Annotated in this window: 47 protein-coding genes and 3 pseudogenes (1 of these 50 running past the window's edge); 26 read left to right on the top strand and 24 right to left on the bottom strand. The window is 60.9% G+C overall.

Annotated features, from left to right (window positions below; genetic code table 11):
* The 6 genes from IH615_RS05035 to IH615_RS22220 all read left to right on the top strand — a co-directional run.
* Positions 1–578 carry the 3' portion of an SDR family NAD(P)-dependent oxidoreductase gene (locus IH615_RS05035; RefSeq protein WP_291360317.1) on the top strand. The gene continues 169 nt to the left of window position 1, outside the view, so only the last 578 of its 747 coding nucleotides appear in the window; the start codon falls outside the window, past its left edge; its stop codon occupies positions 576–578.
* Positions 579–728: 150 nt separating this feature from the next.
* Positions 729–1,595 (top strand): PfkB family carbohydrate kinase, encoded by an 867-nt coding sequence (locus IH615_RS05030; protein WP_291360315.1) that lies wholly within the window; start codon positions 729–731, stop codon positions 1,593–1,595.
* A gap of 160 nt (positions 1,596–1,755) precedes the next feature.
* Positions 1,756–2,616, top strand: a complete 861-nt coding sequence (locus tag IH615_RS05025; protein ID WP_291360314.1) for a D-amino-acid transaminase — start codon at positions 1,756–1,758, stop codon at positions 2,614–2,616.
* Positions 2,617–2,706: 90 nt separating this feature from the next.
* Entirely contained in the window at positions 2,707–3,444 is a 738-nt protein-coding gene (locus IH615_RS22225; RefSeq protein ID WP_366484785.1) for a LuxR family transcriptional regulator, read from the top strand.
* Positions 3,445–3,521: 77 nt separating this feature from the next.
* Entirely contained in the window at positions 3,522–4,178 is a 657-nt protein-coding gene (locus IH615_RS05020) for an acyl-homoserine-lactone synthase (protein ID WP_291360312.1), read from the top strand.
* Positions 4,175–5,212, top strand: a complete 1,038-nt coding sequence (locus tag IH615_RS22220; RefSeq protein WP_366484783.1) for a LysR family transcriptional regulator — start codon at positions 4,175–4,177, stop codon at positions 5,210–5,212. Before IH615_RS05020 ends, IH615_RS22220 begins: the two co-directional genes overlap by 4 nt.
* Positions 5,213–5,427: 215 nt before the next feature.
* Here the strand turns inward: IH615_RS22220 and IH615_RS05010 are convergent, their stop codons facing one another.
* From IH615_RS05010 to trbB, 11 genes are read right to left on the bottom strand one after another with little or no spacing between them, the layout of a single operon-like run.
* Positions 5,428–5,661: a DUF2274 domain-containing protein gene (locus tag IH615_RS05010; RefSeq protein WP_291360309.1), complete on the bottom strand. Its 234-nt coding sequence runs from the start codon at positions 5,659–5,661 to the stop codon at positions 5,428–5,430.
* Positions 5,658–6,827 (bottom strand): TrbI/VirB10 family protein, encoded by a 1,170-nt coding sequence (locus IH615_RS05005; RefSeq protein WP_291360307.1) that lies wholly within the window; start codon positions 6,825–6,827, stop codon positions 5,658–5,660. Before IH615_RS05005 ends, IH615_RS05010 begins: the two co-directional genes overlap by 4 nt.
* Positions 6,824–7,813: a P-type conjugative transfer protein TrbG gene (gene trbG, locus IH615_RS05000; protein WP_291360305.1), complete on the bottom strand. Its 990-nt coding sequence runs from the start codon at positions 7,811–7,813 to the stop codon at positions 6,824–6,826. Before trbG ends, IH615_RS05005 begins: the two co-directional genes overlap by 4 nt.
* The gene (gene trbF, locus IH615_RS04995; RefSeq protein ID WP_291360304.1) at positions 7,810–8,499 is read right to left on the bottom strand and encodes a conjugal transfer protein TrbF; all 690 of its coding nucleotides are present in this window, start codon (positions 8,497–8,499) and stop codon (positions 7,810–7,812) included. The genes trbG and trbF overlap by 4 nt, the downstream gene beginning before the upstream one ends.
* Positions 8,496–9,851: a P-type conjugative transfer protein TrbL gene (gene trbL, locus IH615_RS04990; protein WP_291360303.1), complete on the bottom strand. Its 1,356-nt coding sequence runs from the start codon at positions 9,849–9,851 to the stop codon at positions 8,496–8,498. Before trbL ends, trbF begins: the two co-directional genes overlap by 4 nt.
* A 3-nt stretch (positions 9,852–9,854) precedes the next feature.
* Entirely contained in the window at positions 9,855–10,124 is a 270-nt protein-coding gene (gene trbK-alt, locus IH615_RS04985; protein WP_291360302.1) for a putative entry exclusion protein TrbK-alt, read from the bottom strand.
* Positions 10,125–10,143: 19 nt separating this feature from the next.
* Positions 10,144–10,923 (bottom strand): P-type conjugative transfer protein TrbJ, encoded by a 780-nt coding sequence (gene trbJ / locus IH615_RS04980; RefSeq protein WP_291360301.1) that lies wholly within the window; start codon positions 10,921–10,923, stop codon positions 10,144–10,146.
* Complete coding sequence (trbE, locus tag IH615_RS04975; RefSeq protein ID WP_291360299.1) at positions 10,920–13,391, bottom strand: conjugal transfer protein TrbE; 2,472 nt, start codon at positions 13,389–13,391, stop codon at positions 10,920–10,922. The genes trbJ and trbE overlap by 4 nt, the downstream gene beginning before the upstream one ends.
* A 9-nt stretch (positions 13,392–13,400) precedes the next feature.
* Positions 13,401–13,664 carry a VirB3 family type IV secretion system protein gene (locus tag IH615_RS04970; protein ID WP_056260222.1) on the bottom strand — a complete coding sequence of 88 codons (264 nt, stop codon included), beginning with the start codon at positions 13,662–13,664 and terminating at the stop codon, positions 13,401–13,403.
* Positions 13,664–13,996: a TrbC/VirB2 family protein gene (locus IH615_RS04965; RefSeq protein WP_291360295.1), complete on the bottom strand. Its 333-nt coding sequence runs from the start codon at positions 13,994–13,996 to the stop codon at positions 13,664–13,666. The genes IH615_RS04970 and IH615_RS04965 overlap by 1 nt, the downstream gene beginning before the upstream one ends.
* Complete coding sequence (gene trbB / locus IH615_RS04960) at positions 13,993–14,934, bottom strand: P-type conjugative transfer ATPase TrbB (protein WP_291360399.1); 942 nt, start codon at positions 14,932–14,934, stop codon at positions 13,993–13,995. The genes IH615_RS04965 and trbB overlap by 4 nt, the downstream gene beginning before the upstream one ends.
* Before the next feature lie 781 nt (positions 14,935–15,715).
* On the opposite strand from trbB, the gene IH615_RS04955 reads away from it, so the two are divergent.
* Positions 15,716–16,933, top strand: coding sequence for a hypothetical protein (locus IH615_RS04955; RefSeq protein ID WP_291360294.1), 1,218 nt, complete (start codon positions 15,716–15,718; stop codon positions 16,931–16,933).
* 138 nt (positions 16,934–17,071) lie between these two features.
* Here the strand turns inward: IH615_RS04955 and IH615_RS04950 are convergent, their stop codons facing one another.
* Positions 17,072–18,721 carry a hypothetical protein gene (locus IH615_RS04950; RefSeq protein WP_291360293.1) on the bottom strand — a complete coding sequence of 550 codons (1,650 nt, stop codon included), beginning with the start codon at positions 18,719–18,721 and terminating at the stop codon, positions 17,072–17,074.
* A 335-nt stretch (positions 18,722–19,056) separates the two neighbouring features.
* Here IH615_RS04950 and IH615_RS04945 point away from each other — a divergent pair, with 335 nt between their 5' ends.
* The 5 genes from IH615_RS04945 (at position 19,057) to IH615_RS04925 (ending at position 24,548) form a co-directional block, all read left to right on the top strand.
* Positions 19,057–19,311, top strand: coding sequence for a hypothetical protein (locus IH615_RS04945; protein WP_291360292.1), 255 nt, complete (start codon positions 19,057–19,059; stop codon positions 19,309–19,311).
* A gap of 98 nt (positions 19,312–19,409) precedes the next feature.
* Positions 19,410–20,786, top strand: coding sequence for a TIR domain-containing protein (locus IH615_RS04940; RefSeq protein WP_291360290.1), 1,377 nt, complete (start codon positions 19,410–19,412; stop codon positions 20,784–20,786).
* Positions 20,786–22,180 carry a hypothetical protein gene (locus IH615_RS04935; protein WP_291360288.1) on the top strand — a complete coding sequence of 465 codons (1,395 nt, stop codon included), beginning with the start codon at positions 20,786–20,788 and terminating at the stop codon, positions 22,178–22,180. Before IH615_RS04940 ends, IH615_RS04935 begins: the two co-directional genes overlap by 1 nt.
* 42 nt (positions 22,181–22,222) lie before the next feature.
* Positions 22,223–23,415 (top strand): IS3 family transposase gene (locus IH615_RS04930; protein WP_291360287.1). Its coding sequence is split into 2 segments (ribosomal slippage): positions 22,223–22,481 and positions 22,481–23,415, totalling 1,194 coding nucleotides; the frame shifts between segments, so codons are not numbered across the junction.
* Positions 23,412–24,548: a D-amino acid dehydrogenase gene (locus IH615_RS04925; RefSeq protein WP_291360397.1), complete on the top strand. Its 1,137-nt coding sequence runs from the start codon at positions 23,412–23,414 to the stop codon at positions 24,546–24,548. Before IH615_RS04930 ends, IH615_RS04925 begins: the two co-directional genes overlap by 4 nt.
* A gap of 849 nt (positions 24,549–25,397) precedes the next feature.
* On the opposite strand, the gene IH615_RS04920 is transcribed toward IH615_RS04925, so the two are convergent.
* From IH615_RS04920 to bhcR, 4 genes are all read right to left on the bottom strand, one after another.
* Complete coding sequence (locus IH615_RS04920; RefSeq protein WP_291360286.1) at positions 25,398–26,255, bottom strand: GNAT family N-acetyltransferase; 858 nt, start codon at positions 26,253–26,255, stop codon at positions 25,398–25,400.
* Positions 26,252–26,659, bottom strand: a complete 408-nt coding sequence (locus tag IH615_RS04915; protein WP_291360285.1) for a RidA family protein — start codon at positions 26,657–26,659, stop codon at positions 26,252–26,254. The genes IH615_RS04920 and IH615_RS04915 overlap by 4 nt, the downstream gene beginning before the upstream one ends.
* 534 nt (positions 26,660–27,193) lie before the next feature.
* Positions 27,194–28,066 (bottom strand): GNAT family N-acetyltransferase, encoded by an 873-nt coding sequence (locus tag IH615_RS04910; protein WP_291360284.1) that lies wholly within the window; start codon positions 28,064–28,066, stop codon positions 27,194–27,196.
* A gap of 375 nt (positions 28,067–28,441) precedes the next feature.
* On the bottom strand, positions 28,442–29,254 hold the full coding sequence (bhcR, locus tag IH615_RS04905; RefSeq protein WP_291360283.1) for an HTH-type transcriptional regulator BhcR: 813 nt from the start codon (positions 29,252–29,254) through the stop codon (positions 28,442–28,444).
* 293 nt (positions 29,255–29,547) lie between these two features.
* On the opposite strand from bhcR, the gene bhcB reads away from it, so the two are divergent.
* From bhcB to IH615_RS04885, 4 genes are all read left to right on the top strand, one after another.
* A complete protein-coding gene (gene bhcB, locus IH615_RS04900; protein WP_291360395.1) occupies positions 29,548–30,495 on the top strand; it encodes a beta-hydroxyaspartate dehydratase BhcB in 948 nt (315 codons plus the stop codon).
* Positions 30,496–30,506: 11 nt separating this feature from the next.
* The gene (bhcC, locus tag IH615_RS04895; protein ID WP_291360281.1) at positions 30,507–31,670 is read left to right on the top strand and encodes a 3-hydroxy-D-aspartate aldolase BhcC; all 1,164 of its coding nucleotides are present in this window, start codon (positions 30,507–30,509) and stop codon (positions 31,668–31,670) included.
* Positions 31,671–32,115: 445 nt separating this feature from the next.
* Entirely contained in the window at positions 32,116–33,132 is a 1,017-nt protein-coding gene (locus tag IH615_RS04890) for an aldo/keto reductase (RefSeq protein ID WP_291360279.1), read from the top strand.
* 359 nt (positions 33,133–33,491) lie between these two features.
* Entirely contained in the window at positions 33,492–33,968 is a 477-nt protein-coding gene (locus IH615_RS04885) for an Lrp/AsnC family transcriptional regulator (protein WP_291360277.1), read from the top strand.
* Positions 33,969–34,003: 35 nt separating this feature from the next.
* Here IH615_RS04885 and IH615_RS04880 read toward each other — a convergent pair whose 3' ends face one another.
* The 3 genes from IH615_RS04880 to IH615_RS04870 all read right to left on the bottom strand — a co-directional run bounded on the left by IH615_RS04880 (position 34,004) and on the right by IH615_RS04870 (position 36,621).
* Positions 34,004–34,981: a glyoxylate/hydroxypyruvate reductase A gene (locus IH615_RS04880; RefSeq protein ID WP_291360275.1), complete on the bottom strand. Its 978-nt coding sequence runs from the start codon at positions 34,979–34,981 to the stop codon at positions 34,004–34,006.
* A 17-nt stretch (positions 34,982–34,998) separates the two neighbouring features.
* On the bottom strand, positions 34,999–35,826 hold the full coding sequence (locus IH615_RS04875; RefSeq protein WP_291360273.1) for a GNAT family N-acetyltransferase: 828 nt from the start codon (positions 35,824–35,826) through the stop codon (positions 34,999–35,001).
* A 441-nt stretch (positions 35,827–36,267) separates the two neighbouring features.
* On the bottom strand, positions 36,268–36,621 hold the full coding sequence (locus IH615_RS04870) for a cupin domain-containing protein (protein ID WP_291360272.1): 354 nt from the start codon (positions 36,619–36,621) through the stop codon (positions 36,268–36,270).
* A 735-nt stretch (positions 36,622–37,356) separates the two neighbouring features.
* Between IH615_RS04870 and IH615_RS04865 the strand changes: the two genes are divergently transcribed.
* The 7 genes and pseudogenes from IH615_RS04865 (at position 37,357) to IH615_RS04835 (ending at position 47,692) form a co-directional block, all read left to right on the top strand.
* Positions 37,357–39,021 carry an ABC transporter ATP-binding protein gene (locus IH615_RS04865; RefSeq protein ID WP_291360271.1) on the top strand — a complete coding sequence of 555 codons (1,665 nt, stop codon included), beginning with the start codon at positions 37,357–37,359 and terminating at the stop codon, positions 39,019–39,021.
* A gap of 39 nt (positions 39,022–39,060) precedes the next feature.
* A pseudogene (locus IH615_RS04860) lies at positions 39,061–40,723 on the top strand (peptide ABC transporter substrate-binding protein).
* A gap of 73 nt (positions 40,724–40,796) precedes the next feature.
* Positions 40,797–41,747, top strand: coding sequence for an ABC transporter permease (locus tag IH615_RS04855; RefSeq protein ID WP_291360270.1), 951 nt, complete (start codon positions 40,797–40,799; stop codon positions 41,745–41,747).
* A 22-nt stretch (positions 41,748–41,769) separates the two neighbouring features.
* Positions 41,770–42,649, top strand: a pseudogene (locus tag IH615_RS04850) (ABC transporter permease).
* A 169-nt stretch (positions 42,650–42,818) separates the two neighbouring features.
* Positions 42,819–44,423 carry an FAD-dependent oxidoreductase gene (locus IH615_RS04845; protein ID WP_291360268.1) on the top strand — a complete coding sequence of 535 codons (1,605 nt, stop codon included), beginning with the start codon at positions 42,819–42,821 and terminating at the stop codon, positions 44,421–44,423.
* A 588-nt stretch (positions 44,424–45,011) separates the two neighbouring features.
* Positions 45,012–46,190 (top strand): alanine racemase, encoded by a 1,179-nt coding sequence (locus tag IH615_RS04840; RefSeq protein ID WP_291360393.1) that lies wholly within the window; start codon positions 45,012–45,014, stop codon positions 46,188–46,190.
* Between the two features lie 47 nt (positions 46,191–46,237).
* On the top strand, positions 46,238–47,692 hold the full coding sequence (locus tag IH615_RS04835; RefSeq protein WP_291360266.1) for an aldehyde dehydrogenase family protein: 1,455 nt from the start codon (positions 46,238–46,240) through the stop codon (positions 47,690–47,692).
* A gap of 180 nt (positions 47,693–47,872) precedes the next feature.
* Here IH615_RS04835 and IH615_RS04830 read toward each other — a convergent pair whose 3' ends face one another.
* On the bottom strand, positions 47,873–48,910 hold the full coding sequence (locus IH615_RS04830; protein ID WP_291360265.1) for a tartrate dehydrogenase: 1,038 nt from the start codon (positions 48,908–48,910) through the stop codon (positions 47,873–47,875).
* Between the two features lie 505 nt (positions 48,911–49,415).
* On the opposite strand from IH615_RS04830, the gene IH615_RS04825 reads away from it, so the two are divergent.
* On the top strand, positions 49,416–50,891 hold the full coding sequence (locus IH615_RS04825) for an NAD-dependent succinate-semialdehyde dehydrogenase (protein WP_291360391.1): 1,476 nt from the start codon (positions 49,416–49,418) through the stop codon (positions 50,889–50,891).
* Positions 50,892–51,559: 668 nt separating this feature from the next.
* Here IH615_RS04825 and IH615_RS04820 read toward each other — a convergent pair.
* The 3 genes from IH615_RS04820 to IH615_RS04810 form a co-directional block, all read right to left on the bottom strand.
* A complete protein-coding gene (locus IH615_RS04820; RefSeq protein ID WP_291360263.1) occupies positions 51,560–52,225 on the bottom strand; it encodes a GntR family transcriptional regulator in 666 nt (221 codons plus the stop codon).
* A gap of 65 nt (positions 52,226–52,290) precedes the next feature.
* A complete protein-coding gene (locus IH615_RS04815) occupies positions 52,291–53,661 on the bottom strand; it encodes an aspartate aminotransferase family protein (protein WP_291360262.1) in 1,371 nt (456 codons plus the stop codon).
* Positions 53,661–54,734 (bottom strand): phosphotransferase, encoded by a 1,074-nt coding sequence (locus tag IH615_RS04810; RefSeq protein WP_291360261.1) that lies wholly within the window; start codon positions 54,732–54,734, stop codon positions 53,661–53,663. The genes IH615_RS04815 and IH615_RS04810 overlap by 1 nt, the downstream gene beginning before the upstream one ends.
* A gap of 449 nt (positions 54,735–55,183) precedes the next feature.
* Here IH615_RS04810 and IH615_RS04805 point away from each other — a divergent pair, with 449 nt between their 5' ends.
* On the top strand, positions 55,184–55,873 hold the full coding sequence (locus IH615_RS04805; protein WP_291360260.1) for a haloacid dehalogenase type II: 690 nt from the start codon (positions 55,184–55,186) through the stop codon (positions 55,871–55,873).
* 899 nt (positions 55,874–56,772) lie between these two features.
* Here IH615_RS04805 and IH615_RS04800 read toward each other — a convergent pair.
* Positions 56,773–56,953 (bottom strand): annotated as a pseudogene (locus IH615_RS04800) (IS5/IS1182 family transposase); the annotation flags it as partial.
* A 365-nt stretch (positions 56,954–57,318) separates the two neighbouring features.
* On the opposite strand from IH615_RS04800, the gene IH615_RS04795 reads away from it, so the two are divergent.
* Positions 57,319–57,671 (top strand): GntR family transcriptional regulator (locus IH615_RS04795; RefSeq protein ID WP_291360258.1); only part of this gene is annotated, 353 nt, incomplete at its 3' end.

Raw genomic sequence — 57,671 nt, 5'->3', positions numbered from 1 at the left:
TGCCAGTCGAGACCGACATCCAGTACAAGGCGCAAGTGGAACGCATGGCAACGGCTGCCTTGGAGCGGTTCGGGGCCGTAGACATCCTGGTGAACAATGGCGGGGTCGCCATCCACAACGCCATTCCCAATATCAAGGAAGAGGATTGGGATTGGATGATGGCAATCAATCTCAAAGGCACCTTTCTTTGCACCCAGGCATTCTTCCAACACATGTGCGATCGGCGCCAAGGCCATATCGTCAACATCGTGTCGAGGTCCGGGAAGGCTGCCAGAGCTAAGTTCGGTGCTTACTCCGCTTCCAAATTCGGGGCATTGGGTTTCACCGAGACGACGGACAACGAAGGGGTTGCCTTCAACGTCAAGGCGACGGCAGTCCTCCCGGGTGCCGTCGCGACGAAGCAGCGTTCCGAGAACCACGACGACGACCAGGCGAAACTGCTGCAGCCCCAGGATGTCGCGGAGTATGTCGCGTTCATAGTGACGCGCCCCGACCATGTGTACATCCTCGACGCCAACCTAACGTCCCAACATATGAAGCCACTACCCGGGACGGGCAATCTGAAGTCCGGAATATAAGAACCAGCTTCGATCGGCGCACCCGCGCCGATCGGATGCCGTAGCGATTTTGGGCTCGATGCGGACCTGCAAGGCTCAGGGCTCTCAGATGCGACCGGCGATCTTGTCGCTTAGTGCTGAAACGCTCCAGAGGGAGCCAAGGGGATTTTGATGCGGAACGCTGTGCCTCGGCTTTTGGGCATCGGTGATAACACCGTCGATGTGTATGTGGACAAGGGCCTCATGTTTCCGGGAGGAAACACGGTCAACGTCGCAGCGATGTGGGCAAGGTTGGGTAAGCCTTCGTCCTACTTGGGATGTGTATCCTACGATGCATATGGCGAGTTGATCTATCGCGCGCTGATGGAGGAGAAGGTCGACCTGTCGCACTGTCGCCGTTCCCACGGGCAGAACGCATGTTCGCTCGTCGGCCACGACGGTGGGGACCGACATTTCCTGGGCTCTCGAAAAGGAGTGACCCGAGACATCACCCTGACGGAGGACGACTACATCTTCATGTCGTCGTTTGAAGTCGTGCACACAAGCATTTTCAGCGGATTGGACCGGTACGTCCCGCTGATGGCGAACAGATGCAGGTTGCTATCCTACGATCTGTCGAACCGTTGGAATGATGACCATTTGCAGCATTTGGCGGGCCACCTGGATGTCGCGTTCCTATCCCTAAGCGAGTTCGACGCCCACGAGGCCGTTCAGATCCTGCAGAAATGGACCGCGGCGGGCTCAGGAATAGCCGTCGGAACACGAGGCGGGGCGGGTTCCTTCGCAGTCCACAACGGCAAGGTCTACTCCGCGGGGGTGAAGCCCGTGACTGTGGTCGATACCCTGGGCGCCGGTGACGGGTTTGCCACGGGGTTCCTGCTGGAGTGGTGCACATCTTCTGATGTCGACCGTGCTCTCGAGGCCGGGGCAAGCAATGCCGCGGAAATTTGCACCATCATGGGCGGGTTTGGCCATGGCATCGCTTTTGATACTCCGCCAGATGACCTGCCGCCCCGTAGCGCAGTGGCCAGGACGTAGGCCTAACGGTGGCCGGCTTTGTGGTCGGTTGGTGACGTGCCGCCCCGATCCTCACTGGCGAAATTTTGGCCGGTCCAAATCCCAGAGGTTGCCGGGGCGCGCTCGCAGCCAAGCTTCTTGAAGTGAATAAACTCGACCAACTCCAGGAACATGAACGATCATGTCATGCGTCGCATTTTTGAACGGTCGACTGATCCCATTCGAGGATGCCAAAGTACCGATAACTGATCGGGGTTTCACTTTCGGGGACGGAGTTTATGAAGTCACGGCCGTCTTGGACGGCAGGCTCGTCGATAATCTCGCACACCTGACGCGCCTTTTCAGGTCGCTTGCTGAACTGAGCATCCCGAACCCCTACTCCCGTGAGCAATGGACCGTTCTTCAGAGGGAATTGATTGCAGAGAATGATTTGGACCAGGGGGTGGTATACCTGCAGGTGACTCGCGGTGCCTCCGAACGTGACTTCGCAGTCCCGTCGCCGGCTCTCCTGCCGACAACAGTCATGTTTACCCAGGTCAAGGACATCGTTGGTTCGATCAATGCCCGAAACGGTGTTCGAGCTGTCACAACGGCTGAGTTTCGCTGGCAACGCCGGGATATCAAATCTATCGCACTTACCGCGGCAGTCATGGCCAAGCGGTTTGCCGCGGACGAAGGTGCGCAGGAGGTTTGGTTCCACGAGGACGGGGTTTTGACCGAGGGGGGATCGAGCAACATCTTTATGGTGCCGGCGGGAGGGGCACTTGTTACACGGCCTGTATCAAATGCTTTACTGGGAGGGATAACCCGACAATCCGTACTGGAAATCGCCAGATCACTGGACCTAACCGTTGAAGAGAGAGCGTTTGCTCTCGAAGAGGTCAACTCCGCACGCGAGGCGTTTACGACAAGTGCCTCGACCTTCTTGGTACCGGTGATATCGGTGGACGGGCATCCCATCGCTGACGGCAAACCTGGACCGGTGACCCAAAAGCTTCAGGCACTATATGTCGAGTTGGCAAGGTCTGGCGGTCTGCCATGATGTGCGTTTGGGCGCCCTGGTTGGCTGCGACCAACCCTCTCTTTTGGCATTTGAGCTATCCAGGCGAAATGCCCCAGGCCACCACAGCGGATGGCCGCATTGATGCGGGTTGACGAGACACTTGCCGAGATCGCTGAGGTCCGGCGCGCCGATCAAATTCCCGATCTCCTCGGACGTGTCAGCGCGGCATACGGGATGAAGACCGTTGCCTATCTCGGGACAGGGACGCTCGATCGGAGGCTCCCACGGCGCGAGCCTTACCTCGCTGTTACCTACTCCTCGGCTTGGGTCGATCACTATCGCACCAAAGGTTATGTCAAGATCGACCCGGTCATTCAGACGGGTCTGAGACGCCTTCTTCCCATAGATTGGACCGAGTTTGGGGGAGGAGACGAGTCTCTTCGCAGGTTCTTCGGTGAGGCAACGGAGTTCGGACTCGGTCGGAAAGGAATGTCATTTCCGGTATACGGCCACAGTGGGGATAGAGCACTTTTCTCCGTTACAGCCGACTTCAGTGAGCGCGAATGGCAGTGGGCTCGCCGTACCGCGTTCCGACAGTTTCCAATCATTGCGTCACATCTACACGATGCAGTGCTGCGCACCGAAGGCGCTGCTCGTCCGCAACTGCGTCTCTCCCGTAGGGAGATCGAGTGTCTGCAATGGACTTCCGAGGGCAAGACGGTTTGGGAGTGCGGCATGATACTCGGACTGTCTCCCCATACTGTGCGATGCTACCTGGAGAGCGCGCGGCACAAGCTCGAAGCGTCGAGCAACACCCACGCAGTCTCGATAGCCCTTAAGTCTGGCCTACTCTTCGACCTCCCTTAAACCCGGCTCTTTGACCGGATACTCGACCGACGGACTGCGCCGTACGTCTTGCCTCGTTTCACCACGAGGAGACAGGCATGATATTGGCCATTGAAGGTGTCGACCGCCACGCATACCCCGAATTGTTCGATCAGATGTTTCGCATGCGAGCTGCGGTTTTCGCGAGCCGGCTGGGCTGGGAGGTAACGGTCGCTGACGGCAAAGAGATCGATCGGTTTGATGACGAGGATCCCCTTTATCTCCTCTGCGTCGATCAGGTGACGGAGGAGCTGAAGGGCGCCGTTCGGCTTCTCCCAACGACGGGTCCCAATATGCTGAGGGATGTGTTCTCGGTTCTCGTCCCCGACGGAACCGTTGAAAGTCCTTTGATTTGGGAAAGCTCGCGCTTTGCCATCAACCCAAATCTGGTAGTCGGATCGGCGCGTCAGGATCCCAACCAAGTCATCAACACAACTACTGTCGAACTGCTCTGCGGACTGGTGGAGGCAGCGCAATTGGCGGGGGTCGAGCACATCGTCTCAGTGTTCGACGCTCGGATGGCTCGAATCTTTAGGACTGTCGATTGTCCATATGAGGTAATCGGCGCCCCCGCGAGGATTGGGCAAACTATGACTTATGCCGGCCTTTTCGAGATTTCTGGAGCCATGCGCCGCCGCCTCGGCAACAAAGCCGGCTTGCCAGAGCGCGTGCTCTCTCAAGGCGGGTTTCAGCCCCAGGCGACCAGACTAGCATGAGCCGTTTACTCAGGTCGCTGTCGTGGCCGGGCGACCTGTGGTCAACGAAACAACGGTCGGGTCGGCGTGACCCGAACGCGCTCTCAAGTGACGTTCTCGCACACCCACGCCGGTGGGATGAGCCGCAGGAGGCGATTTGGATGCTTGATTTCCGTTTGTTCCGCTACGCTCTGGCGTCTGCCGAGCACGGAAGCTTCCGACGGGCGGCAGCGGCGCTCAACATTCAGCAGTCCACAGTAAGCAGAGGCGTACGAACTCTCGAGCATCGGGTCGGAGGGCCACTGTTCGAGCGCAGCCATGCTGGGATTCGTCCGACACCTGCGGGTGAGCGCTTTCTCCAGGAAGCTGCGTTGGGATTTGATCACCTCGAGCGAGCCACCCAGCGGATCGGGGCAATGCAACGTGGTGAGCATGGAGAAGTCACCGTCGCGGCGAGCGTACCATTTCTCTTGTTTGCCGACGCGTTCGAACGCCTGCGGGATGAACACCCTGGCGTGGCGCTGGAGATAGTGGAAGGAACCTGCAGCGGCTGCGCCATGATGGTGCAACAGCGCAAAGCGGAGGTTGCCTTTGTCAGCACCATTCCCGGCAACGGCCCAGCGCAATCGCTGCACGTGCGAGACGAGCGGCTTGTCGCGGTCCTTCCGAAGTCGCATCGGCTTGCAGATGCCCCGACGGTGCTGCTCGAGGAACTTCGGGCAGAACGGTTCATCCTTGGTGCCGGAGGCTTGGGTCCCGCACTCGCGGACTACCTTCAGCGCCAACTGGACGCAAAACTGGATCAGCGATTGCTCCGGGTTGGACAGTGCGATCTCATCAACATGGTGGCCCGCGGCTTTGGTGCAACGCTGGCGATCAGGGATCTTCCTCACGCTGCGCCGGATGGTGTCGTGTTCATTCCAATCGCGGATGAGAATACCTTCCCGATCCACGCCATCTGGGGGTCACCAACCGCTAACCCGTCTGTGACGCGCCTAGTCAACCTCGCTAGAGAGGCACGTCCGATCACTGTGCGTCAGGCGACCGAGAAGTAGGACAGGAGAGAGTTCAAGTGGAGAACCGCATCACGGTCCGAATGACCGAGGACTTGATCGCTCAGATCGACTTGTGGATCGCGGGCCAGCCTGGTTACGTCAGCCGACAAGAGGCTGTGAGACGCCTCCTCTCAATCTCGCTCGAGGGCGCTGAACAACATAAAAGACCCGGCTCTGCTGAAGAAAATCTGGCCCAGTCGGTCCAAGGCGCAGGTTCACGGGGATGATCTGCCCGGAGAGTTGCGCGACCGCGCGAAACCCCGGTCCGTTGCAATGAAGCGTTCTAGCATCGGAACGACGAGGCGAACCGGGTCGGCGATAGGCTGTCCCGTCTCACTCGAGAGCAGTTCGGCATAGGTGACGAGATCGCGATGCAGCGCGGCCGGAAGCTCCACCGTGACCTTGATGGGCTTGTCGTCGGGTATGGCGCCGAGCTTGAGCTTGGTCACTGGCCTGCTCCATAAGGTTCGAGAACAAGGTCGCGGGTGACGATCACCCGAACCGGAAATCCCGGCCGGATTGTAAGCGTCGGGGCGACCTGCATCTGACGCTGGACGATCTGCTGACCGGCGTCGTTGATGGTATCCTGGGCGCCGCTGCGGATGGCCTGGATGAGCCGGTCGTCGTCATCCATCGTCAACTCCACGCCGACGGCGAGCAACGTCGACAGGCCGGCTGCTTTCATCAGATCCCTCCAGTGATAGTCGACGCCGTCTTCCAGGCCGGCATAACCCCGGGTGTCCGCGCCAGGCTGACGCTCAAGGACGATCGATCGCCCGTTGGGAAAGATCAGCCGGTTCCAGACGAGCAGGACGCGGCGCTGTCCGAAGGCGACGCCGTTGTCATACTCACCGATGATCCTCGTGCCCTGCGGGACGAGCAGGATGCTCCCGGTCGGGCTGTCATAGATGTGCTGGGTCACCTGTGCGGTGATCTGGCCGGGGAGGTCGGAACGGATGCCGGTGATCAGCGCCGCAGGGATCACCGATCCCGCCTGTAGCACGAATGGCGACGCCGGCGCGGCCACGCGGTCTTGAGCCACCGTGCGGCGATCGACGTCGGCGTTGAGGAAGGCGAGCTGTGGATTCTCCGACCCGGCAGCGCCGATGCCTGATGTCGAGCCACCAAGCGTGGGGAAAGTCGGGAGACCTGACTCTGACGGAGCACGAGTCTGGAAGAAGAGCTCGCTGGTTCGTGCGGCTTCCATCTCGGCGAGGCGGCGCTGCTCTGCAGGGTCAGCTTGTGGCACCGGAACGATCTCGACTGGGACGCCGCGACCGTCCTCTTGCGCGCGGACGATCGGACCGCCGAGGTCGCCGGGCAGGGGAGGACCGAGTTGCGGAACGCCACTATAATCGGCGGGTAGCTCCTCCAAGCCATCGGCCGTCTGCCTGTGATCAGTGGTGAAGAGCTCTTCCCCGCCAGACTGCCGGTCAGAGGTCTGAAGCGCGTAGATCAGGGCGCCGCCAATGCCGAGGCCCGCAACCAGACCCACGCCAGCGAGGACACGGCGAGAAACGCGGGTTACGCGCGGGGCCTCTGGCCGCAGCCGCATGGCGAGGTCCGGTTTCGTAGCTGACGGCGCGCTTGCCGTTCCGGTGTCGGTCTCGCTCATGACGACGGCCTCCCATCGGTGCGCACGATTTTCACGGTTTGCTGGCCGTTGCCGCTGCCGAGCCGCAGCTCCGCGGCACCGAACAGCCGATCGACGATGAGGATGTTCTGGTAGACGCGGCTGTTGACGATCTCGGGCTGGCCATCCGCGCCGATCACAAAGATCGGTGGCATCTCGCCCTGCACAATGCCGCGCGGGAATTCCACGTAGACGCGCCGTCCATCATCATAGACGGAAACCGGCCGCCATGGCGGGGCGTCGCCCGTAAGGCCATAGCGATGGTTGCGCGCGGCGACGGCGGGAATGGTGGGAGTGGCGGGGACGATCGGGCGCTGGGACGCCACCTGAGGATAGGCCCAGGCGACGGCCGGCATATAGGGGTTCTCACCAGAGCGCAGTTCAAGCAGATAGGTGCGCCGGTCCGTGGTGATGACCAGGTTGGTGGTGATGTCGGTTCTCGTCGGCTTAACCAGCACATGGACGCGCTTAGTCGCTCCACTTCCGCTCTCGGTGTCGCCAATGATCCAGCGGGCCGTGTCGCCGGCGGCGATCGGACCGGCGCCGGTCAGGCTCTCGCCGGGTTCGAGCGCGATGTCGGTGATCTGCCCAGGGGCGGCATAGACCTGAAAGAGGGCACCTTCGCTCCACGGATAGACCTGGATGGCGTTGTAGTATCCGTCCTTGCGTGGTTCGACCCGCGCCGCGATGTTGGCGTTCTCGACCCGGCCGACTGGCGTGGTGGCGGGATCGCCGCCCTTGGTAGGGGTCCAGCTCGGCGGCACCAGAATGGGGCGGGGCGCACCGTCACCTGTACTGACCGCAACGGCTGGCAGGGGCGGAACATTGGCGTCGTAGCTGATCTGCGGCGGCTTCGGCGCCGTGGCGCAGGCCGCGAGCGTCACGGTGGACAGCAGCAGCACCCCGATCGTGGAGACGGATTTACGGAAAGCCGGATTTGCGGCTTGTGGGTTCGTTGGCTGGCTCATTGCCCCAACTCCTTGGACCAGTTGATGGCATTGACGAAGACGCCGAGCGGGTTGCGGCGCAGGCGCTCGGCGTCGCGCGGTGGTTGGATCACGACCGTGAGGATGGCGGTCCAGCGCTCAGTGCCGGCAAGTTGGCCGTTCTCGTAACGGCGTTCCGTCCAGGCGACGCGGAACGAGTCCGGCGAAGCCCGGATGACCGACGAGACTTCGACACTGACTTGCTGCTTGCCCACGCGCGTAAACGGGTCATTGGAGCGCGCGTAATCATTGAGTGCCACGGAACCGCGGTCGGTCGTGAACTCATAGGCCCGCAGCCAGTTCTGGCGGACGATGATGGGATCGGCGGAGATCGAGCGGACCTGTTCGACAAAGCGCGCCAGGTGAAAGGCGATCTGGGGATCGGTCGGCCGATAGTCGGCGACCGCCGGTTCGACCGCGCGGGCCTCGCCCGTGCCATCCATTTCCACGACCCAGGGCACCACCGTGCCGCGCGCCGACTGCCAGACAAGGGCGCTGGCGAAGCCGGCCGAGAGGATAAGGCAACCGAAGGCCATGAGCCGCCAGTTCCGCGCCTGCACTCGGGCGGAGCCGATGCGATCGTCCCATACCTGGGCAGCGCGCTGGTAGGGTGTTTCGGGTTCCGGCATCTTGCCGTAATGGGCGGCCGGTCGCTTGAAGAAGGTCATGTGCGGTCTCTTTCGGAAAGGCTGACGGAGGCGCCACCACCGTGGTTGTCGCCAGAGCGGACGGCGTGCGCGGCGGCGGTGACGCCATGGCTCATGGACTGGCTGTGGCGCATGCGCTGGGCCCAGGCCGGTGGGGTGGCGGCTGAAGCGGGCGATGCAGACGGATCGGAGGTGCCGCCGACGGTGCCCATGGAGGACGAGCCGCCGGTGGCCGCGATTGCGGAACTGCCGCCGGAATCGAAGGAGGAGCCGAGGCTTTCGGAGACGCGCGATGCCGCGCGCTTGAGCGGGGAGGCTGCTGCGCCGCCGGCGGCACGTGCCACACCGACAAGGCCCGCGGCAACGCCAGCTGGACCGGATCCGCCGGCCGAGGCCAGCGAATAGGCGGCAGATGCGCCGCCTGCGAGTGCCCCGCTGCCACGTGTGGCGGCGGCGCCTGCCGACAGGGCTGCCTGTCCGCCTTTCGCGGCCAATATGGCGCCGCCGCCCGCGGCGACGGCAGCACCGGCAACCGCAAGGCCGGTTCCGACCGCGGCGCCCGCACCGAGCTGCGGACCACCGCTCACAATGCCGTTGGCGATGCCAGGCCCGAAAATGCCGAGGCCCAGCAGCGAGAGCGCTGCCAGGACGATGGCCATGGCATCGTCGATGGTCGGCTGCTCGCCGCCGAAGCCGGCAGTGAACTCGCCGAACAGGGTCGAGCCGATGCCGATGATGACGGAAAGGACCAGGATTTTGATGCCGGAGGAAATGACGTTGCCGAGGACACGCTCGGCCATGAAGGCCGACTGGCTGAAGAGGCCAAATGGGATCAGGACAAATCCGGCAAGCGTGGTGAGCTTGAATTCTATGAGGGTAACGAAGAGCTGGATGCTCAGGATGAAGAAGGCGAGCAGGACGAGAACCCAGGCGATCAGGAGGCAAATGATCTGGAGGAAGTTCTCAAAGAAGGCCCAGTAGCCGGAGAGCTCGGCGATCGCTTCGAGCAGTGGGCGGCCGGCATCGAACCCGGTCTGGGCGACGCGGCCGGGGCGCATCAGATCGTCGACCGAGAAGCTGGTTCCCGACGCCATCAGGCCAAGCCCGGCAAAGCTGTCGAAGATGATGCGGGCCAGGCTGTTCCAGTTGCCGATGAGGTAGGCGAAGACGCCGACGAAGATCGTCTTCTTGACGAGGCGCGCGATGATGTCCTCGTCAGCGCCCCAGGCCCAGAACAGGGCGGCGAGCGTGACGTCGATGACGATCAGCGTCGAGGCAATGAATGCCACCTCGCCGCCCAGGAGGCCAAAGCCGCTGTCGATATAAGAGGTGAAGACCTCGAGGAAGCGATCGATGACGCCGGCGCCTTCCATGGCTTAGTTCCCTATTGACGGTGAAAGGAAGCGGCGGCGGTTCTCGTCCCATGCGGCGAGACATTCAGTGTCGCGGGTTGCGGCCTCGCCCTTCTGCCGGCAGCGTTGGAGCGTCTCGCGCATGGGATCAGTGCGTGGCGTCTCTGCTACGGGGGGTGGAGACGGCTGCGGGCCGGTCGATTGGTCATCTCGCGCGAGTTGGATCGCCGCGGCAGTGACGGCGAGGGCGACAATGACGACCGCTGCGAGGCGTGCGAAAACCCATCCGTCCATGATCACCCCCTTCGGTCAGCTAGTTGCCGCCAGAAAACATCTGGGCGTTGCCAGGCTCATACGCGGCACCGGGCTCGAGGAAGCGGCGCCGCTGCTCGCGGCCTTGTTCGGCCGCGGCGGCCTGCTCTGCGGCCGACAGCGCGTCGGCACGGCCATTGGCAGCGAGCAGTGCCGTCAGATCGGTGAGCTGCTGGGCTTGCAGGGCAAGGATCTGATTGCCAGCCTGGGTCGCCTGAAGCGCGCCAGTCGCGCCCTGGCTTTCGCCGACGAGATTGGAGAGCTCGGCACGCTGGGTCTCGATATTGCCGACCACGCCGGCCTGGACCCGCATGGCGTCCTGCAGGGCGCCGACGGTGTTGCCCCAGCGTTCGCGCGCCAGTTCGACAAGCTGCTGGTCGGATGCAGTGAGATCCATGTTGGCGTATTGCTGGGAGAAGATCTGATCGACCTGCTGGACGTCGAAGGCGATCCGCTGCGCCTCCCCAAGGAGCTGTTGGGTGCGCTGGACCGACTGCTGGATTTTCTGGAGCGACGAGTAGGGCAGGCTCGCGAGATTGCGCGCCTGGTTGATCAGCATCTGGGCCTCGTTCTGAAGCGAGGCGATCTGATTGTTGATCTGCTCGAGCGCCCGCGCCGCCTGTACGATGTTCTCGGCATAGTTGGACGGGTCGAACACAATGTCGCCGAAGCCGAACAGGGCATGGGCGGGTGTGAGGACGATGGGGGATAAGGCCAAAGGTGCTGAGAGCACGGTGGTAGCAAGAAGGATGGCGCGTAAGCGCGTGCGAAGTCGGGTCATGGGAAAATCTCCGTGTTGGGGTGAGCTGCCGCTGCTGGGGCAGAGAGATTGGTGAGATCGGGGATGAGATCGGCCGCCCAGACGAGGCCATGGGCGCGCAGCCAGGCATCGAGAAAGCCCTCGCGTCCGTGTTCGGTCAGCACCTCTTCGATCCGGGCATGATCGGACTTGGCGGACGCCGCGCAGAGCGCGAGCGCCACGTCGCCGAGGCCGAGCTCGAACAAACGATTGCCGCGGCGGGACTGCGCGTAATAGTCCCGCTTGGGCGTGGCCCGGGCGATGATCTCGATCTGGCGGTCGTTGAGACCGAAGCGCCGATAGATGGCGGTGATCTGCGGCTCGATCGCGCGGTCGTTCGGCAGCAGGATGCGGGTGTGGCAGGAGTCGATGATCTCCGCCGCAATCGTGCTCTTTTCGAGCTGGGCCAGCGATTGGGTGGCGAAGATGACGCTGGCATTCTTCTTGCGCAGCGTGACCAGCCATTCGGCAAGTTGCTTGGAGAAGCCCGGATCACTGAGTGCCAGCCAGCCCTCATCGACGATGACCAGTGTCGGCCGTCCGTCGAGGCGTCCAGCAATGCGATGGAACAGGTAGGCGAGGGCGGCCGGTGCCGCACCGGTGCCGAGCAGGCCCTCGGTCTCGAAGGCCAGAACCGGCGCCTGGCCGAGCGCCTCCGCTTCGGCATCGAGCAAGCGGCCATAAGGCCCCCCGACGCAATAGGGCTGAAGAGCGCGCTTCAGATCATTGGATTGGAGCAGCACGGTGAGGCCCGTGATGGTCCGTTCTTCGAGTGGCGCCGAGGCGAGTGAGGTCAGCGCCGTCCAGATGTGCTCCTTGACCTCGGGCGTGACGGTCACGCCTTCCCGCATCAGGATGGCGACGAGCCAGTCGGCTGCCCAGGCGCGCTCCGGTGTGTGGGCGATACCGGCGAGTGGCTGGACCGACACGGATGCGTCCGTGCCATCCGTGAGCTCGCCGCCGAGATCGTGCCAGTCGCCACCCATGGCGAGGGCGGCGACGCGGATCGAGCCGCCGAAGTCGAAGGCGAAGATCTGGGCATTGTCGTAGCGGCGGAACTGCAAGGCCATGAGGGCCAGGAGCACGGACTTTCCGGCGCCGGTCGGACCGACCACCAGGGTGTGGCCGACATCGCCGACATGAAGGGATAACCGGAACGGGGTCGAGCCTTCCGTCCTGCCATAGAGCAGTGGGGGTGCCTGGAAATGCTCGTCCCGTTCCGGCCCCGCCCACACCGCCGAAAGCGGGATCATGTGGGCGAGATTGAGCGTGCTGATGGGTGGTTGGCGCACGTTGGCGTAGAGGTGGCCGGGCAGGGTGCCGAGCCAGGCGTCGACCGCGTTGATGGTTTCCACCATGCCGGTGAAGTCGCGGCCCTGGATGATCTTCTCGACCAGCCGCAGCTTCTCGTCGGCGACGCGGGGATCTGCGTCCCAGACGGTGACCGTCGCGGTGACATACGCCTCGCCGGCATAGTCAGCGCCGAGTTCCTGCAGTGCGAGATCGGCATCGGTCGCCTTGTTGGCGGCGTCGCTGTCGACCAGAACCGACGCCTCGTTGGTCAGCACCTCCTTGACGATGGCGGCAATGGACTTGCGCTTGGCGAACCACTGGCGGCGGATCTTCGTCACCAGCCTCGCGGCATCGGTCTTGTCGAGCAGGATGGCCCGGGTCGACCAGCGATAGGGGAAGGCCAGCCGGTTCAGTTCATCGAGGATGCCGGGCGTGGTCGTCGCGGGAAAACCGACAATGGTGAGGACGCGCAGATGGGCGTTGCCCAGGCGTGGCTCGAGCCCGCCGGCGAGCGGCTGGTCGGCCAGCAGCGCATCAAGATACATCGGCGTCTCGGGGACGCGGACCTGATGGCGTTGGGTCGAGATGGTCGAATGTAGATAGGTCAGCGTCTCCGCATCATCGAGCCAGCGGCATTCGGGCATGAAGCCGTCGAGCAGGGCGAGCACGCGATTGGTGCGATCGACGTAGCCTTTGAGGGTTTCCCACGGGTTCACCCCGCTCTGCTCGCGGCCTTCGTAGAGCCAGCTTTCCGCGCGGGCCGTGTCCTCTGCCGGCGGCAGATAGACGATAGTGAGGAAGTAGCTCGACTCGAAATGCGAGCCGGCTTCTTCGAAGTCGGCCTTGCGTTCGGCGTCGATCAGCGCCGATGCCGCATCTTCGAAGGTGCTCCCCGGATAGGTCGCCGCCTCGTGGCGCTGGGCCTCGACAAAGATGCTCCAGCCGGAGCCGAGACGCCGGAAGGCATTGTTGAGACGGCCGGCGACGCCGACCAGTTCGGCGGGGACGGAACTGTCGAGATCCGGGCCGCGGAATCTGGCCGAGCGTTGGAAGCTGCCATCCTTGTTGAGGACGACACCCTCGCCGACGAGAGCGGCCCAAGGAAGATAGTCGGCGAGCCGGGCCCCGGTGCGGCGATATTCTGCGAGGTTCATCATCGCGGTGCCTCAGACATTGAGATTGGCGGGGATGCGCAGGTGTCGGCGCACTACTTCGACGAAGAGCGGATCGCGCCGTGCCGCCCAGACGGCGGCCAGATGGCCGATGGCCCAAAGCACGATGCCGACGAGCCAAAGCCGCAGGCCGAGGCCGAGCGCGGCCGCCAGCGTGCCATTGAGGATGGCGACCGCGCGCGGGGCGCCACCAAGTAGGATGGGCTCAGTCAGGGCGCGATGGAGGGGGGCAGTAAATCCGGGGACGGGCTCGTCCATCAGATCAGCGCTCCGCCGCCGAAGGAAAAGAAGGAGAGAAAGAAGCTCGAAGCTGCGAAGGCGATGCTGAGACCGAAGACGATCTGGATGAGGCGGCGGAAGCCACCAGATGTGTCGCCGAAGGCAAGGGTCAGACCGGTGGCGATGATGATGATCACCGCGATGATCTTGGCGACGGGCCCCTCGATGGATTCGAGAACCTGCTGCAAGGGCTCTTCCCAGGGCATCGACGATCCGGCGGCATAAGCGGCTTGGGTCACCATGAGGCTGAGCGATGCGGCGAGCGCGGTGCCAGCGATCCGTGGACGGGCGCGGAGGATTGTCAGGTTCATACGGAGGCTCCAGTGGGTTCGGGGGACGTGAGGGCAGGGGAGAGCTCGTAGTCGCCGCTGGCCCCGAGCCCGGTGACATGGGCGAGTTCGACGAGGCGCCGGGCCGTCCCGCGGCCGGAGAGCACGGCGATGACGTCGATGGTTTCGGCGATCAGGGCGCGGGGCACTGTGACGACAGCCTCCTGGATGAGCTGCTCGAGGCGCCGAAGGGCACCCACGGCGGATCCAGCGTGAATGGTGCCGATGCCCCCGGGATGTCCGGTCGACCAAGCTTTGAGCAGGTCGAGAGCTTCGGGCCCGCGAACCTCGCCGATCGGAATCCTGTCGGGTCGAAGCCGCAGCGACGAGCGCACGAGATCGGACAGGGAGATCACGCCATCCTTAGTCCGCAACGCCACCAGGTTGGGTGCGGTGCATTGCAGCTCGCGCGTGTCTTCGATGAGCACCACGCGATCGGCCGTCTTGGCGACCTCAGCGAGGAGGGCGTTGGTGAGGGTGGTTTTGCCGGTGGACGTTCCACCGGCAACCAGAATGTTCTGCCGCCCAGTGACGGCCTGGCGCAGAACGTCGGCCTGCGCAGCCGACATGATGCCGGCGTCCACGTAGTCCCCTAGAGTGAACACGGCGACTGCAGGCTTGCGAATGGCGAAGGCGGGAGCCGCCACGACCGGCGGTAAAAGGCCCTCGAAGCGCTCCCCCGTTCCCGGCAGCTCCGCGGAAACTCGTGGCGAACCGGCGTGAACCTCGACGCCGACATGATGCGCCACGAGGCGGATGATGCGTTCGCCATCGGTGGGCGTCAGATGCTCGCCGGTATCCGCGAGGCCTTCGGTCAGCCGGTCGACCCAGAGCCGCCCGTCGGGGTTGAGCATCACCTCGACGATCGTGGGGTCTTCCAAGAACCGAGCGACGGCCGGACCTAGCGCGGTGCGCAGCATGCGCGTTCCGCGTTCGACGGCCGCCGATTGTCCTGAAGAAATCACCACGTCGTCCCCACTCCGCTGTGGGCCCGCACGACGCGCGGCCCTGGATCGGGGACAAGTAGAAGAGGCACGAGCGGGCGAGACGCAACAAGCCGCTAGAGGTCATCGTAGCTTGGCGTGGAATTACAGGGAAACGGTGAAACCGCTACGACGACAACGCGCCCCATTACGGTCATTACGCGAACCTTCGCGCATTCCCAAAAGGAGACATCGCCGGACCATCCGATGGAAAGCCAGTCTAGCGGGCAGGCGGCGAAGCAGACGTCAACGAGTGGCATAGTAGTGAGCCTTCGCCAGTTGCCCTCAGCCTCGCCCTTGGCGGGTGGCGGGCTTGGCCTGGCCAGCCTTGGCCTTCCAAACGTCTCCTTCGTCCGGCACGTTGCTCGCCGCGCTGGGCATGTCAGCTGTGGCGCAGCGATACAAGTTTAGCTGATGAAGCTTTGAGGCGCCCCGAAGCCGCATCCCAACGGCTGCTTTAGGCGCGACTTAGCGCCTGCTGAAAAGACTTTTATGGTCTTCAGCCATCTGCCGCAATGCACCTCATTACGGTTGTCCGCGGGATGCGATGAGGGGTTTTGCGCAACACCTAGTGCAATTCAAGAATGGAGCGCATGAGGAAACCGGCGACCTCGATTGGCCTGGATGGGCCCGATGAGTGCCCATCGGAGAAGCGCACCTTGAAGCTTTCCGGCCATGCGTGCGAGGCTGACATAATCTGGCGCCAGCGCAAAAGCCCTTGGACGAGCAAGCTACGGAAGAGGCCCCGATCGTGTCATCAAGCGATCCGTTCGAAATCATGAAGCTGCGCGTGACGAAGGCTCTTGCCGGCTTCTCCAAGAAGTTTCCGGAAGGCCAATCCCGTTACGACATCGCTAGTTCCAAGCCCGACAAGAGCGACTTCCCCGTACCAGACCTCGTGCTGTTCATGATGAGGAATGTCATGGGATGGGAGTGGTCAGGACATGGCGAGAAGGTGCGATGGACCGTGTACGGGAGTTTCAAGGGCCTCCCGGTCATCCTCGAGCTTCGAAAATTCGGCTTCGCCATAGGCATGGAGGGTGGTGAGGCGAAGGACCGGCAGCGGCTCGTCAATCAACTGAAGACTGCCCTGAGGCACGTGGAGACGTTCCTTGCACCCATCGCGCAGCACCAGGTGTCGCTCGGTGAGGCGTCGATCGCCAACCGCTTTAGCGAGTTCGAAAGCCGCTATAGGTTCTTCCGCGAAATGGCCGACAAGGCCTATGCGGAGGCGAAGAAGAGGCCCAAAAAGCGAAAGGCGAAGGAAGGAGAAGTCGCGGCGGAGGAAACGGCGAAGTCGTTCATGAGCGACATGGTGTTGGACCTTAATCGATCAACGCGGGCCAATCAAAAAGGCTTCTATTATTCGACGGCGATGGTCGATGCGTATTTCAGCCTTCTAGAGCACAGACTCGTCCTTCTGCGGGCGTTCAGTGGAAAACCCTTGGCGGAGGGAGAACTGCTCGATTTCCTCGGCAGCAAATGGGACGCGAAGCTCAATCTGATCGTTTCGGACGCGTCCCTCTCGGCAGAACCACTCGGCAAGATGCGGGACATCAAGGAACGCATCCGCAATCCGTTCGCGCATGGCGGTTTCGAAAACGATGGTGGCTCGATCTTCTTCCACCTCCCCCACATCGGGGCCATCCCTACCAATTTCAGCAGGTTCGGAAACAGCGTCCGGTTCTCCTTCATTCCGATCGAGCAGGAGGCGCACGCCGACGTCTGCGCCATATTTGACGGGCTTGATGAACTGCTCACCACCGGTCCACTTGAACGCCCGCATCGCCTCATGGACGCTGGTGTCGACCCATCCTACGACCGCGAACAGATCGAGGAGTACCATGCCGCGATCAGCGGCACCGAGGCGGACCTCGAAAAGTTTCTGGACCGCTGGGGCCACGAATTCATGATGCACGCCAACATGGATTATTGAGCGCCGGACATCGAAGGTGTAGCTGGCATCCAGAGTCGGTGGCCGGTTGAGGTCGACCTGATCTACGATCACCGCAGCAGCATAGATCTTCAGCAGCGGATCGGACTTGCCGTCCTCGATTACTCTCAAGAGATCTTCTCAGGAAGACGAGGGGAGTATTTCCGCGTCCGCAGGATCTAGTCCGAACGCGGACTGAAAACCTTCGCGCATATATCTTTCCATGTCGGCTCTCGTTGCATTGGCTGAGAGCCAGGACAGGTCGTATTTAAAGGGACCAGGCTGCCTGATCCATTGTCCGACCAGATCATAGCCAACGGTATTGTCGTAGAACTTCTGATAGGTGCTGTGGACGACGCTCTCCGCATGGTCGCGTCGCAGGCGGGGAAAGACACCGTCGTCTTCCTCCTTATCGACGAAGATCGCGCCATGTTTTTCGAAAAGGTCAGCTTGGATTTGGGAGACCTGGTCGCCTGCCATCCACATCCCTGCCCAGCAGAAAAATTCCGGATGGGCAAACTTGGCTTCCTGGAACGCCAGAAAGTGAGCAAAGAGATGCCCGATAACGTAGTTCATCGGCTGGAACTGGTAAGTGTCGTACTGCCGGCGAAGCGACGACAACGGCCCGGTAGGTGCAAACCATTGCGAGAACAACTGTGCACTCTCGAGCGGCGGACGGTCGACCATCGCCTTTGAGAGGATGGTTGTGACCGCCTCGTACTCCTCGCGGGTATACTCTTTAATGGCACGCTTTAGGTCCGGATGCTTCAGGGAGACAATACGACATAGCATCATGAAGCGAGAGCCCGGATTTACGTCCGTGATGAAACTCTCGAAGAAGGGCTGTACGGGAAATGGGAACCCCGAGCCCGGATTGATAGCCATGTCGCAAATGAGCAAAAAGAGGCCGACCAAAGGATCGTCGATACGATCCGGCCATTCGGACTCCGTCCCGTTCAGGAACGATTGAAACGCCCGCACATAGACGCCGTCGAGCATGCCAAGGTCCGCGAAATCCTTCCATTGCGCCGCTTTTCCGCTCGCTTGAAATAGATATTGAATCTGGATGAAACGGGCCTGCCCTTCGAATATTTCCTCGGCGCCGATCTCCCAAAGCTCCACGCTTTGCTCGTAGTGATAGCCGGGCGCCTTGTCAGCCCGGAGCTTTCGAAAACCCTCCTGCCATTGGTCGGGATTTGGCACTGCCGAGAACGTGGGATCGACTGTTGTTCCAAGCACGTACAGTGTTTGTCCGTAGGTCATGTTGAGTGCGTGACCCACGGCCTCGAAGAGTGGTTGCTGTACGATCGGCTCCACCCAGCGAGGGCCCAGCGTGTAGGCGCGGAAGACTTCGAGGTCGAAATGGTTGTTGACGATAATGTTGCTGATGCCCGCCGGCGTATCGACGCCTTTGGGGCCCAACGCGTTCAGCAGAGCAGAATGCTGCAGCACGGACTTCTTGAAACCGGCCTTGACGACAAGTTTTTTCAGATTCCCGACAACGCAGTGTGTTTGAACCGGGTAGTTGAGCCCGAGGATGAATCCATAGGTCGAACCGATATGCTGCCACCAATGGACTGTTTCGTGTACATAGGTGGACATAGCCTGCAGTTGTTCAAACGACACTCCGGTGGTGATACCAGGCGTGAGCCCCGCGATGGCGCTATGCACCCGCGGGGATAGGCGCAGCACAAACTCGAACGTGCTGTAGAGCCCATGAGCCTTTGTGGTGGCGTGAAATTTAGGGGAATCCGCATGAGCGAAAAGAAGGTCTGGCGTTAGTACAGGCATGCTCCGTGAAATCCCTCAAGCTTCGTTGCTCAACGGATATAGGCCTCTGCAGTTTGAAGTGAAGGTTTTCGATTGTGCGTTGAGGTTTACCCTCGCTGAGGCGTCAAGCGTTTGATAATCGCGAATGCAAGTAGACCGGAAGTTGATTTGGGACGGCCCTGCAGCTTCGAAGCGCGGAAAAGCTGGTGGATGATTTCTTCGACGAGGTCGAGCGCGTAATAGGAGCGCACGGAATTTCGCTGAACGTCGTCGATGTAGAAGACAGGAGTGAGAAATTGGCGAAGTGAAGAGTCGAAGGCTCAAGGACTTGCGGGAGCAGATGAAGGCTGTGGCTCGTGGCGAAACCTGCGCCAGCCGATGCCGCATGGACCAGTTTTGAATCCGCCGAGGTGCTGCTCCGCCTTCTCACTAAACATTCGCAATGGGTGGCCGACCTCGCGCGCATCAGCAAGCGGGCGCAGCCGAATCTCCTGCGCACGCTTGGCAAGATGGAGGCTTTGGGGCTGATCGAAACGACAGCATCGGGCAACCGCCGCATACCGACATCCAAGATCAAACCGCTATCGGTGACGATCGACCCTATTCGCTGAACGATAAATTAAAGATCGCTTAAGGGGATAACTACTGGACTGTAGATGTATTCGGTGGGCGCACTCGGTATCGTAAGCGTCAGCGATTAGGGCCATATATGACAGAGAGCGAAAAAAGAGATGTAGTATTCATCAGCAAGGCCACACCGGGAGACGACGAATTCGCCCTGTGGCTTGCGCCGCGCCTCGAAGCAGCTGGCTACGAAGTCTTTGCAGATATTCGAGTTCTCGATGGTGGTGATCGCTGGCGTAAAGACATCACCGACACGCTTCAAAACCGTGCCATCAAAATGCTTTTGTGTTGTAGCGACGAAACGCTCGCCCGGGAGGGTGTTCAGGAGGAGATCGAAATCGCCATGGATTTGGTGAAGTCGATCCCCGATCCAAAATTCATCATTCCTCTGCGGATGCGTCCCTACAAAAAGCTATTCGGCATTGGCGGCCTCCAGTACGTCGACTTTGTGCGAGGCTGGGGAACCGGGCTTGAAAAGCTGCTTTCTACGCTCAAGAGCCGCAAAGTTCCCTGTGACCTAGATGCTGTACAGATCAATCCAAATTGGGAAGCGTTTCGGTTGCGCGGCGCCATTCCGGTCAAGCGAGAACCAGAGAGACTAACCTCAAACTGGCTCCGCATCGCCGAGGCTCCTGACTCCATACGCTTCTACGAGGCGACCGGCGCGGTAGATCGATTTGCTATTGGGCGGACTTGCGAAGTGTCGCCATTTCCGGTCCAGCCGCATGGCTTCGGCTTCTTCACTTTCGCAAGTGAGGATGCGGTGGCAGAGACCTTTGGCGCCGTGGCAAAGTTTCATATCAAGACGACATTCCCGCTGGTGAATTTCGTCGAGGAGGGTGCTGAGACACTTGGGCTCAAACGCCAAGACACGTCCAATATGGTGCACTCAATGTTTCGGCAGGCTTGGAACGCCTACTGCCGAGAAAGAGGGCTCCTAGAATACACCTATTCAAACGCGGTTGGGTTTCATGCGTCGAAAGACCAAAGCAAAATCGCGGCTCGCATACCGTGGGGCAAACAGGGTGAACGGCGTTGGTCGATGCTCCGAAACGTTTCGAAGGGACATGTTTGGCAGTACGGAGTCTCGGCTCTGCCGGCCTTTTGGCCCTATCCCCACTTTAAACTGAAATCACGAGTGATCTTCGCACCATACGAAAGCGAGGAAGCAGGAATACCTTACGACGACCCCAAGAAGCAGCATCGGCTCAGAAGATCCATTTGCAAGGGGTGGCGGAATAAGCAGTGGAGAGGACGGCTCCTTGCGTACCTTGAGATGCTCTCGGGAGAGTCCGCATTCCTTAGGCTTCCGTTGGCTAGCGATGCACATATCGTACTGGAAGCTTTCCCCCTTCTCTTTACTTCACCTGTGAGCACTGTGCTACCGGACGCACTGACTGATGACCAAGAGGAGGCTGATGTCAGCACCCTTGGCAGACCCGAGCCCGAGGAGAACGAGTGATGGAGTTCCCCGAGCAGACACTCGAAATCGAACACCTTTTCGAACCAAGCCTTGAGTTTGGTTTCGGGCAAAGCACCGCACATCCGAAAGATGGGCTCTTCCTGTACGGGCCACATGAGCGCGCCAAAAAGACGAAAGAGATACGCGTTGGCGTTATTGGAACGGCTAGCGGCATCAACTACTTTCGAAAGTGGGCCGAAAAGATCAAAGGCCGCGTTGAAGTCCCGCCACCCGGCAAAGGCGAGAAAGCCGACCGGCTTCACCTCGCGAACTTTCCCGGCCTCGAACCCACGTTTGGCATCACATTCGAACCGGATGAGTGCGTCGCGCACGCGCTGGACTCAAAGGCGATCGACCGAACGACACGCATTCTCAATCTGCATGAGGCGGTGGCGAAGGTCGCCGATCTCTACGTAGCAAGGGCTCAGCGCCATATCGACAACGATGAACGTTCTGTCGATGTCTGGGTGCTCGTGGTGCCGGAGGTGATATTCGAGCGGTGCCGGCCAGGTGCGAAGCGAACCGGACTCCCGATGGAGAAAGGAGACTTTGGCAAGCGCCAGAAAGTTCGGTCCGACCTGCCGCTTCTAGGCGATCTCGTTGACAAAGAAGCTGAAGAAATCTTCGATGATGTGCCGGACTTCCACCGCCAGATAAAGGCTGCATTCCTTCGGATTGCGCCAACACAGATCGTTCGTGAGACGACACTGGAACCTGAATCCCATAAAAACAAGGCTGGCTACCCCGCAAGGCGGACACAGGACCAAGCCACGGTCGCATGGAATTTGGCCACCGGGCTGTACTACAAAACTCAGCCAAGACCTCCGTGGAAACTGGCAGAGGTTCGTCCCAAAGTTTGCTATGTCGGACTGGTCTTCAAGAATCTGCCGAATGATCCGAACGGCCATGCCTGTTGCGCCGCCCAGATGTTTCTCAACGAGGGCGACGGGGTAGTGTTTCGAGGGGCCAACGGTCCCTGGAAGACCGCCGATTTTGAGTATCACCTGAAGAGATTAGCGGCGAAGAAGCTCCTATCCACTGTGCTTGAGACGTACGCGGAAAGTCACGACGGCCCGCCCGCCGAACTGTTTATCCACGGACAGACCTATTTCGATGAGGAGGAATGGAACGCCTTCGAAGAGGCTGCCCCGCCGGAAACCAATGTCGTAGGTGTTCGCATCCGTCAAACCCAGGGCGAAACAAAGCTCTTTAGGGATGGTGATTACCCGGTATTGCGCGGCACCACGATGATCTTGAACGACAGGAACGCGCTGCTTTGGACGACTGGGTACGTCCCGCAACTCGACACCTATATCGGGCCAGAAACTCCCAATCCGCTTTTCATCACGATCCTGAAAAGCAAAATAGAAATTGACGTTGCCCCCTGCGCCTAATCCAGTTTGAAGTAGGCTCTGGCCCCATCAGAAGGACCAGAGATGAAGCGAAGCAGGTTCACCGAAGAGCAGATCATTGCGATCTTGAAGGAGCAGGAGGCCGGGGTCCCGGTTGCCGATCTTTGCCGCAAGCACGGCGTCAGCAATGCCAGCATCTACAAGTGGAAGGCCAAGTATGGCGGCATGGACGTCAGCGAGGCCCGGCGACTGAAGGCTCTGGAGGACGAGAACGCCCGGCTCAAGAAGCTGCTGGCCGACAGCATGCTCGATAATGCCGCGCTGAAAGATCTTCTTGGAAAAAAATGGTAGCGCCCGCCGCCGAGCGGGATGCTGTCGCCCATCTCCAGACTGCCTATGGGATGAGCGAGCGGCGGGCGTGCCGAGTATTGGGATGTTGTCGGATGACGATGCGCTACCAGGCGCTTCGGACCGATGACATCATGCTGCGCGATCGGATGAAGGCCATTGCCCACGAGCGGCGACGGTTCGGCTATCGGCGGCTGCACGTCCTGCTGCGGCGGGAAGGGTATCAGGTCAATCACAAGCGCCTGTTCCGGATCTACCGCGAGGAGAAGCTTATGGTGCGACGTCGAGGCGGCCGCAAGCGTGCCATGGGCACCAGGGCACCGATGCTGACCCCAATGGCGCCCAACGATCGGTGGTCCCTGGACTTCGTCTCCGACCAGATGACGGACGGTCGGCGCTTCCGGGTGCTGACGGTGGTCGATGACTGCACACGCGAATGCCTGACCCTGGTTGCCGACACCTCGCTGTCTGGCCTGCGCGTTGCCAGAGAGCTGGAGACGCTGATGGCTACTCGAGGACGCCCCAAGATGATCGTCAGCGACAATGGGACTGAGTTCACGTCCAATGCCATCCTGGGCTTCGCTGACCGGATGGGGATCGACTGGCACTACATTGCCCCAGGCAAGCCGATCCAGAATGCCTTCATCGAGAGCTTCAATGGCCGGCTGCGGGACGAACTGCTCAATGAGACGCTCTTCCCATCGCTTGCTCACGTGCGGGCAACCGTGGCGTCCTGGCGCGCCGATTACAATCTGCACCGGCCGCACTCGCGGTTGGGTTGGATGACGCCTGCCGAATACGCCGACACCTTCAACCCGCGACGGGATGATCTGCCGCTCCGCTCAATGACCAGCTCCGCGCCAGCCCCCGTCGCTCACCCCGGCCAAATCGGCCAAACCAACCGCCCGAGTCTCCTTCAGGCTGGATAGAAGTTGGGGGCAACGTCAGCGGGCAGCTCTCGGCATCCAATTCGGAAGTCTGGAATAATTGGACGACCCTTCTCAAGGGAATGAGATGGATGTTCTCCCCTGGGGCGCCACTGCTCATCCACCCGCAACCGTCCTGGCATAAGCTTTCCTGGCTTGGCGAGTTCGTCGCAGCCATACCGTCTTATGAGCGCAGCACGGAAACGACCGCGAGGCTCGCGATAGAGGCTCGCGCCCATCTCAAGCAGATGGCGGCCGATGAGGGTATCGCATTCGATTGCGAGACACGCGGAATTCTCCACGTGTACAAGTCGCGCCTTGACTTCGACCACGCACGCAGGGTGACCGAAATACTCAGGCGTGCTGGACTAAACAGGAGAGCGGTTTCAGCGAGCGAAATTCGGAATATCGAGCCAGCCCTGGAGGGCAATTTCTACGGCGGGTTTTTTACGGAGAGCGACTTCACTGGTGACATCCATAAATTCTCAAATGGCCTTGCCGATGCCTGCCGGCGCCGTGGCATCAAGGAGATGCTCGGCCACCAAGTCTTAGCTCTCGAGGCGGGCCGTGAAGGGGTGAGGGTTCGCTACCGGCGGACTGACGACCGCGGGCAAACGGCTCCAGTCGAAGAGGCGCGTTTCGGACAGATTGTTGTCTGCGCGGGCGTCCATTCCCGCCACTTCGCAGCGCAACTTGGCGACAGGATCAACGTGTATCCGGTAAAGGGATACTCGATCACGGTGAATTTGCCTGAACAGGCGGATCGAGATGCGGCACCATGGGTCAGCCTACTGGACGACGACGCGAAGATCGTTACCAGCCGCCTCGGCAGCGGCCGGTTCCGCGTCGCCGGAAGTGCAGAGTTCGCCGGCTTCAATCGCGACATCAGAAGCGAGCGCATTGAGCCGTTGATCAAATGGTGCAGAACCCACTTTCCAACCATGAGCACGCGCCAGTGCACGCCGTGGGCGGGTCTCCGGCCGATGATGCCGGACATGTTGCCTCGAGTATGCGCCGGTAGCAGACCTGGCGTGTTCTACAATACTGGTCACGGGCATCTGGGCTGGACCCTGTCGGCGGCAACTGCAGACGCTTTGGCCGCACTCATTATGGAGTCACGCCCCGCGAGCCACTGATCTGGGCACGGCAAAGAGCGACGTAAGTTCGATATGCTAGTAAGCCCCAGTACCCGCTCGCTGCCGCTGCCGCTGCCTCGCCTACCGCCAGCCACTCTCGATCCGCTCAACCAAAGGTACTCGACCTGATGGCGTCAGACGCGCATTCTTGTGGACGTTCATTCGAGGAGCTCCGCTGATATGGTTGGTGTTGCAACCCCAGCTCTCAGCTCTAATGAACAACCTTCATAGCTTTAACATCGGGGCCCCGTCGGCAGTGTCCACGCAAACTTGGCTGGTACTTCGATCTGTAGTCGCCATTCGCCCTCAGAACGCGATCTATGTCTGGCCGGATGGCAAACGCCCACAGGGTAGCTGACCGAGCGATCGGTCAGTGTACTGCGCGCCGGTGTGGACGTGCCATCCAAAGACCATCGGATGCCGACAGGACTCATCGACGCGGCGATTGCCGTGCACGCAGCCCGGCTAGAAGTCGCCGCAGTTCTCGACAACTATGGCAAATCCGTCTCCCGCCTTTCGAATGACCCGTTCGGCAGCCAGCCACTCATCCGCTACTTCGGATCTGAAGTTCCAGTGGGGGCTCGAGCTCGCGGGCCGGTCTCTGCTTGCGCCAAGGTTTGGACTGGCAAGCGTCGACGACGTCAATCAATGCCGTCGGCTTGCGACGGGAGACGAGTGCGGGGGCATCGAGGCCCAACCTCAGCGAGGGAGGCGTAACGTTCCTCTCGACCGACGGTCGCGTTGGCTTGGGGGTAACGACCGAACACCTCCATTCGATATACCCGCCCGCAAGCATTTCACTTAGGTCCGCCGGGCCCTTCTCCCTAGCGGTATTGCAGCTATGTGCCTTCAACCAAAGGACTGGCTGGCGAGAGCAAATGTCCTATGCCTCCCCGTAATCGGAGGCCGCTGACCGCGGATCATTGTTGTGACACTGCTGACTTCTGACAGGCCCTGGGCCGTTAGCCAGTCACGGAGCCCGCTGTCCCCGCCGGTGTCTATGCGCAGGATTTGTCCGGCGTTCACCCTCAGGAAATGTTCGATCAGCAGCTTCGCATCCTCCGCACCGCATGCGATCACCGGGCCGACCACCTGACCGAGGCCGAAGGGACGACAGATGGCATAGCCCTGAATGTCACCAGCCCTTTCGATCACGGCGATAGAGCCGATCAAGTTGAACTCCTCGATCATCCGGCGTCGGTCGGCCCCGAAGGCCTGCCGGTCCATTTCGAGCAATGTCTGCAGATCCTCAGCGTTAGCCTTGCGGACCCAGCGGCATCTCTCTGCATAGGCAGCGCCTGCAGAGACTTGCCCTAAGTGCTGGTGAACGGTGCCGGTAGCTTCGAAACCGAAGCTACCGTAAAGCCTCATTCCCGCTGCCGTAGAGTTCAGCATGACGGCGCGGTTGCCGGTTAATTGCAACAGGTGCGCCAGTAGCGATCGACCCAGTCCGCGACCCTGCATCGGGGGCGCGACAATGATGCTGCCGCAGGTTGCGAAAGCATCGCCATAAGGCCAGCAAATAGCAGAGGCGATTACCTGGCCATTCTCCTCGGCCAGAATACCCTGGCCAAGCGACTGGGCGACGCGCCAGTCGTCAAGCCGATACGCCCAGCCCACCGCGCGCGATAGCTCCAGCGCACTTTCCAAATCACCCGCTTCGCCCGTCATCGGACGTAGTGTGACCGATGGCTGAATGGAATTCATGTGCGCTCCTCCTGGCAGGCCGCTATTGCGTCAATTTCCACAAGATAGCCGTAGTGGAGCTCGGGCACCGGAACGACCGACCGCGCCGGACGTGCCGCGCCCAGCATCTCTGCATAGACGGCGTTGAAACGCGGCCAATTGGCGACGCCGACGACGTAGACGGTCACCTTCAAGAGGCTGCCGACTGAAGCCCCGGCGGCTTCGGCCACCGCGATCAAATTGCGGATCGCCTGGCGCGCCTGATCGTCGAAATCGGCCTCCGCGAGATGGGTGCCGTCTGGGGCAATGGGCAGCTGGCCGGAGATATAAAGAAGCCCCGCATGCTTGATCGCCTGAGCATAATGGCCGCCAGGGGCAGGGGCGCTCGCGGTAGAGAATGGCGTGATTTTCACGGCGTCATTCATCGGAGCCTCCCCAGCATGGTCGAACTGACTCGGACCTTCGGTACCCCACCCTGTGGTTGGTAAGATGCGCCGTCGCCCGGGTTCGTCGCATCGGAGGCAGCGACAGAGCGTCCGGCCCGTCCCCACGCCAGAGCAGGGGACAACTCGGCACAGCCTGCGCCGACGATCACTACATCATGCTTTTTGATGAGCGATTGTGGCGTTAGCGGCATGACCGGATCCGCTCCCCTCCAATAAGGCGTGTCCTCGTCGGCGACCTTAGGCTGTGGCACTTGCATATCTTTCGCTGGGTTTTCAGATTGGCCGAGCCGGCGGACGCGAGGCAGCCTTTTCTTGCATGAGAATGGCGGCTTGTGGGCAGCAGTATTCCCCGCTTCCGCAGCGATTGGCGGCATCTTATTGCGAACAAGCGCTACAAACCGCAGGCCAGTGTTCGAGCGTCGCCCGAGGTGATGACGCTGCACTCAAGCCAGCCCGTCGTGCCCGGACTCGACCAAGAGCCGTCATGCCGGGGCATACCCTCAGCAACGTCGGTCAGTTCAAGGCGTGCGCGGCCAGCCCATAGACCCAAGGGGAGGCATCGCTGCGGTTCAAGAACCTACGCCCCTTGGACATCGTTATTGTCGTGGAGGTCGTGGGAAGGCCTATCTGTGTCAGGAATTCCGCGAAGGGACTGGTGTCCTCGCGCGTATCGATCCGCACATAACCATCCTTCAATGCGGGCAGATGCCATCCGACGAGGAGAATTGCGTCCTCGTCGTTACTGGCCACTATCGGTCCAATCACGTGCCCCCTCCCGAACTGGCGGCGCATGGCGTAGCCGACCACCTTGTCGCTCCGTCGCAGAACGCAGGTCACAGATCTTTTGGACAGTTGTACTAACACCGCCGAGCGGTTGACGCCAAAAGCTTCCGTATCGTAGTCAGCCAGTTCCTCAATTTGGGTCGCGGGCAACTCGTCCAGGCCATGGTCCCGGGCCGCTGCTGGCAGCGTTGAGAGGATGCCCCCATGTAGGAAAACGGTCGCCTCCTTTTCGAACCCGAGTGACAGGTAGAGGGGATAGGCGGCCTTCGTTGAATTCAGCGTCAGGTTGCGGCCTTTGCAGCGTTCCATTACCTCTTCCATCAGCCACCGGCCGGCTCCTTGCGCCTGCGCGCGCGGCGTGGTGATCACAAGCCCAATCGTGGCCAAATCTCCGCCCTGCAGAAACCACATCGCACTGCAGAAGACGCGCCCAATGTCGTCGACCGCGACGATCCCTTGCCCCACTTGCCGCAGGAACTCCCAATCGGCGGGACGATGTGGCCAACCTACGCCTATCGAGAGGACATGCAGCAGATGAACGTCAACATCGGCGATATCCCGCGCAATCAGTTCGAAGGACTTCACGCGAACGGTTTTTGCCATCGAGACTTGTCCTCTACCGGTGATCGGCAAGCGCCCGGTCTCATCTGTCGAGCTGGGCGCGAACCCATTGGGTCTTGCCATACTGTGGCGCAGAGACGCCAGCAGGATTTGCCGCACTGGGCCCGTCCGCAAAATCTTCTGCCGACCTGATGGTACATGCATATCACTTCACCCTCGCCGGTGCTTGCACCTTTCTGAGTAAGCATCGCGCATTCCGACTAGAGCGATCGAACCGGCAAAGCCATCCGCGCGCCCGAGCGGTTCGCCAACTGCGGACCGAACTGACGTGATCGCGGCCGAAGGTCGGCTGCCCCCGTTCCTATAAGCAAAACGCCTGGTACCCGACTCGATGCTAAGCGTTTGCGGCGGGCAAATTTACAATCTGGCACCGAGCGTTCGCGACGCTTCGGCGGCGGCCTTGACGACCCAACTTCCCAACTCGAGCACCCTGGCATCAGGCATCCTAATCGTCGGACCCGAGACGGATATGCCAGCCACTGCATCACCGTATCCATTTAAGATTGTGGCGCCGACGCATCGCATCCCAATGATGCGCTCTTCATCATCGAGCGAGTATCCCCGCTCGCGGATTTGTTTGACCGCGTCGCGCAATTCGCTGGCTGTGGTTATCGTTCTTTCGGTAAAGCCAGCCAAAGCTGCTGTTCTGAGGAACACCTCCAGCCGCTCGTCATCAAATGCGCTTAAAAGGGCCTTGCCAATGCCCGATGCGTGAAGCGGGGCGCGCGTTCCTGGCGGGAAGAACGCGCGAATAGACTCGTGCGTCTCGACTTGGCTGACAAACAGAACATCCCCGTCCCGCTCGATTCCGAGATTTGACGTCTCACCCGACGAGGCCATCAAATCCCGCATTACAGAGCGGGTGCTTTCGACGATATTGGTGCGCCGCAGGAAAGCTGAGCCCAGGCGGAATGCCTCTGCCCCCACGAACCACTCCTGCCGTTCCCCACTGCTTTCGACATAATTACGTCGTTCAAGGGCGGCCAAAACCCGATGCATTGTTGCTATCGACTGTTCAAGATGAGCGGCCAGCTCAGATAATGTCATGCCCTCGTGGGACGCCAGCGCTTCGAGCACATCAATCGCGCGGTCGAGCGCCTGGATAGTCGGTGGCTGTTGGAGCGTCTTGGTGCCCCTGGGGCGGCCGCGTCGTCGGATTGGCTGCTGCATCAACGCGTCTCCCCATTTTCGTACCAAGATAGATAATTGGTCTAATGGAATCAACTTCTGCAGAATGAAAAATCCTAACTCCTTCTATTTGAATATATTTCTGTACTTTTTTCGTCTGATAAAAAACATTTTCAATAAAATTTACGGCACAGTCGGGCCGTGCTACTCCTCTTGCGAGCCAGAAGCCACTGCCATGAAGCACTCGGTAATCGATCTTCACTCACGGCCCGGCACTGCTGCCGCGCAAGCGCTCGCAGCGATTATTGAAGCAGACGCCTGAACGGGAAGCGCTGATGTACATTCCGACTCTCGAAGACATGCTCGCAGCACGCGAACGCATTGAACCCCACATTCACCGCACGCCCATCATGACTTCGCAAGCCCTGAACCGGCTGACGGGCGCCGAATTGTTTTTCAAATGCGAGAACCTGCAGAAGGCCGGGGCCTTCAAGGCCCGTGGCGCCGCGAACGCCGTCTTCGGACTTTCGGACGAACAGGCAGAGAGGGGCGTGGCCACCCATTCCAGTGGCAATCATGGCACCTGCCTGAGCTATGCCGCCGGCCGGCGCGGCATAAGCTGCACTGTTGTCATGCCGCGCACGGCTCCCCAGGTGAAGAAGGACGCGGTACGTGGCTATGGGGGGAGAGTCATCGAATGCGAGCCCTCAACGACCTCCCGTGAGGCCGTTTTTGCTGAGGTTATGGCTGAAACCGGCGCGGAATTTGTCCACCCCTATAACGATCATCGAGTCATTGCCGGGCAGGCGACTTGCTCGGCGGAACTGCTTGAACAGGTCGACGACCTAGATGCGGTGATCGCGCCGATCGGGGGCGGCGGCATGATTTCCGGCACTTGCCTTACGCTGTCAAATCTCGCGCCTGGGATAAGCATCTTTGCCGCGGAACCTGAGCAGGCCGACGATGCCTTTCGCAGCTTCAAAGCGGGCCATATCATTGCCGATGACGCCCCGCAAACCGTGGCCGACGGGCTCAAGGTGCCTCTAAAGGACCTGACCTGGCACTTCGTTCAACGCAACGTCACGGACATCCTGACGACTGCTGAGCACGAGATAATCGACGCCATGCGGTTGACCTGGTTAAGGCTGAAACTCGTGATGGAGCCGTCCAGCGCGGTGCCCCTGGCCGCCATCCTGAAAAATCCCCACGTCTTCGCCGGCAAGCGTGTCGGTGTCATCATCACCGGTGGTAATGTCGATGTCGACATGCTGCCCTGGAACTGAAAGCGGACAACATGAACGTACATGACAAATTTGCAGGCCTCGAGGTCGGGTACGACGTGCCAGCCTTGCCGGGTATGGACGAGAAGGACATTCAGACGCCCTGCTTGATCCTCGACCTCGACGCCTTGGAGCGAAACATCCGGAAAATGGGTGCGTACGCGAAAGCGCACAACATGCGCCACCGGGCGCACGGCAAGATGCACAAGTCGGTGGACGTAATGAAACTGCAGGAGTCGCTGGGCGCGGCGACCGGCGTATGCTGCCAAAAGGTGTCCGAAGCAGAAGTCTTCGTGCGAGCCGGGATCAAGGACGTTCTTGTCTCGAACCAGGTACGCGACCCGGCCAAGATCGATAGGCTTGCGCGCCTGCCGAAACTTGGCAGCCGGATTATTGTCTGCGTCGACGACGTGGAAAACGTAGCCGACCTGTCGGCAGCGGCGCAAAGGCACGGCACCATTCTTGAGTGTCTGGTGGAGATTGATTGCGGCGCCGGGCGCTGTGGCGTCAAAACCACTCCCGAAGTTGTGGCAATCGCAATGGCTGTCGACGCGGCCCTGGGACTCAAGTTCACCGGGATCCAAGCCTATCAGGGCGCTATGCAGCATCTCGATGATTATGAGGACCGCAAGGCCAAGGTCGACATTGCCATCGCTCAGGTCAAAGGTGCGGCCACGGCACTGGACGCCGCTGGTTTGAAACCCACTTTAGTGTCGGGCGGAGGCACAGGATCCTACTACTTCGAGGCGAATTCGGGCGTCTACAACGAGTTGCAATGCGGGTCCTACGCCTTCATGGATGCCGACTATGGCCGGATTCGCGACAAGGACGGCAAGCGCATCGACCATGGCGAATGGGAAAACGCACTGTTCATCCTGACCAGCGTGATGAGCCACGCCAAGCCACATCTTGCGGTGGTCGATGCTGGGTTGAAGGCGCAATCGGTCGACAGTGGACTGCCCGTCGTCTTCGGGCGAGAGGACGTGAAGTATGTCAAGTGCTCGGATGAGCATGGCAATGTGGAAGACCTGAACGGCGTGCTCAGGATAAACGACAAACTGCGCTTAGTGCCCGGCCATTGCGACCCGACCTGCAATGTGCACGATTGGTATGTTGGGGTGCGCAACGGCAAGGTTGAAACCCTTTGGCCAGTGTCAGCCCGCGGCAAGGTGTATTGACGCGGTCCTCCGCTTGTTTCCCAGTTCTGTTTAAGCAGCTTCACAATCGAAGTTCCACACATCCGCGACGGCGGCCTGGCCTCGGCTGCCGTCCGCTGGCGTGACGTCTAGGTCATACAGGTGACTGCACAGGCTGTTCTCAAACCCAGCCTTGTCCAGCTTGATGGTCGTGACCAAAACGATCCAACCGGTAGCTATGAGGTGCTCGGTGTAGGTCGCGGCGCGTCTGAGGTCGAGAGCAACCACCGGACCCGATCACCTCCAGTGGGTTGAACTAATGCATGGCATCTCTAGATGCGCCTTTGCGTACCGGTGTACCTCTCAGCTACGACGGTGTTGAAGGTGGCGGACGCCATGGTCATTAGCCGCAGAGCCCTTAAGTAAGACAGAAAGCTCGAACATGCAGTATCGAAGACTCGGCAACACAGGCGTCCCGGTTTCAAACTTGACGCTGGGAACCATGGGCTTCGGAACGGAGACTTCGGAGGATGAAGCCTTTTCCATAATAGACGCCTTCCTTGAAGCGGGCGGCAATATGCTGGACACCGCCGATGTCTATGGCGGCGGTGCATCCGAGGAACTTTTGGGTCGCTGGCGGGCCAGCCGTCCACAGAATCTGGTCAATAGCGTCGTGCTCGCGACCAAGGCGCACATTTTTACAGGCAAGGACGCAAATGATGTGGGAACCTTCCGTCGGCATCTGCATCGCGCCTTAGATGCATCACTCCTTCGTCTCGGGATAGAGGCCATAGATCTCTACCAGATGCATGCGTGGGATCCGCTGACTCCGATCGAAGAGACGCTGTCCTTCCTGGACGCGGCAGTGCGCGCTGGCAAGGTGCACTATGTAGGCTTGTCCAACTTCTCGGGCAGGCAGTTGCAGCTCGCACTATCGACGGCCAAAGCAAAGGGCATGCAGTTGCCCGTCACGCTGCAACAGCAGTACAGTCTTGCCTGCCGGGGGATCGAGTCCGAGGTTATTCCCGCTGCCCTCGCAAACAATGTCGGGCTGCTCGCCTGGTCCCCTCTCGCCGCGGGTTTCTTGAGCGGAAACTACACTCGGGGAGTTGGTGCCGAGCAAGGAACACGTCTCGGTTTTGAAAGCGCGATGTTTGGGCACATCGAAAATAGCTTATTCGCCACGGAGCAGAATTGGGCGACCCTGGAAGCGGCTACCCAAATCGCCGACGAGGCTGGTGCCACACCGAGCCAAGTGGCGTTGAGCTGGGTCACGAACCGCCCTTCGGTGACGTCGACCATCTTTGGTGCGCGCACGCTTGAGCAGCTGGAAAGCAATCTACCCGCGGGCGATCTCCATCTGGGGGAGGAGGCCACCGCCAGGCTCAATGCGGTGAGTGCACCGACTCCCCACGATTATCCCCATGGACCCTCCGGCGTTCTCCAGCGTCACCGCTATCCCGACTCCAGCGAGTCCGAACGCCGCGAATTCACTACCCAGTGAGCGGTGTGGCGGGGATCAACTCTTAGTCGTGGCCAAAGAAAAAGGTTCATGGCCGAGCTTTCTCAGGGCCCACCGCCGCGGAGCGGATGGATTGAGCCGATCGCTGTTTGGCGCGTGCCGACGCCAGGCACTTGCATCGCAATGTCGGGCAAGCCTGGTGTGGCGGGTCGGGCTGTGTGTGTCGTGCGAGTGACCGGACGGGTCTGCCACTCACGCTTCCGGGTGAGCAGTTCTGGGTACCAAGTCGCGCTCAGCCCTTACGGGCTTGCAAGAGGTGCCGACGGCGGATGGCATAAGTGGATTGAAACCTTCGGCACATGCTGCCTAAGCTGGGTGGCAGGGAACAGAGGGATGGGCCCGTGAAGCTTGACCGGATCGACATCCGCATCTTGCACGAACTACAAAGGAACGGACGCGTCACCAATGTGGTGCTTGCCGAGCTCGTTCATCTGTCGCCCAGCCCCTGCCTGATGCGGGTTAAGCGGCTCCAGGCCGAGGGCTATATCATTGGCTATTCGGCGCTAATCGACATTGCGAGACTGGGGCCGACCATCACCGTCTTTACGGAGGTGACCTTGAAGAGCCATCGCCAGATCGACTTTGAACGTTTCCAGCAGGCGGCTGAAAAGGTCGAGGAGGTGATCGAGTGCCACTTGATCGCCGGAGGCTATGATTATCTATTGAAATTTGTCACCGCGGGGGTCAGCGAGTACCAATCGGTCATAGAGAGGCTGAGAGACATGGATATCGGCATCGACAAGTATTTCAGCTACGTCGTGATGAAATCGCCATTCATAAAGGCTCATTTGCCCCTGAAGACCATCTTTCCGATGTGAGTCCGACCCAGCTGCGCCGCTGCCCCCTCCCGCGTTCAGTAGCCCCGCGCTCGGTCGACCAATCCCGGTATTGTCGTCCCCGACAGGTCGGCCTGAATTGCCTCTATCACATGGCGGGCGCCATCGCCGGGCCGGGTTTGACAGGCGATATGCGGTGTCAGAATGACCCGAGGATGCGACCATAGTGTATGCGTCTGCGGTAGCGGCTCTGGGGCAGTGACGTCTAAAACCGCAGCTGAGATCTGCCCGGAATCCAGCGCTGCAACCAGCGCCGAATGGTCCAGCTGTCGCCCACGCCCGGCATGGACCAGCCGCGCGCCCCGGGGCAGGCGGCCCAAAAGACTGGCGTCGAGAATGTTTTCGGTTTCGGTGGTGAGGGGCAGCAAGCATATTAGAAGATCAGTACGCGCCAGAAAGGCGTCGAGATCCGTGAAGCATTCCACTCCGTCGATTTGTCGCGGGCTCCTCGCCCAGCCGGCTAGGGGAAAGCCGAAGGGCCGCAGCGCCGCCAGGGCAGCCTGCCCCAACTGGCCAAGGCCCATCACCCCGATCCGTCGTTCGCCCGCCGGCAGGTTGCGCGCCGCCTGCCACAGTCCGGTGCGCTGTTGTCCGATGTAGGCTGGCAGGTCGCGATGCAGGGCAAGCGTGGCCAGGGTGATATATTCCTGCATCTGTTGAGGAATGCCTGGTTCGAGCATCCTCACCACGCCGACATGGGGGGGCAGAGCTGCAAGGTCGAGCTGATCCACACCCGCACCCACCGAAAAGATCAGCCGCAAGTTGCGGTAACGGGCCAGATCGGCAGGCACTTTCCAAGTCACCAGCCAGCGCACCGCCATCGGATCGGGGGCCTCTCCGATGTGGAATTCGACTTCTGGAAGTGACGCTTCGAAGGCGCTGCGGAACACCGCCCCGCGCACCGCATCAGAAAGATACAATACCGAACCGCCCACCGTTGGTTCGGGTTCTCCGGAGTGGGTGGGGTCGAGTTGGGCGATCGAACTGTTACACATGGGTCTCTCCTGAAAAGTTATCCGAGGGCCTGCGCCGCGAGCGCGAACCGCCGAACGGGGTTAGCGAGTGTCGTAGTACCGCCGCGCTGCATGGATATGCCGCCGCCAACGGGACGGAGCCCCTGCGCGGTCAGCCAGGGCGCCAGGCCCGCGGATTCCGTGGTGTCAACGCGCAGGAAGCCGCGGGGGGCTTGCGCGAATAGAAATCCAAGCAAAAGGTGCGCCGTCTCCACGGTTTCGGCGACCACCGGTCCCACCACTTCGCCTCGACCAAAGCGTCGCAGGCAGGCGTATCCGACGACGCCCGCGCCTTTGCGGACCAGCGCCATACGGCCTTCATGCATCAAGATCGTAATCAATGCCGCGCGGTTAGCGCCAGTGGCCTGGCGGTCTAGCGCCTGGATCGCGGGCCGATCGGCGGCGCTCGCCCAGTCCACGCCACCCGACAAGACATGCGCCACTGGCAGCCCCTGATGCTGGAGGACGCGGTCAGTGGCGATAAAGCCAAGCTTTTCATAAAGCGGCAAGCCGTCGTTTGTTGCGGTCAGCCGCCATTCTGGCACGTCTACCCAGTCCATAGCGCGCGTCAGCAGTTGCCGGCCCAGCCCGCGCCCCCGCATCCGGGCATCGACGATAATCATGTTGGCCATGGCGACAGCGCCAAACCGCGTGGCGAGCGCAGTGCCGACCACTGCCCCCCTGGACAGGGCGACCACCCCGCGGCCTAGCCGCAACAAAAGATGCCAGTCCTCGCGGCGGTGCGGCCATACTGCCTCACGCGACAAGCGCAACGCTCCGTCCAGATGAGCGGGTGTGAAGGCGTCGAAAGTGATCGTATCGGTCATCGAATGCCTGCTGACTGACTGGTTTCAAATTAGGCGAGGTCGTGGCGCAGGTGCATCGGCAGGACGCTTCCCAGCGAAATGTTCCGCTGTTAAGGTCTCGACAACCGCAGGAAATTCCACGCTAAATAGCTGCCGGTCAGCAAGTCCAGCCGCCGTAGGCTCAAGTCTAGGCCGCAGGTCGGTGCGATATAGATTTGCGATTTCTCGTCCGGCGTGGGTGGGCTATTAGCGGGTGGACTGATCCGCCGTTCACAATGCGCATGTCGTGGGGTTACCAATCCAGGGCCGCATTCCGATGTGCCCACCGCCTGGCCGAGGATGACCACTAGGTGATCCTGTCGACGGTGATGCCGGAGGGTTTGGGATAGCCACCGGTCAGGTATTCCTCGTCACGCGGGGCGGCGGGCAGACGCTGCCGCCCCGCGTCACTGTTGGTTCGGGTCAACGTACCGTGATGTAGATCTTGCGGACCGTCTCGATGGTGCGCCAGGTGCCGACGTAGCCGGGCTTCATCACGAAACTATCACCAGCCCGGTATGTCACCGGCGGCTGGCCGTTCTCGGTGAGTTCGACCACACCTTCGAGAATGTGGCAGAATTCGAAAACCTCGCCCTTGATAGAATGAGTGAGGCCCGGAGTAGCTTGCCAGACGCCGGATTTGATCTTGCCGTCGCGAGCCTCATCCATCGCCCAGGTGCTGAATTCCGGCGCGCCTTCAATCAGGCGTTCGGGACCGGGCAGGGCATGGGTGGGGGTGAAGGTGGGGTTGTGGTCAATGGTCTTCAGCAAGGTCATCGTTCTCTCCTGGTTGCCGGTCTCGCCGGTTCGGCCGGTAGAGTAGCCGCGGCAAGCAAAGCACCACTGCTGATGTGAAGGACGCGAACGCAGATTGTGCCAAAGAGCGGGAGGAGAAAGCTGAAAGTTCTGTGAGGAGCATCCAGGGACGGTTTGGTGAAATGACGGACCAAGTTCAAAATGCATCTCTGCACATTCGCGCACAGAGCCTCTGGGGGCGTTGAACATAGCGTGCGGGCGTGCCTAGTCTCTGCGAGAGCATCTTGCCGCATCCCCTCTAGCCTCAAATCCCTGGGGGGGAAGCTCGCGGGTGGGCACGGTCTAGGCGGCGAGCGTTCGTTACTCTCGGGGTAGGATTCCTGTGTACTTCGCCGCACGACGCAGCTGGTAGGGTGGGCCGCATTCAGTCCTCCGGATGGCGATCTCGACAACCTGGTCCCACAAAGTTGAGAACTCCCGGGTGCACTATTCTCGCACGTGGGTCGGTGCATCGCATCGCCAGGGATGCCGAGCCGGGATCCCTTGTCTGAGCACCGTTCCGCGCTCCCTGGGGCCCGGTCCGTGCTCTTCCTCTAGTCAGGGGGATCTGGAATTTAATGCTTAACTGGCCGGTCATTCAGCCAATCCTGCCGTCAAGAGCTGAGGTTCAGTGACTCTGTGGCTCAAAAACCGTCAATGTCTTGGACCAGGCCGCATGGGCCGGATTGCCGAGAAGCGCGAAAGGGAGGCTAGCCAATGCTAGCACGCATCGATGCAGTTGCGACCACGGACGTGGCGCTCTCAGTGAGCAATCTCACCGTCAGCCTGCCCCCGGGCATGGAGCGGGAGCATGCGGTCGAGAACCTGTCTTTCGATCTCAAGCGTGGCCAGATTCTCTGTATCATCGGGGAGTCCGGCTCGGGCAAGTCTGTCACCGCCAATGCCATAATGGGCCTCCTGCCCAAGGTGATCCGCGTTACCGGCGGGGCCATGGAGCTCGACGGCCGCAGCATAATGGGTCTGCCCGTCGACGAGTTGCGCAGTCTGCGCGGTCGCATCGTCTCGATGATCTTTCAGGACCCGCTTTCAGCGCTCAACCCGCTCATGACGGTGGGTGAACAGATCACCGAAGTTATGGCCGCCCACGGCGTCGGCACGCCCGAATCCCGACGAAGCCGCGCCATTGAAATGCTGACCGAGGTCGGCCTCCCCGATCCTCCGTTGATGTATCTGCAATATCCATTCCGCCTCTCGGGCGGGCAGCGACAGCGCGTCATGATCGCCATGGCGCTGGTGCTGGAACCGACGATCCTGATCGCCGACGAACCCACTACGGCGCTGGACGTGACGACCCAGGCGCAGATCCTGGCACTGATCCGCGACATTCAGCGCCGCAAGGGCATGAGCGTCATGTTCATCACCCACGATTTCGGGGTTGTGGCCGAAATCGCCGACAGCGTCGTGGTGATGGAAAAGGGCCACATCGTCGAGCAGGGTAGCAGCGACCAGGTCCTGAAATCGCCAACCCACCCCTATACCCAGCGCCTGATCGCGGCCGTCCCCCGCCTTGCCGCTGCCGATCGCACTCACCTGAAACTCGCCGACAAAGAGCCGATCCTCAAGGTGGAGGGTTTGGTCAAGACCTATCGCAGCGGCAGTGCCCTGTTCCGGACGCAGCGCGTCGTGGCCGCCGTGAAGGATGTCTCGTTTCATCTCATGCCGGGCCGGACCCTCGGAATTGTCGGCGAAAGCGGTTCGGGTAAGTCGTCCCTCGGCCGCTTGCTGATCAAGCTGATGGATAGTGACGCCGGCCTGGTCGAGTTCAAGGGGCTCGACATCGCCCCGCTGTCAGAGGGTGACTTCCGGCACTTGCGACCGTCGATCCAGATGATCTTCCAGGACCCCTTTGCCTCCCTGAACCCGCGATCGACCATTGGTCATATCCTGACGGTGGGGCCGGTCGCACACGGAATGCCCTATGCACAGGCGAGTGAGGAGGCGCGCGCGCTTCTCTACCATGTCGGCCTCGACGCCGGCGCCTTCGACCGGTTTCCGCACGAGTTTTCAGGTGGACAGCGCCAGCGCGTCGGCATCGCCCGGGCGCTGATGTTCAAGCCCAAACTGCTGATCGCCGACGAGGCCGTCTCGGCGCTCGACGTGTCCATCCAGGCGCAAATCCTCCAGCTCCTCGACCAGATACAGCGCGAGACCGGCGTTTCGATGGTTTTCATCACCCACGATCTGCGCGTTGCCAGCCAGATCTGCGACGAAATCGCAGTGATGCAGAAGGGGCGGATCGTCGAACACGGACCGCCGTCCCAGATCTTTCTCAATCCGCAGTCGGCCTACACGCGTGAGCTGGTGGCCGCCATTCCAGGAGAGCGACCGGCAAGTGCCCGCCCGGTTGCGGCAAATCTATAGGGCAACGGCTTTGCAGCCACGAGGGAGGAGACCTCAATCATGACTAAAAATTCAACGACTTCCACCTTTACGCGACGCGACGCCCTGCGGCTCATGGGCATGGGCGGGGTGGTAACCCTTGTCGCGCCCAATCTGCTGGGCGCACCCGCTTTCGGCCAGACCCCTCCTGCAGCGCCAACGGGCCGCGTTATTGTCGGGCTGTCGCAGGAGCCAACGGTGTTCAACCCGCTGATGCCGCATATCGAAGTTGACGACGGCGTCATTTTCTCGGTTTTCGACGCCCTGTTCCGCATCGACCCACAGGGCGTCATCGTCCCCAATCTGGCGGTCGAGGTGCCCACCCAGGACAATGGCGGAATTTCTGCGGACGGCTTGCAGTGGCGCGTGAAACTGCGGGACGACGTCCTTTGGCACGATGGCACGCCCTTCACCGCCGAGGATGTGAAATTTACCCTCGAACTGATCGTCAATCCCGATTTCCGCGCCTGGCGCACCACCGGCCATTCGCTGGTGCGCGACATTACCGTGGTCTCACCCACCGAGCTCACCTGGCGGATGGAAGAAGCCTTCGCACCCTATCTGACGTTCCTGACCGAAACCTTCATCGTGCCCAAGCACATCCTTGAGACCGCGACCGATCTCAACGAGAACGCCTTCAACCAGGCGCCGGTCGGCACCGGTGCATTCAAATGGGGCCAGCGCCTCGCCGGCGATCGCCTAGAGCTGGGTGGCTAACCCCGACTACTTCGGCGAGGGCCCACATATCGAACAGGTGATCTTTAAATACATACCTGACACGACCGTGCTCTACACCCAGTTCAAGAGCGGCGACATTGATCTAGTGGGCAGCATCGCCGCCGACAACTATGCCGAGGCCAGCACGCTGGCCGACCGGGTGGTGACACTGGTGTCGAAAAGCTCGATGGAATCCTTCTACCTCAACGTTGAGCGTCCGCAATTCAAAGACGCGGCCGTGCGCGAGGCGCTCTATGCCGCCATCGACAAGCACAGCATTATCGAGGGTCTTTACTACGGCGTCCCGGTGCCCACCGAGACCTTCATGCCTCAGCATTCCTTCTACTACAATCCGGCCCTGCCGGTGCAGGAGTTCAACCTCGAGCGCGCCGCCCAGATCCTGGACGAGGCCGGCTGGCTGCCGGGCCCCGATGGCATTCGCGCCAAGGATGGCGTACGGCTGGCCTTTGCCAACTCGACTACCGCCGGCAACCATCTGCGCGAACAGGCGCAGCAGTTCATTCAGCAGACCCTGGGCGAGATCGGCATCGAGATGAGCATCGCCAACCTGCCTCCCGCGGTGATGTGGGGCGAGTTCTGGCAGCAGTCGCAGTTCGATTCGGTCCTCGTCGGCAGCAACTACATCATCGGGGCAGACCCGGACACTACCAATCGCCTGCACTCGGCATCAATCGTCGCCAAGGGCGGTCGGGGCTCCAACAACGCGCAATATTCCAACCCCGAGGTGGACGCGCTTCTTGAAGAGGGCGCCAGGACCTTTGACCCCGAAGCCCGCCGCGCGATCTACTTCAAGGTGCAGGAGATCGTTCGCCGCGAGCTGCCATTGCTGCCGCTGTACGCGGACACGAATGTCTACGGGCACAAGGCGGGCCTTCAGGGTTTCGTCGCCAACTCCAATACCCGCACCGAGTCCTGGAACGCCGCTGCCTGGTACTGGCAGGCCTGACGCTAGTCTCCGCCGCCCGCACACTGCGGGCGGCGGCAAACGACGACCACGGCAGGGTATAATGGAGGACTGAATGCGTAGCTTCCTGATCAACCGTCTTTTCCAGAGCCTGGTGCTGCTGGTGATCGTCTCGATCATCGGCTTCGGCGTTCTCAATCTCATTCCAGGCGGGCCAATGGCCCAGTACGGACTGGATCCCGGCATGACCCAGGACGACCTGGCCCGGATCACCGAGCAACTGGGATTGAACCGGCCGCTTTGGGTCCAGTATTTCGATTGGGCCTGGCGGCTTCTGCAGGGCGATTGGGGTCATTCGTTCCGCGATGGTGTGCCAGTCCTCGACGTCATCGGCCGACACATCTTCGCAACGCTGCTACTGATGGGCAGCTCCACCGCGATTGCCATTGCCGTCGGGACCTGGATCGGTATCCGCAGCGCGACACACCGTTATTCCATATTCGACTATGCGGCGACGGTCGGCGCCATGGTCGCATTGTCGATCCCGACTTTCTGGTTCGGGCTTGTCGGAATCTACGTCTTTGCGCTGGAGCTCAAGTGGCTACCCGCGGGCAACATGTATGCGATCGGCGACGCGTCGCCCCTCGACTACCTGCACCACCTGATCCTGCCCAGCATCGTGCTGGCTCTGGTCCACATTGCCATCTGGAGCCGCTACATGCGGTCGGCAACGCTGGACGCCATCAGCCAGGAATACGTCAAGACCGCCCGTGCCAAAGGGCTCAGCGAACGCCGCGTGATCCTCAAGCATGTCGTGGGCAATGCGCTTTTGCCGATGATCACCCTGGCGGGCATACAGCTCCCCAGCATCCTGACCGGGGCTCTTGTCACCGAGACCGTCTTCACCTGGCCCGGCATGGGCCGCCTCTTCCTCGATAGCCTCGGCTACAGCGACTATCCGGTGGTGATGGGCCTGCTGATGTTCTCGGCCATCCTGGTCATCCTCGGCAGCCTGGTTGCGGACGTTGTCCTCGCAATCGTCGACCCGCGCATTCGCCTGGCTTGAACGCTCAACAGGAGACACCGCCATGACCGCAATCGCCGCACAAAAAGGCCGCACTCCCTGGTGGCAAAGTCGCGCAGCGCACCGCTTCGCGCGCCATCATCTGGCCCTGATCGGGCTGGTGATGATCACCTGCCTGGTACTGGCATGTATCTTCGCGCCCTTCCTGCTGCCCTATGACTCGCTCTACATCGACCTGCGCGCCCGCTTTGCACCACCCTTCACCGGCGGCCACATCTTCGGCACCGACCCGCTGGGGCGCGACGTTGCCGCCCGGCTCTTCGAGGCCGGACGCATATCGCTCCTTGTCGGCTTTTCTGCCATGCTGCTGTCAACCCTGGTGGGCACGGTTGTCGGTGTCATCGCCGGCTATCGCGGCGGCTGGGATCGGCGCGGTACTGATGCGCCTGGTCGATGGGTTTCTCTCCTTTCCGTCCATTTTCCTGCTGCTTGCATTGGCTGCGGCTTTGCGGCCCAGTCCCTTGATGGTCACCGTCATCATTGCGGTGACCAGTTGGATGGATGTGGCCCGCATCGTCGAGGCCGAGGTGCGCTCGCTGCGCGAACGGGAGTTCGTTCAGGCCGGTCGCATGCTGGGGCTGAGTGGAACGCACCTGATGTTCCGCGAAATCCTGCCCAACGCCATGGGTCCGATCATTGTCGCCGCGACCTTGACCGTCGCCCATGCCATCCTTCTCGAAGCCTATATCAGCTTCCTGGGTTATGGCATTCAGCCGCCCATTCCGAGCTGGGGCAACATGCTCGAAGGGGCGCAGCAGTATCTGGGCAATGCACCTTGGTTGGCCATCATTCCTGGTGCCATGATCACCATCGCTGTGACAAGCTTCAACTTCATTGGCGATGGTCTGCGCGACGCGCTGGACGTGCGCGGCGATCAGATCTGATCGCTCGGCCACCCCAAACCGAACGGAAACCAGCCAAGTGAACGAGCCAAGGTCGCCGACAAGGACACGCCTTACTGGTGGGAGGCCAGCGCCCGTGAGGCCGCTGCCGCCACCTCCAGAGGTGTTGTATGCGGCCAAGATTACAATATGATCAGGAGACTACAGCAACATGTCCCAATCTGAGCTTAATGGGTTGGATGGCCGTGAGTTCGACGTACTTGTTGTCGGCGGCGGGATCAACGGTTCCGCCACTGCGCAACATCTGGCGTCAGCCGGCTATTCGGTACTGCTTATCGATAAGGGTGACTTTGGCTCGGGTTCAAGCAGTCGCTCCAGCCGCAGTCTCGGAAACGGTATGAATTACCTGGCATTGGGACATTCTCCATGGGATCCCCTGTTGCGGCCAGGGCGTTTCATTTCTGGCTGCCGGATGGCCAAGGCGGCACTCTCCAACAGAGCCCAGTTTGCGCGCGAGACGCCGGATCGTCTTGCGCGGACGGGGTTCGTCTTTCCGATCATAAAGGGCGGATCAGTCAAACCCTGGCAGTTTGATGCGGGGGTACTCCTGCTTCAGTTGTTGGGCACAGGCGGGCAAAAGCTGAATTACCGCCGGGTTCCGGGGCGTGAAGCCAAGAACATGCCAATTGTGGAGTGGATGCGCGAACCAGAGAGGATCTCCTCCATCGCGATCATCGATCATTTTCTCTACCGTTCACCCGAGCGCATCGTGGTGGACACGGTTCTGGATGCTAAAAATCTTGGCGCGTTTACCTTAAACTATGCCGCTTTGTCCCGACTGGAACAGAAACCCGATGGGAATTGGAAGGCAACTATAGTTGAGTCCGGCACCGGCGCGGGTGAATCGGAAGCAACTATAAAGTGCCGCATGGTCTTTAGTATGGCCGGCGTCTGGATCGACGAGGTCAATCGTATGGCACCCCGGCAGGCGCCCCAAATGATCGCGGGAACCAAGGGCGTTCATGTAATGCTCCAACTGCCAGAGCATTGCAGAAATAAATCATGCGTCTGGTACAACCGCAAAAACGAGTACATGTATATCTTGCCATGGGGCAATCTTCACTATCTTGGTCCCACCGAAACGCCGTATGAAGGTAGCCTAGACGACATCCGACCAACAGAGGCGGACATAGACTGGATTTTGGATGAGGCGGCGTACTGGATGCCAGGGATGGGGCTTCGCCGCGAACACGTGATTTTCTCGTGGGCGGGGGTTCGACCTTTGACCAAATCTGTCGGTCATGGCTTGAGGAGACGCGTTATGCACGATCTGGCCGATCAAGGGATGCCTGGTTTGTACGCGATGACCGGCGGACCGCTCAACAGTCATCGATCGGCCGGGCAAGACGCGATGGCGATCGCCAAAGCATATCTCTCCCCCAGCGGCGCCGCAAAGCAGCTATCATATGCCGCCAAGTTGCCGCCAACCGGACGAACATGGCAGCTGTTTGAAAATTTTGTGCCGACGGTGACGCCCGAGGAGGTCCGCAACGCTGCACGAGAGGCGACGCCACGAAGCTTGGTCGACTTGATGTTTCGTCGCCTGCATATGGGGTGGTCGGCCGGCATGGGGCTGGCTGAAGCACCATGGGTTGCTGAAATCGCCGGGGAAATCCTAGGCTGGGATAAGTCGCGCACGGCGCGGGAGGTCAAGGACTATGCTGAATATCTAAAGCGCATGCACCTCTATGACCCCGCTGGCGCAGAAGTTCCAATCGTCGGAGGCACGCTTAGGCAAAGTGGTGAATTGAAATGATCCCGCCATTCGTCCGCCACCTTCAATTGCGCGCCAGCACCAGGAAGCAACGCTACTGAGCGGCCACTCCGGGTGGGGACGCACTAACGGGCAGTCCATGCCAATGGTGGCACTAGGTGTTGCCGGGCGCGTCGCTATCCCGAACCGCGTCCCTGCCGGCCAATAAGAATTGCCGGCCTCGCTAAGGCGAGTGAGCCACCGACCGAGCTGTGCAAGGCGGGCAGCCCATCCCGAGGGTTTTTGAAATTCCGTGCCGATGGATGGCCCAATACGGATGATCCCCGCCGAATAGAGGAGAAAAACGGCAGCGAAATCCGCCAGTCCAAGAGCATTCTAAGGTCCGACAACATCGGCACTTCCTATGGTCCCTCAACTCGAGCGAGACACCTTAATCCGTCCGACGCATTCCATAATCAATTCTTTCGCATCGACGTCAGTGCCGAAGATGGCTTGGGCGACTGGCTCGAGCCCTGGGCCTTTAGAGGGTTAGCTCGGCGACCGCCATGGTGAAGGGCAGTGCCGCGTCTCGGAAGGCGCAACCCAAATGTATGCGTTGGAAAATCAGCCGTTCACTTAGGAAACCAGATGATGAACAAGATGTCAGTAAACCGTGCAGTGACTGGGAAGGCGGAGACGATCTACGCCCTGGTTACCCCGGCACTGCTCCTGGATCGCGGGCGGCTCGAGCGCAACGTCCAGAAACTGGATGAGCGCGCCAAGGCGCTGGGCGTGGTGCTGCGCCCGCATATGAAGACGGCCAAGAGCATCGACGTGGCGCACTGCGCTTTTCCCGGCGAACCAGGTCCGATCACCGTTTCGACCATAGCCGAGGCGGAGTATTTCGCAGATCACGGTTTTCGCGACATAACCTACGCGGTAGGCCTATCACCGGCATCGGCAGGGCGTGCCATGGAGCTTTGTCGCCGCACCGGCGCCGACGTGAAACTGCTGCTGGATTCTGTCGAGCAGGCCGATGCCCTGGCCGATGTGCACGAGGCCACTGGCGTTCAGCCAACCGTTTTCATCGAGCTTGACTGCGATGATCATCGCGGCGGTCTCAAGCCAGATGATCCGAAGCTGCTTGAAGTGGCCGACAGGGTCGTCTCGGCCGGTGCAAGGCTTGTCGGCGTCCTCGCCCATGCGGGCGAGTCTTATGGCCTGAACACACCCGAGGCGTTGGTCATAGCGGCGGAGAACGAGCGAGCCGCAACCGTGCGCGCTACCGAAATCCTGCGTGCACAAGGCCACGCCTGTCCCATCGTCAGCATAGGCTCGACGCCGACCGCTCATTTCGCCCAGAATCTCGATGGCATCACCGAGTTGCGTGCTGGGGTTTATATGTTCTTCGATCTTGTCCAGCATGGGATTGGCGTCTGCGCCCGTGAGGATATCGCGGTTTCCGTGTTGGCCACGGTGATCGGGTCCAAGCCCGAAAAGGGCTGGGTGCTGGTCGACGCTGGATGGATGGCACTCTCACGCGACCGGGGCACAGCAAATCAGCAGATCGACCAGGGCTACGGCGTTGTCTGCGACGAGAAGGGCAGGGCGCTTGACGACGTGATCGTGGCCCAAGCCAGTCAGGAGCACGGAATTCTTGCCATCCGTCCCGGATCTGGAAAGTCGATGCCAGACCTGCCGCTCGGATCGCGCGTCCGGATACTCCCCAATCACGCCTGCGCCATGGCCGCTCAGCATGAGTTCTACAGTGTAGTAAACGGGGACAGCCCCGTGATTGAAGCGCGCTGGCAGCGGATGCGCGGCTGGTAAGCCCACGCGACTACTCCCCGATACTGCGGCATGAAGGACCTTGTTGGATGATGACGACCCTCGCACACCTGTCCAGCAACGGCCATCTGGACAAGTTCTTTATTGATGGCAGATGGGTTGAGCCACGTGGCGCCGCTCGCGGCGCCCTGGTGAACCCGGCTACGGAAGAGAATGTGTGCCAGGTCCCCCTCGGCGATAGCGATGACGTTGACGCGGCCGTCGCGGCAGCAAGAAAGGCGTTCGCCAGCTGGAGCCACAGCGAGCCCGCCTCCCGAGCGGCTTTGCTCGATCGCCTGTGGGCATTACTGGAGGCGCGGGGTGAACTGCTAGCACAATGCATGAGCCTCGAAATGGGCGCAGCGATTGGCTATGCGCGCACCGCGCAGGTGCCCCTGGCGATCGCCCATGTGAAAGTCGCCAGCGAGCTCCTGGCGACGTTCTCCTTCGTCAAACAACGCGGTCAAACCGCCATCGCCCACGAGGCGATCGGCGTCTGCGCCTTGATCACGCCATGGAACTGGCCGCTGTACCAGGTCACCGCCAAGGTTGCCCCGGCGCTTGCGGCCGGCTGCACCGTAGTGCTAAAGCCCAGTGAGCTTTCTCCGCTAAGCGCTCTGCTGTTCGCCGAGGCGATCGAGGATGCCGGCTTCCCCGCCGGGGTTTTCAACCTCGTGCAAGGTGACGGTCCTGGCGTCGGTGCGGTTCTCGCCTCCCATCCGGATGTCGACATGATCTCCATTACCGGCTCCACCCGCGCGGGCATTGCTGTGGCCCAGGCGGCAGCGCCGACGGTCAAGCGTGTCGCGCAGGAACTCGGCGGCAAGTCGCCAAATGTGATCCTACCCGATGCCGATCTCGATCGCGCAATTTCCCTGGGCGTGGCCGCCGCCTTCCGCAATCTAGGGCAGTCATGCAGCGCCCCGACGCGCATGATCGTGCCACGCGCGCGGCTGCCGGAGGTTGAGGCAATCGCCAGGAGGGCGGCAGCTCAAATCGTCGTCGGTGATCCGCTTTCTGGGGCTACCACGCACGGCGCAATCGCCAACCGCGCCCAATTCGACCGCATTCAAACCATGATCGGTGTCGGCATTGCTGATGGCGCCAGGCTCCTCACTGGCGGACCGGGTCGGGCGGGCGATCTGAACGTTGGGCTCTTTGTAAAGCCGACTATCTTTTCCGACGTTCATACGAGCATGCGCATTGCCCAGGAGGAAGTCTTCGGGCCGGTTCTCTGCATCATCCCCTACGATACGATCGAGGAGGCGGTGACCATCGCAAATGACACGGTGTACGGCCTGGGCGCCCATGTGCAGGGTGGGGATATGGATGCGGTCAGGGATGTTGCGACGCGGATCCGCTCCGGTCAGGTGCATATTAACTACCCAGCCTGGGATCCGCACGCTCCGTTTGGCGGCTACAAGCAGTCCGGAAACGGACGTGAATATGGTCTTGAGGGCATGTTAGAGTATCTCGAGATCAAGTCTATCCTAGGCTACTTCTGACCGGTCCCATTCGCATCGGAGATCGCGGACGGTCTGCACCAGCGTCACGACAGCGCCATGTTGAACGGCGGGCCCCTCCGTGGACCTCCACAGGCGCGTTTGTGCCAAGCAGGTGCCTAGCCGATTTATTGCTGACGGTGTGATCCGCTTTTTCCTCGGCCTAGTATCAATCGTGCCAGATCATCGCAGCGCGCCAAGGACCGCCGCGGTGATCGTGTCGGTCTTGTCCTTGCCGGGCACGGTGCCGACTCCGCCTGCAGTAACCGTTTCAAGCGCAGCCATTACGCGTGAAGCGGCGACCGTCTCGCCGAGATGCTCCAGCATCATCGCGCCGGACCAGATGGCGGCCATCGGGTTGGCAATGCCAAGATGGGCGATGTCTGGCGCCGAACCGTGGACTGGTTCGAACATTGAGGGCGCGGTGCGGTCCGGATTGATGTTGGCGGACGCAGCAAAGCCCAGTCCCCCCTGAATTGCGGCGCCCAGATCGGTCAGGATGTCGCCAAACAGGTTGGAGGCCACGATGACATCGAGGCTTTCAGGCGACATGACCATGCGCGCAGCCATGGCGTCGATGTGGTAGCTGGAGACTTCCACATCGGGATAGTCTGCCGCGACCTTGGCGGTGATCTCGTCCCAGAACACCATGGAATGCCTCTGGGCGTTGGATTTCGTTACCGACGCGAGCTTGCCACGGCGCGTGCGGGCCTGCTCGAAGCCGAAACGCAGGATGCGTTCGACGCCCTTGTGGGTAAAAATGGACGTTTCGACAGCGACCTCATCGCTTGTCCCCTGGTGCACCCGTCCCCCGGCACCTGAATATTCGCCTTCGGTATTCTCGCGAACGCACAGGATATCGAAATTGTCTGACTTGAGCGGTCCCTGAACGCCGCGCAGCAGCCGGTGGGGACGGATGTTGGCGTATTGGACGAAGGCCTTGCGGATCGGTAGGAGCAGGCCATGCAGGGAAACCGAATCCGGTACCTCCGCCGGCCATCCCACAGCGCCCAGCAAAATGGCATCGAATGCCCGCAGCGTTTCGATGCCGTCGACGGGCATCATAGCCCCGGTCTGCTCGTAGTGGGCGCAAGACCAATCAAATCTAACGCTCTCGAGTTCGGCACTGGTGCCAGCCGCCGAGAGGACCGCCCATGCGGCGTCCGTGACGGCGGGACCAATTCCATCTCCGGGGATCAGGGCAATGCGGTGCGTGTTCATGGTGCGTCTCCTCAAGCCAGCTGGTTGGCATCAGGCTAGTGGAGTAGAGAAGTTTTCTCTGCTGAATTGCCCCCGGAGTTCCGGCGAAGATTTTGATTGTCGGCTTGTATTGAGTTTTGCGTTGATTGCCCGTCGCCCAACCCTCCGTGCGCCGCCGGTAATGCGCTAGCCTGGCTGACGGTTGAGGTGAATTTCGCGGCATTGTCATGAAGGCCGGATATGTCGGCGCGTAGCGACACCAACGAAGCACCAGAGTTTGCGTAATTGCGCGAGGACTAATCGTCGGCCGTGGGGAGGCGGTATAATCGCCTTTGATGACCCATTCCAACGGGATGCAACACCGTAGCGCCATTCATCTTCAATGAAAAATGCGGCGCTAACTCCCCTATCATTCCATGACGCTTGCCCTGCGGCGCCCCTGTGGCGAGCGGCAAGGGCCGGCACTACCGAATTCAACAAGGGCAGGCCCGCGTCCGCGGTCCTGTCGAAAGGACGGAGGAACATCATGAATGCAGTGGCAAAAATCGGCTTCCTGAGCGACGCGGACCTGTTCCGCCAGCAGGGCCTCGTTGGCGGCGCCTGGCGCGATGCCGCCAGCACATCGGTGGTCGACGTTGTTGATCCGGCCACGCTCAAGGTCTTGGGCACCGTTCCAGATATGGGCATCGAAGAGACGCGCGCCGCAATCGCCGCAGCCGAGGTGGCCTTCAAGAGCTGGAAGAAAAAAACCCATGCCGAGCGCGCGGTACTGCTGGAACGCTGGCATGACCTGGTGATTCAGCACCAGCAGGATCTGGCGCTGCTGCTGACGCTTGAGCAGGGCAAGCCGCTCGCCGAGTCCGCGGCGGAAATCCGTTACGGCGCGTCGTTTATCAAATGGTTTTCCGAGGAAGCCCGGCGCATCAACGGGTCGAGTATTCCCTCGCCGGGTGCGGATCGTCGTATCCTTGTGCTGAAAGAAGCGATTGGTGTCTGCGCCATCATCACGCCGTGGAATTTCCCCAATGCGACAATCACCCGCAAGGTGGCGCCGGCACTGGCGGCCGGCTGTACGGTGGTGATCAAGCCATCGGACTTTACACCCTTTTCGGCGTTGGCGCTTGGTGTGCTGGCGGAGCGGGCCGGCATACCGCCAGGCGTCATCAACATTGTCACCGGTATGCCGGGCGAGATCGGCAAGGAATTGATGGCCAATGAAACGGTACGAAAGATTTCCTTCACCGGATCGACCCGCGTCGGTTCGCTGCTGATGAAGGGGGCGGCGGACAGTATCAAGCGGCTCAGCCTCGAGCTGGGCGGCAATGCGCCGTTCATCGTGTTCGATGATGCCGATGTCGATCTGGCCGTCGAAGGGGCGATCAACTCCAAATTCCGCAATGGTGGGCAGACCTGCGTCTGCGCCAACCGCATTTTGGTGCAGTCGGGCATCTATGACGCGTTCTCAACCAGGCTTGCAGCCCGGGTCGCAGCGATGAAGGTGGGTCCCGGCACCGATGAAGGCGTCGAAATCGGCCCCATGATCAACGCCCCGGCGCTTGAAAAGATCGAACGGCACATTGCCGACGCTCTGAGCAGGGGCGCCTGTATCCTGGCGCAGAGCGAAACCATGCCCGACGGCAAGCAGTACGCTCGTCCAACTGTGCTCGGCGAGGCGACAACGGATATGCTCCTTGCCTCCGAAGAGACCTTTGGCCCGGTGGCCCCGCTGTTTCGCTTCGAGACTGAAGAAGAGGCCATCGCCATCGCAAACGGCACACCCTTTGGTCTCTCCGCCTATTTCTACACCGACAACTTCAAGCGTTCCTGGCGCGTTGCCGAGGCGCTGGAGTTCGGCATGATCGGGCTCAATACAGGATCGATTTCCACCGAGGTGGCGCCGTTTGGCGGCGTGAAGCAGTCTGGCCTGGGCCGCGAAGGCTCGCAACTCGGCATCGAGGAGTATCTCGAGGTCAAGGCGCTGCATATCGGCGCGCTCAACTGATGGTCAGGTGGCCTATGAGATCGGTCGCCGCAACTCTCCACGAAAGCCGGAGGAACCGAGGCTGCATAACTCGTTGATCGAACTCGACCGCGCCCGCACTTTTTGGGGCTACCGTTGACCAAACGTTCGAGGAAGGGCATGCGGGTAGCGGTGAAGGATTGACCCCGGCGCGTCCCGCTCGTTGAGTGGGCGCTGCCGGTACGTCGCAGCGATCCCTCGTTCTCTGAACTTGCATGGCGGCGGCCGGTCGATGTCGTGTTGTCGTTGGCTGGGCTTCGGATCCTATACCAATGAGAGTCACGACACGTCTGGGTTCAGCGCGCCCTTCTTTACCAATGATGCCGTCGCCGCCCCTTTTGGTGGGATGAGGCCCGTTCGATCGGGACCAGCGCTGACGATATTTCCTCCTCCACTGAAGTGGCGATCATCGGGGTGGCTCTACGAGTCTCAACGCTGATCTTGTCCTTGCAACGGCCGGCAAGCGTTGCCCGGTCCAGCTGGGCAGCGGATCGCCAACCACATGCTCGGCAATGGCTGGGGCAAAACCGTCTACAGCGAACTGAGCTTCCATTCGCTCCCGCATTTAATGGAAGCCCTAGTTCCTGCCCCTGGCGCTTCGGTACTATAGCATGCTGGACAAATAGGATCAGCGATGATGCCCCACGCCGTTACCGCGGATCGAGCAGCTTGATCTGGAGGTCCGCCCAGTGCTCAGTGAAGGCCACCCGTGCCGTCTCATAGTGGCGGCTTCTGAGGCTGCTGATAAGCCGCTCGTGCTCTGACGCCATCTCCTCGGCCGTGCCGTAAAAATCCTGCCGCTGGACGAGGAGAAGCTCGATCTCCCCTTCGAGCCCTGAATAGGTGCGCATGAGGCGCGTGCTCCCGCTCGCCGCGACAATGGCGCGATGGAAGTCGCGGTCTGCGGTAACCAGCGCGGACTTGTTCGAGGACAGGGTCGAGGTATGCATGACCTGGACTGCCTCAAGCGCCATGGGCGGAATGACCCCGGTCAGCACGATCAAACGGATGGCTTCGCCCTCTATGGCGCCGCGCACGCGCGTAATGTCGACAATGTCGTCCGGCCCGAATTCGGGCAGCATGAACCCGCGGTTGGGGATCTGGCGCAGCAAGCCCTGGGTCACGAGCGCCTGGGCCGCGGTGCGGTAGGTGTGCCGTGAGGTCGAATGCTCGTGGCACATCCTGGCGTCGCGAAGAAACTCGCCGGGCCGGAAGTCCCCCGACAGGATCCTTCGTCGCAAGTCCTGCACCAGGATCTCGACGGCGCTAAGGGGCACGGGTTCGGCGTTGGCGTCGAGATCCTGAACTTGCTTCATGGCCCTGGTCGTTGATGATGCTGCGCGCGCAGGTGTTGGTACCGCTGCGCCGGCAATGGATACTCCTAGGTCTGCACCGCCCGCAGGGCATTGTCGACACCTTCGAGCAGACGCCCGGCATTGGCCGAGGTGAAGACAAGCGGGGGCCTGATCTTGAGAATATGGGCGTCGGCCCCTGTGGCGGAGATGAGAATGCGCTGGTCGCGCAGAGCATTGACGGCCGCGAGCGCACGATCCATGTCCGGGACTTTTCCGTCGCGATCCTTGACGAGTTCGACGGCAAAATAGAGGCCCGCCCCACGCACATCACCGACGAATTCGAATTTGTTCTGCAGCTCGCGGAGGCCGTCGAGGATTTGACTGCCAACCCTGGTGGCGTTGTCCATCAGATTCTCTTCGAGGATCGTGTCGAGCACGGCCCGCGCAGCGGCGATGGCGACGGAATTTCCGCCAAACGTGTTGAAGTAGCGCATGCTGGCCCCAAATTCGGCAACCAGTTCGGGCCGCACCACCAGACCCGCTACGGGGTAGCCGTTGCCCATTGGCTTCCCGAGAGTGACGATATCCGGATCGACCTTGTGGCGGGCGTGTCCCCAAAGGTGGGTACCGGTCCGTCCGAAACCGGATTGCACCTCGTCGGCGATGAAGAGGCCTCCGGCCTTGCGGACGATGTCGGCCACCGGCGCCAGCACGTCGGTGGGATCGACATACAGACCATCGGAAGAGAAGACGGAATCGGCGATGAATGCGGCCAAGCCGTCGCCGTGCCTTTCAAGGTCGGCAATCTGCCGGGCAACATCCTCCGCCATCCGCCGGCCGATTTCGGCGACGGGGAGGCGATAGGAATCTGGCGCAGCCACGGTGCGAAGAAAGGGATCGAGGACCGACTTCTTGCCGAGTGATGGCGAGATCGCCGCCACCGCGCCGCTATTGCCGTGATAGGCCTCGGCCGAGACAATAACGCCGGTCTTGCCCGTGTGGTAACGGGCGATGCGCAAGGCAAGATCGTTGGCTTCCGAACCCGTGCAGGTGAACATCGCGCATCCGGTGCGGCCGAGTTCACCACCGAAGGTGCCGATCAGAGCTTCGGCGTAGTCCAGAAGGGGCTCCTGCATGTAGCGCGTGTGGGTGCAGAGCGTCTCGAGCTGCTTCTGGATTGCTGCGACGACGCGCGGATGTGCGTGTCCCAGCGATACCACGTTGTTATAGGCGTCCAAATATTCATTGCCATGCTTGTCATAGAGAAAGACGCCCTTGGCACGTGAGATCTGCACCGGCGACTTGTAGAAGAGCCGATAAGCGGGGCCGAGCAGCCTCTGCCGCCTGGCCACATGCGCCGTATCTTCACTTGGGAGGTGGGCCGCATCCTGCGGATTGAAGCCATTCGCCATGTCGCCACGGAAGCCCTTGGGCAAGGTAGTCGCTTGCTCGGACATTACGGTTCCTCTCGGGTCAGAAGGTCTGATATTTGTGCGGTCGACATCGCGTTGAACCACTCCAGGTGAGCCCACCCCGCTTCGGTGTTTCGCAGGATGTAGCGGCTGTTCTCTGGAAAGAGCTGGGCGCGCCAGCAGGTCAGAAGCGCGCGCACGGCAAGTCGGCCCTGTGCCAGGAACGGGATGAGTTGGAACTCCTCGTCCGTCAGTTCTGCGTGGCGGAGATAGCCGCGCAGAACGTCGCGCGGTTCGTCGAAGAGGTCACGCCGGTTTCGGTGGTCGAAGGTTTTGGGCATCTGATTCATCAGAGCCGTGGAGACATCGACGGCGATGGCAGTGCGAACCGCATCGCCGAAGTCGATGACGCCAGTCAGGAACTTTGGGCTGGCCTGATCAACAACCAGGTTCGACGTATTGAAATCGTTGTGGAGCACCTGCCGCCGGCACAGGTCGAGCCGCGGCTTGATCTCTGCAAACCGCTCCAGCGCACGGACAGTCCATGCGCGCTTGCCCCCTGCTGGAATGAAACTCATTAGATCGGAGAGATCGAGCAGATGGGTCACGTCCCAGGCCAGTGCCCGACTGTCTGCTGGATGAGAAAAATCGGCCATGGCGTGGCGTAGTTTCGCCAAGACCTCGCCGATCCGTTCGCGCTGCGGCCCGGTGGAAACTGTCCGGTCGAGCGGGGTGCCGGGGAGAAAGGTGATGAGCCGCGAGACACGCCGCTCGCCGGCATTCGTCATGACGAAGGGCAGATCCACGCCGTCGACGTCACGATGTGCGCGGGGGATGGGCAGATCCGGGGCGCGCTTGGCGATGTGGCGCAGCAGGGTGACCTGGAAATTGAGTTCTTCAACCCTCTCCGATGGATGAGCGATCTTGAGGACGAACTTCCCCCGGTCCGCACAGTCGAGGAGAAACGTGTCGTCCTTTTCGGTCTCAAAACGCGTCGCCGAGCCGCGAATATTATAGAGGCGTTCAGCGATTACTTCGGCCTCTGCCGCGCCAACGGGATGGCAGGCTTCGGAAAGCTCCGACGCGCGGGCCGGATTGGTCTGTAGATGATGACCCATTTTCTACTCAATGCAGGTGCCGCCGAACGAGGTTCGACGCTGCGTGGTTAGTGTGCAACATCAATTTTGTACAACAATTTTATCCTGGGTACAAGGCGCAATGCTAACTGTGCGTGGTAGGGCGCTCGTTGCATTCGAGGCAGTCGGGCTCCAGGGATCGTAGTTGGCGCTCCCATGCGCAACGCAAGACCAATGCGGTCAAACGCTGAGCCCAGCTACGAGTGTTGTACAATCGCGCGAGAGAAGAAAGAGCCGGAAGTGGTGCAAGCGCCGGGCCGCCGTCCGGGCTCGCAGGCGCCTTAGCGACAGATTCTGCCTGAGAAGTGGCCGAAATCGGAACAATGCACTTCAGGCGGCGAACGTTCGGAGAGTTATGCTCCGCTCTTCGTACAAACATGACGCGCCGAGAGCGGCCAATCTGGGTCGTCAATTTGAAAGGATCGCACGCCATGACCAAATTCAGGCCAAAGTACATCACCTTCGACTGCTACGGGACGTTGACCAATTTCGACATGGCCGGCGCCGCGCGGCGCGTGTATTCCGAGCGTCTCTCACCCGAGGCAATGGCCAGCTTCGTCGAGGCTTTCAGGGGCTATCGCCTGGACGAGGTCCTGGGGGCATGGAAGCCTTTCGCCGAGGTAGTTCACAATGCTGTGGAACGCAGCTGCAAGCGCATTGGTATCCAGTTCAGGGCCGAAGACGCGCAACGCATCAGCGACGAAGTGCCGACCTGGGGCCCGCACCCGGACGTGCCAGCAGGACTCATCAAGGTGGCCAAAGAAATTCCGTTGGTGATCCTGTCGAACTCGATGAACAACCTGATCATGTCGAATGTGGAAAAGCTCGGTGCGCCCTTTCACACCGTCATCACCGCCGAAGAGGTTGGCGCCTACAAGCCGCTGATGAAGGGCTTTGAGTATATGCTCGACAAGCTCGGCTGCGGTCCCGAAGACATCACCCACGTATCGTCCTCTTTCCGCTACGACCTGATGCCGGCCTATGATCTGGGGATCAAGAGCAAGGTCTGGGTCAACCGCGGCCACGAACCCGCCAATCCATTCTACGAATATACCGAGATCAAGGATATCGGCGGACTGGCGGCAGCCGTGGGTTTGGAACCTGCCCTAAAGAGCGCCTGAACCTGCGTCGGCGGCCTGCCGTCTATTCGGGAATGGGGGCGGTCCGTCCGCCCCCCTTTTTGCGAATCGCAAGGTGCCGCGACAGCCGCCGTCCGCGGCTGCCCCGTTGAGCTGAGGCTTGAAACGGATCGACTTCGCCATCCCGCCGGCTGGACATCGCACTGTCGAAAGCCTGGGACTGTGCAGGTCTCTTCGCAGAAAAATGGGCTCGGTGATGATGCCGGGGCCTGCCTTGCACCCGGGGACTGTATCGCGCTGGGCGCAAAGACTCGACCCGATGCCTGGCCCACTGGCTGTGTGTGCACCCGTCTATTCCGCGCGGCTCGGCTGGGTTGGGGGAGCGATTACGTGAAGAGAGGACGCCTCGTGGCCCCAGCCGGTTTCGATGCCGGGGCAGGGTAACGCATGCTGCGGAGTGGCTGAGAGAAGGATGCACTCGATCTTGCGTGTAGGCCAATTACCTGGCCGAAGAGGCTGCGGCGGTTCGCGATCACTTTAAGGCGTGACCCGCAAGGCCATAGAACCAAGGCTCGTCCTTCCCGCGGTTGAGGAAGCGACGCCCCTTGGACATAGTGGTGACCACCTCGGCAATTGAGAGCCCGCACAACTCAAGAAAGGCCGGGTAGGGACCGTCTCCTTGGCGCGAAGAAGCACGAGTATCTAAGCGAACAAAACTGACCCTTGAGAGTTGCGGTGAGGTGGAGTGCGTCCTGGTCTGCCACCGGGCCGTCGACGTAATCGCGTCCGAAATCGCGCTTCATCGAATAGTCGACGATTTTGGCCCTCGCGCCGCAGGCAAGCGCGACAAACCGTCGGCGCGGCGGGACCTTGAAGCCCTTGGCGCTGTCCACAGATTGATGACTCCATTGTGAACGTGCTGCACTTTTGCTGTGCACCCGCAGTTTCGGCTCTGCATAGCCAACACTAGCGAAGACATGGCCAAGGCACGGCCTCCGTCGCGACCTTGGATATCGGTGGATGGACTACCACCTCGACCAGCTGGCCCAGCATGTCGACGACGATGTGGCGCTTGCGTCCCGCAATCTTCATTCCACCATCGAAACCCCGAGTTCCGCCTGCCGATTGGCCGCAACGCCGGTCCTTGGACTGGCTTCCCACCCCTCTGTTCCCGCGCCGCTACGACAAGGGGTTGTTTACTGCGTTCGACGGAAATATTTCTGCAGTGGAGGACGTTAGTAAATCTTTGGCAAGGAGCCGCCGTGTGCAGTCCGCTGATGCGATGTAAGCAGCTCCGTCACGATCTCGCGGGGTCCGTACCGCGCGGACCTATGAGGTAGGCCTATCACGGCGCGCAATCAATCCCATGCCAGGCTTCACAGTCCCAAGGGAAAACGCCGAGCGGCCGTGATCTGTGCGACTATCTCCACCTGTACACAAAGCAGTCCACTGGATATCATACAACCCCAGCAATTTGCGAGGAACGCATGAAAACTGAAGCCAAGCCCAAACTGGCCCGATCCGCTAGCCGAGTTTATGATCGTGTCCAACAGATGGCGATCACTTATGCCTTCAAACCAGGTGAACGAATCAATGAGGTTGAGCTTGCAGCGAAACTGAACGTAAGTCGCACTCCGTTGCGGGAATCACTAAATCGGCTGGTGGCCGAGGGATTCCTGGTGGTAAAGCCTAACCTCGGTTTCTTCCGCCGGTCTCTGGACCCCGAGGAAGTATATCACCTCTACGATTTGCGCTGCTCACTAGAGATCCAATCCAGCAAACTGGCAGCAGAACGGGCAACCGATGAGGCTCTGGAAAGCTTAATTCAAATGGTGTCGGC

The sequence above is a fragment of the Devosia sp. genome (assembly GCF_014860165.1).
Classification (GTDB): Bacteria; Pseudomonadota; Alphaproteobacteria; order Rhizobiales; family Devosiaceae; genus Devosia.
The sequence above is the reverse complement of the archived record's forward strand: the minus strand, read 5'-3'. Positions and strand labels throughout refer to the sequence as shown.

Excerpts from the sequence above, each read along its gene's own strand:
- IH615_RS05030 (WP_291360315.1), top strand. The coding sequence starts at position 729 with ATGCGGAACGCTGTGCCTCGGCTTTTGGGCATCGGTGATAACACCGTC.
- IH615_RS05025 (WP_291360314.1), top strand. The coding sequence starts at position 1,756 with ATGTCATGCGTCGCATTTTTGAACGGTCGACTGATCCCATTCGAGGAT.
- IH615_RS22225 (WP_366484785.1), top strand. The coding sequence starts at position 2,707 with ATGGCCGCATTGATGCGGGTTGACGAGACACTTGCCGAGATCGCTGAG.
- IH615_RS05020 (WP_291360312.1), top strand. The coding sequence starts at position 3,522 with ATGATATTGGCCATTGAAGGTGTCGACCGCCACGCATACCCCGAATTG.
- IH615_RS22220 (WP_366484783.1), top strand. The coding sequence starts at position 4,175 with ATGAGCCGTTTACTCAGGTCGCTGTCGTGGCCGGGCGACCTGTGGTCA.
- IH615_RS05005 (WP_291360307.1), bottom strand. The coding sequence starts at position 6,827 with ATGAGCGAGACCGACACCGGAACGGCAAGCGCGCCGTCAGCTACGAAA.
- trbG (WP_291360305.1), bottom strand. The coding sequence starts at position 7,813 with ATGAGCCAGCCAACGAACCCACAAGCCGCAAATCCGGCTTTCCGTAAA.
- trbF (WP_291360304.1), bottom strand. The coding sequence starts at position 8,499 with ATGACCTTCTTCAAGCGACCGGCCGCCCATTACGGCAAGATGCCGGAA.
- trbL (WP_291360303.1), bottom strand. The coding sequence starts at position 9,851 with ATGGAAGGCGCCGGCGTCATCGATCGCTTCCTCGAGGTCTTCACCTCT.
- trbK-alt (WP_291360302.1), bottom strand. The coding sequence starts at position 10,124 with ATGGACGGATGGGTTTTCGCACGCCTCGCAGCGGTCGTCATTGTCGCC.
- trbJ (WP_291360301.1), bottom strand. The coding sequence starts at position 10,923 with ATGACCCGACTTCGCACGCGCTTACGCGCCATCCTTCTTGCTACCACC.
- trbE (WP_291360299.1), bottom strand. The coding sequence starts at position 13,391 with ATGATGAACCTCGCAGAATATCGCCGCACCGGGGCCCGGCTCGCCGAC.
- IH615_RS04970 (WP_056260222.1), bottom strand. The coding sequence starts at position 13,664 with ATGGACGAGCCCGTCCCCGGATTTACTGCCCCCCTCCATCGCGCCCTG.
- IH615_RS04965 (WP_291360295.1), bottom strand. The coding sequence starts at position 13,996 with ATGAACCTGACAATCCTCCGCGCCCGTCCACGGATCGCTGGCACCGCG.
- trbB (WP_291360399.1), bottom strand. The coding sequence starts at position 14,934 with ATGCTGCGCACCGCGCTAGGTCCGGCCGTCGCTCGGTTCTTGGAAGAC.
- IH615_RS04950 (WP_291360293.1), bottom strand. The coding sequence starts at position 18,721 with ATGCCTGTACTAACGCCAGACCTTCTTTTCGCTCATGCGGATTCCCCT.
- IH615_RS04940 (WP_291360290.1), top strand. The coding sequence starts at position 19,410 with ATGACAGAGAGCGAAAAAAGAGATGTAGTATTCATCAGCAAGGCCACA.
- IH615_RS04935 (WP_291360288.1), top strand. The coding sequence starts at position 20,786 with ATGGAGTTCCCCGAGCAGACACTCGAAATCGAACACCTTTTCGAACCA.
- IH615_RS04920 (WP_291360286.1), bottom strand. The coding sequence starts at position 26,255 with ATGAATTCCATTCAGCCATCGGTCACACTACGTCCGATGACGGGCGAA.
- IH615_RS04915 (WP_291360285.1), bottom strand. The coding sequence starts at position 26,659 with ATGAATGACGCCGTGAAAATCACGCCATTCTCTACCGCGAGCGCCCCT.
- IH615_RS04910 (WP_291360284.1), bottom strand. The coding sequence starts at position 28,066 with ATGGCAAAAACCGTTCGCGTGAAGTCCTTCGAACTGATTGCGCGGGAT.
- bhcR (WP_291360283.1), bottom strand. The coding sequence starts at position 29,254 with ATGCAGCAGCCAATCCGACGACGCGGCCGCCCCAGGGGCACCAAGACG.
- bhcB (WP_291360395.1), top strand. The coding sequence starts at position 29,548 with ATGTACATTCCGACTCTCGAAGACATGCTCGCAGCACGCGAACGCATT.
- bhcC (WP_291360281.1), top strand. The coding sequence starts at position 30,507 with ATGAACGTACATGACAAATTTGCAGGCCTCGAGGTCGGGTACGACGTG.
- IH615_RS04880 (WP_291360275.1), bottom strand. The coding sequence starts at position 34,981 with ATGTGTAACAGTTCGATCGCCCAACTCGACCCCACCCACTCCGGAGAA.
- IH615_RS04875 (WP_291360273.1), bottom strand. The coding sequence starts at position 35,826 with ATGACCGATACGATCACTTTCGACGCCTTCACACCCGCTCATCTGGAC.
- IH615_RS04870 (WP_291360272.1), bottom strand. The coding sequence starts at position 36,621 with ATGACCTTGCTGAAGACCATTGACCACAACCCCACCTTCACCCCCACC.
- IH615_RS04865 (WP_291360271.1), top strand. The coding sequence starts at position 37,357 with ATGCTAGCACGCATCGATGCAGTTGCGACCACGGACGTGGCGCTCTCA.
- IH615_RS04855 (WP_291360270.1), top strand. The coding sequence starts at position 40,797 with ATGCGTAGCTTCCTGATCAACCGTCTTTTCCAGAGCCTGGTGCTGCTG.
- IH615_RS04845 (WP_291360268.1), top strand. The coding sequence starts at position 42,819 with ATGTCCCAATCTGAGCTTAATGGGTTGGATGGCCGTGAGTTCGACGTA.
- IH615_RS04840 (WP_291360393.1), top strand. The coding sequence starts at position 45,012 with ATGAACAAGATGTCAGTAAACCGTGCAGTGACTGGGAAGGCGGAGACG.
- IH615_RS04835 (WP_291360266.1), top strand. The coding sequence starts at position 46,238 with ATGATGACGACCCTCGCACACCTGTCCAGCAACGGCCATCTGGACAAG.
- IH615_RS04830 (WP_291360265.1), bottom strand. The coding sequence starts at position 48,910 with ATGAACACGCACCGCATTGCCCTGATCCCCGGAGATGGAATTGGTCCC.
- IH615_RS04825 (WP_291360391.1), top strand. The coding sequence starts at position 49,416 with ATGAATGCAGTGGCAAAAATCGGCTTCCTGAGCGACGCGGACCTGTTC.
- IH615_RS04820 (WP_291360263.1), bottom strand. The coding sequence starts at position 52,225 with ATGAAGCAAGTTCAGGATCTCGACGCCAACGCCGAACCCGTGCCCCTT.
- IH615_RS04815 (WP_291360262.1), bottom strand. The coding sequence starts at position 53,661 with ATGTCCGAGCAAGCGACTACCTTGCCCAAGGGCTTCCGTGGCGACATG.
- IH615_RS04810 (WP_291360261.1), bottom strand. The coding sequence starts at position 54,734 with ATGGGTCATCATCTACAGACCAATCCGGCCCGCGCGTCGGAGCTTTCC.
- IH615_RS04805 (WP_291360260.1), top strand. The coding sequence starts at position 55,184 with ATGACCAAATTCAGGCCAAAGTACATCACCTTCGACTGCTACGGGACG.